The following is a 45,567-nucleotide window of genomic DNA, read 5'->3' as shown; positions in this document are numbered from 1 at the left end:
CCTATCCTTTCGGAACTTATCTCGGGAAATCTGGACTATCCCATCTTTATTCTTCCATAATAAGAGTAGGAAGTTTCCAAGCCAGATCCAAAGCATGTAGGCCGGATAACCTCCAAATAGCAAATAGACGGATAATAACAGCAATCCTACCGTGGTCTGTAATCCGTCTTCCTGGCTTGTCGATTTTCTTCCTCTGGCAACCGCTTTCGTTATAGCGAACAACACGGCCAGAATTACAGCATAGCAAAGAGAGGCGCGGAACTCCGTCAAAGCACTCCATACGCCAAAGCTGACTGCGATGCCTTTGCCGCCGTTAAACCTTAAAAAAGGGGAGAAAACATGCCCGGCAATCGGGGCCAGCGCGATGGGAATAAGCGAATACCCTGACAGTAAGCCGCTACTTGTAACGAGCACGATCGGCACATACCCTTTTAAAAAATCCAACGCAACCCCGAGTATACCGAGCCGGTATCCAGCAGCTTTCCAGAGGTTAGCGGCCCCCGGATTGCCGTCTCCAGTCGAACGTATATTTATATTTAACAGCAGTCCGATCCAGTAGGAGAACAGGAGAGAACCGCACAGAAAGCAGCCAGCAGTTATGACGAGTACGAGTATCATCATCGATCCCTCCCGACATCAATGTACCTGCCTTTCCAGACAACCTTCCTGCGGACAGCCGATTGGTACAAGGAATAGCCGACCACGATCAGAAAGAAGAGAACCGATAAAAAATGGAAGAGAGGGTGAATGATGCCGAATCGTCCCACAAAACGGTTGATGCAGGATAACGCGATGGCGTACATTACATATCCCAGGAATAAAGGGAGAAATGCGCTATGTCCGATGAAAAAGAAACTGCAGGATGAAGCGGCCAATCCCAGGATCCATGCAATAATAAATATCAATGTAAAGGGGTGGAGTGTGGAGGCGCTCAGGACAGCTCCCTTGGCGAACCCTTCCAGCTCGCTTTTGAATCCGTTCGGATACATGCGAAAAGAAATAAGCTCGCGGCCGATATAGTTGGAGATTTTGATCCCGGCCTTGTGAAAGCGAGCGCCCAGATTGAGGTCATCCAGCATTTCGGAGCGGATGGAGTGGTGGCCGCCGATCTTATCGTAATCCTCTCTTGTTGTCATGATGCAGGCTCCGTAAAGCCCTTTTGCCTGGTTTCGTTTCTCAAAAGGGGAGGTAAAGGCAAATACCCCTAATACATTCAGGAGCATCGCAAATTTCTCATAAAACTTCTCCGTTACATGGTAAGGGATGACGGACAGGACACCGCCTTGGCGTTGTTGCTCGCGAACGAGGGATTGCAGGGCATTATCCGCAAGGCGAACATCCGCATCCAGGAAGAGTAGAAGATCTCCGGTTGATTGCAGGTAGCCGTTCCATACGGCCCAGCCTTTGCCGGTCCAGCCATCGGGCAATTCGGGCGCTGAGATGACTTGGACGCCGCCGTAGCTTTCCGCAATCGTCCGGGTGCGGTCTTCCGAATGATCGTCGATGACGATCACTTCGTCAGGCTGAAGGGTTTGAAGCTTGAGCGATTCGAGCAGCCGGGGCAGGTTGCGCTCTTCGTTTCTGGCGGGAATAATAACTGATAGGGCAGGGGGGGCGTTGTCTTGACCGCTTGCTTGAGGAACGGTCTGTCTCCGAAAAAGAATCATCCCGGATAAGAGCCCCAGTGACATGATCAGCGATAGTATGAGCATAGCTTGATCACCTCTTCACCAAATTATAATCATCATCTATGCGGCAGCGGCTGTACTGTGATGATGAACCATTCAGATGAAGGTTTAGGCAGGGCAGTCCTCGCTTCGATGATCTCATTCATCTGATCCTAGTCCCCTTCTAAGTCTTATTATGATTCTTGAACCTATATTACTGCAATATCCTTAGCGGCAATATTAGAAAAAGGCAGGCAGTACGTTATCATCATTTGGAATAGGGAGAGCATAAATTTCCCCCGCCAACTGATACTTTGGCACTGCCTAAATTATCATTTTCACCAAGCAGAACAAAGTAACCGGTCCCATCTATGTTAAATATTTTATGCCGAGTTTTAGAATTACCATTACCAGCGGATTTAATTTGTAGTTTATTATTATACCTATTTCAATTCATCAACATGAAGGAATTTGATATACTCCATGTTAAGTCAATACCAGCATCCTTTATACCCTCTCGATGTAATATTGACTTTTTCCATTTAAAAGGTTAAAAGATGAAGGTTAATAAAGGTTAATAGATGTTGGGAGGTTTACAGGTTGGCTATTACCCGCGAGTCCATTATAAAAAGAATTGTGGATGATCTTGAAAATGAAGATTATATCTTAGCTCTCTGGTTGGAGGGAGCAGATGGTACAGAAAGTTTGGATGAGTATTCTGATATTGATTTAGTATGTTACACCAAAGAAGGCTGTATTGATGATGCGTTCAGGAGATTGGATGAATGCCTGGGCGGGTTGGGGAAATTTAACATTTCCTATGAACAACCCGGTCGAAGCACCAATAATCGCTATAAAGTGTACCACCTTGACGGAACGCCGGATACTCTCCTTATTGATGTAACTATTCAAAGTGAAAGCTTCCCGGTTTCCTTTATTAAAGAAGACAGAACTGTGGTTCCAGTGGTGCTGGTAGATAAGGCCGATATTGTAAAATATCAGACCATTGATTACGAAACTCTCCGGTCGCGGCTGCATACCCAACTATTGCGAGCCCAAGATATTTACAGCCAAAAGAGCCGGGCGGCTAAATATACAAAGCGCGGGCTTTTTTTAGAGTCGTTAATTTACTATCAAAAGTATGTTTTGAATCCGCTCGTAGATGTGCTTCGGATAATCTATACCCCATTTCAAGCTGACTGTTTTCTGGTTCATGCGTCTCGGGATTTTCCTCCCGAAGTGGTGGCAAAACTGGAGAAACTATATGGAGTTAGAACGGTGGAAGAAATAGCTGCAGGAATGGATGTGGTAGACGAGCTGTTTCGCAGTGCCGTTAGCGAAGCTAGTTGTAAGCTTTTACAGAACCAAGTGCATAGTGGGGAATAAACCCAAAAAACTATGCTAATGTTTAAAATAAAGGTGTCGGTGTGTTGTGATACCAACGCACCCCAGATGTCTGTCCTGCCCGTCTTAAAAGTTGGTTTGCGAGTTGTACGAGTGTTCCTGCGTGACGAGACGGCTAACGCTTGCCCTCGCGCATTTAACTCCAGGATTTCTTGGGGTTATTTTTTATTTCCAATTGTTCGCAATTGCTTTGTTCACTTGCTTTGAGCACATGCTTTGTGAAATTGCTTTTTACAATTAATGATTGGTCATATTCCGAATCTTTTCTGGCTCCTAAAGAACGTGTTATCCAGACAGCAAGAAAGCTGGTAGAGCAGTCAAATGTAAAAAAAGGCAGCAATCTCCTCTGATTTTTAAAAGCTTGGGGCCAAACTATAGTGTAAAATGTAGTGTGGAAACGATATTTATGTCGAATCTTGCTGCAGGGAAAACGCGGACTAACTCTTACTTTTCTTAACGAAGGGGAAATAAAATGTGGAGCCCATCATAACACTTTCGGGACTAAGGGCGGTCCCCGAGCTTGCCTATTTGACTGCAACGAATGTTTCGCGCTATCGCGCAGTAATGAAATTCTGTTATAGGGAGTATCAACGGCTAAAATATTGGCTGCGTCCTGAAGAAATATACGAGGGTGTAAAAGCATGGGATGTGCTGGAAGGATATACGCTGGAGCAGTGCATGTCCGATTTGGAGAGCCTGAAGGTTTGGGGCAATCTAGCCTCCCGCCATGACGGTGGACGCGCGCTTTCGGTGGAAGAGTACATGCGCAAGAAAAGCCAATACATGTTGACACAATATGCGATCGAGATTGAACGGATGCTGGAGACGCTGGAGCAGATAAAAGGGTACGGCGGCTCGCTGGAGACGACTTATTTCGATACGATAACCGAATGCATTCATGATATCCGATTGCGTTCACTGGAATTCGAAGCGGGTGAAGCGCTGCGCAATTGGGAGAAGCTGTATGAGGCGTTTAAAACGATGCACGAAAATGCGGCGGACTTCATAGCCAGTATCCATTCGATTCAGGCGGAGGAGATGATGGCAACTGAAGGCTTCCTGATGCTGAAGGACAACCTGGTCAATTACTTGCAGCATTTTGTCAAAGGGCTGCAGCGCAGCGCCTACAGAATCGAAGGCCAATTGCAGCAGATCAGTGACGGGCTGAAGGAGACCTACCTGGAAAAAGTACTCGCTGACGAGATGGCCAAGCCGCGCCTAGAGGAGGGCAAGTCGGCGGAGGAATTGCTGTTGGAGTACAACCAGGGCTGGGCAAACCTCAAACGCTGGTTCGTTGGCGACGCGTTGGAGTTGAGCGAGCTGACATTATTGGAACGGGCAACCAAGGATGCTATTGCAAAAGTGGTTCGCAGCGCGGTTCGGCTGCAGGAGCGCAGGCGGGGCGGGCTGAGCAGAAGGCATGACCTGGAGGAGCTGGGACGCCGCTTTGCGCAGATTGAAAGTCTGGATGACGCGCATAAACTTGCCGCTTATTCCTTTGGCTTGTTTGCAACACGGCATTTTCAAGGTCATGATGAGAAGAATACAGAGCGGGCGGATGTATCCAGTTGGGATGAGCCTGCGAACCTGCGCAATATCCGCTCGCGCAGCCGTAAGCGTCTCAGCCGCTCTTCCGCAGAGCCCGTCCGCAGTTATGCCGACAAGCGCGAGGTTTTTAGAGAGCAGCTGTTGAAGCAGCTTGAAGAGGAGCGGGAGTTTATCGAGGTCATGCGGAACAGGGGGAAAGTGCGAATCGCGGACATGCCTGTGATGCGGAGGAAGGAGCGCATGCGATTGCTGCAGTGGATTGGCCGCTGTACGGCAGCAGCATCGCGCTCATTCGTCACAGCGGACGGATATCGCATCAAACTCGAATTTCCGGATGATGATGAGGATGTTGCCGTGCTGCGGAGCGACGATGGCGATCTGACGATGAGGAATTATTTGCTTGAAGTCACGGAAGGAGAGCGGAGTTATGGCTAGAGGGGGGACCACTTCCTATACGCTCCGACGCATGCGGGCGAATAACAAAGCGGATGCGGAGCACTGGAACGAGCGGCGCCGGGCCAGTGCCCATGCGCTCTTGAACCGCCATTGGATCACGAAGGAGGAGGACCCGGAACTATTCTATGCGATTCGCGATCAGTACACGGAACTGCGCGACTGGTTCTCGGAGTTTACCGGTTTCTCGCTAATCTTGACCAGGACGATGGCCAAACTGGACAAGTCGCCTGTTGCAGCCAAGCCATGGATGGGATTTGCGGAATTTCGCGAGCCCCGGGATTATGCCTTGTTCACGTATGCGCTCTGGTATCTGGAGAGCAAGACAGAGCTGGATCAGTTTGTTCTGACCGATATCATCGAGCAAGTAAGCGAGCAGCTTATCGCTTCAGGGCTGGTTATGGATTGGGAGAATTATCAGCATCGCATGTCCATGGTCCGGGCGCTGAAAAAGCTGCGGCAGCTTGGTGTGCTGCGGCATATTGACGGTGAAGAGACAGAATGGGCGCGCGACAACCAGACAAAGAATGTATTGTACGAATGCGCACCGACTGCCCGGTTTGTGCTGCGCCATTTTCCGCGGGAGTTGAAGACATACCATCAGATCGATGATTTCAGTGAACAGGTAGTTTACCCCGAGACGGTTGACGGTGAGCTGCGCCGTCGCAGGCACCGCATTTACCGGCGTCTGCTGCTGGAGCCTGCGGTTGCAGATCAGGATTGGCATCCGGATGAGCTGTATTACGTTCAGACGCAGCGGCGAAACTTGATCGACCAGCTGCAGTTCATGTTCGGCCTGGAGGGCAGCCGCTACAAAGAAGGATTGTATTTTTTCTATCCTGAATTGAGCGGGGAGTGCACGCTGTTTCCTACGGCGGCGGCAATTTCTGACCTGGTACTGTTATTTGCTGGAGAGCTGCGCATGATAGCTGCAGAACAAGAAGGTTATGTAACGGAACAGGGTACGGTGGAGCTTTCCTCGTCGGAAGTGGAACAGCTGCTGTACAGCATGAAGCAAAAGTACGGTGAATATTGGAGCAAGGAGCACCGGGATATGGGCTTGCCTGAGTTATCGGAAACGCTGACGGCGCATATGACGCAATGGGGCCTTGGACGATGGAGTGAAGAAGCGGGCCGCAAGCACTTTATCGTGTCAGCGGCAGCTGCCAGATGGGATGCACACTATACATGGGATGACGGGGAGGAAAGAAAAGGATGAAGGCCGGACTTTGGGAGTTGGAGGAGCGCAACCGCTGGCAGATGAACAGAGCAGGCATCCTCAACTTCTGGTTTTATGAGGATGAGGAGTTTGCGCTGGAGCAGGGGCGTCTTGTACTGCGTGGAACGAACGGTGCGGGCAAATCGGTGACGATGCAAAGCTTTATCCCGCTAGTTCTGGATGGGGACAAGCATCCGAACCGGCTCGATCCGTTCGGTTCCAGAGATCGCAAAATCGAATATTATCTGCTGGGCGACAAGGAAGAGCATTCGGATAGGACGGGTTACTTGTGGCTTGAATTTTATCACCCTGCCAAAGGTTTGTATAAGACGATTGGAATTGGTTTGCGTGCCCGGCGCGGAGCGGCCCAGGTCGGTTTTTGGGGTTTTCTGCTGGATGACGGAAGACGGATAAACGAGGACTTCTGGCTCTATGACAGGCTGCAATGGGAGGAGCGAAGAGAAAAATATCCTCTGGATCGCAAAGCTTTGGAGCAGGCCATTGGCGCTGGCGGGCAGGTGGTCCAGGAGCAGCGGGCCTATCGCGAGTTGGTTAATCGCAGTTTGTTTGGCTTTCATGACAAGGAAAGCTACATCGATTTGTTAAACCTGCTCATCCAGCTGCGCAGCCCGAAGCTGTCCAAGGACGTGAAGCCGACCGCCATCTACGATATTCTGGTGCGGGCTTTGCCGCCGCTGCACGAGGAGGATTTGCGGCCGCTGTCGGAAGTCATGGAGGATATGGATCAGCTGGCGGATCGTCTGGAGGAATTGAAGCTGCATCGCAGTGAACTGGAAAAGCTGGTTCGTAGTTATGATCAATACAATCGCTATCTGCTGTATCAGAGTGGCGAGCAGCTGCTGCAGGCGCATAAAGCCCAGGAAGAGGTGCAGCATAATCTGTCCGGGCTTTCACAGGAGCTGCAGCATGCGCTGCAAGGGAAAAGAGAGACGGAAGACAGGCAGGCCGCCAATCAGGAACGAATAGTAGCCGTTGAGACGGAGCTTGAACTGCTCGGCCGCAGTGAAGTCATTGAGAAGCAGCATGAGCTTGAACAGACGGAGCAGGCGCTGAAGGAAACGGAGCAGTATGTGACCCAGGCTCAGAAGCGGTTGACAGCTGCCTTGCGCAGCCAGGAGGCGGCTGAGCTAGCGGCAGACAAAGCGGGGAAGCAGCAGGCAGAGCTGCTCACTCAGCAGGAGGAAGCGCTGCTCGATCTGGAAAGTCTGGCGTCCGAGCTGGAATTCACGCATCATGGGGTCTACGCGCGCTATTGGCAGCCCGAGCCGCCGGAGGACATCTCATTTGTGAGCGCTTGGCGGCGAGACTTGGAAGAGCATCAAGTGGGGCTTTCCGAAGCAAAAGCTTTAGCTGAGCGTGAAAGGGAAGCGGGCATGCTGGCGGCTGAGCTTGACCGGCAGCTGGGAGAACTGCGTGCGGAACGTGATGAGGCGGAGCATGCTGTACGCCGCTGTGAGGCGAACTCAGAGTCTGCCCTCTACAACTGGAAGGAACAGCTGTTGGCATGGAAGCAGAAGCTGGTTCATCTTAAATTGGGGGAGCATGCTGTACAGGAGATGTTAGCTGCAAGCAGCGGGCTGTCTTATGAGCAGCAAAATGTCGAGGCGGTGCTGGAGCCGGTGCGCCGCGAGGCTGATGACAGAAGACAGGAGCTGATGTCGTCCCGGCTGGAGCTGGAACAGCAGGCGAAGGAGATACAGGCTGAGCTGGATGCTCTGCATGCCGAGAAACAGGCGTGGGAACAAACGCGGGAACCAGAGCCGGCGCGCAGTTCCGCGAGGATTCAAACCCGGGCGGGTTACGCGGAAAGGCAGGGAGCTCCGCTGTACGAGGTATGCGAATTTTTGCCTCATGTGAATCCTGAACATCGTGCCGGCATTGAGCTGGCGCTGCTTGATAGCGGAGTGCTGGATGCCTGGATACGGCCTGACGGCCAGATGAGCGCAGTGTCTGAAGCGGACGAAGAACTGTGGATTATACCGCAGCCTATAGAATGGGGATACACACTGGCGGATGTGCTGAAGGCTGTGCCTTCTGCGGAGTCCGGGCTGTCCGTGCAGCAAGTGGATGCGGTGCTGCGCTCATTTGCTTGGGGGGAGATGTGGCAGACGGACCAGTTGGAGCAGTTGGATCAGAAGCTCATGGAGCCGGAATCCTTTGTCGTTGGCAGAGACCATTACCGGCTCGGTCCGCTATTGGGTAAGCTGAACCCGGATGGTCATCGTGCGCAGTATATCGGCAAGGAGGCCCGGAGACAGTACAAACTGGCTGAGATAGCCCGCCTGGGTCAAGAGATCGCTGAGGTTGAGAGCAGGCTGGCATTATTGAGGGAACGGATCGCGGAGCATACGCAAGTTCTAAATATGCTGCAGCAGGAACTGGCTGCTTTTCCGCTGCGGGATGAGACGTATGAACAATTGCGCAAGGCATGGGCAGCTCACTATGAGGCGACTACGCGTTTTCAGCTGTTGATGGAGCAAGAGAACAAGCAGGCGGAACAGCTGCGGCTCAAGCAGCAGCAATGGGCTGAGCTCAAACAAGCTTTTATTGCAATGACAGCACAATGGTCGCGCCTGAAGACGTTGCGGGATCTGCAGGAGGCGCTTCATGCGGTGAGCGACTATAAGACGGGGCTCTCGCAGCTGCTCTCGGATTGGCGGGAATACCGGCAGCGGACGGAAGAAGTGAAGCGTTACGAGGCTGAAGCTCAGGAACAGATGGAACTGGCGGAGGTGGAGGAAGAACAGCGTGATGAATTGTTGGACAAGCAGTACGCATTGCGTGTAAAAGCCGAGCAGCTGCGAAAGCTGATGGAGGAGCTAGGAATCAGCGATCTGTATAACCGCATCAGCAGTCTGAAGGCGGAACGCCAGGAGCTGGAACGCAAGCGTAGCCAGCTGGCGGAAGCGATGGTGGACATCGCCTCACGCATAGCCGTGCTTCGTGAGCGGCAAAGCCGGTTGGCTGATCAGGAGCTGCAGGCGGATGAGGAGACAAAGCGGAGAAAACGGGCGTTTCTCTCCGAATGGAAGCGGCGTCTTGTTCCGGAGACGACAGAACGTGAGCTGGATGAAGCATCGCCTGCGGATTGGCTGTCGGCATGCAGGAGTATCGTCACGGAGCTGGAGACAGGATTTGCCCGTACAACCAGAGAGCGCCTGAGCGGTGTGCTGCAGGACCATTACAATGTCTCCAAGCACTTGCTCGGCGAATATGTGCTGGAGGTTGAGATCAGTGAGGCAGGCCGGATTACGCTGCTGTCGATGCGCGACCGTACCCGTCCGCAGCAGCCGGCTGCGCTTCTCACTGAGTTGAGCGATGATCTGATTGAGCAGCAAAATCTGCTGAGCGAAAAGGATCGGGAGTTATTCGAGGAAATTATTCTCCGCAGCGTCGGCAAGTCCATCCGCCAGCGAATCCAGCGCGCGGAGTTATGGCTGAAGACGATGAACCGGCTGATGGCGGAGCGGGACACATCAAGCGGCTTGAAGCTGCAGCTGCAGTGGGTGCCTAAGGCCGCGCAATCGGAGTCCGAACTGAATAGCGATGAACTGGTCGAGCTATTGCGCAAGGATGTGCATCTGCTCCACGATGACGAGGCGGAACGGCTGGTTGAGCATTTCCGTTCGCGCGTGCAGTGGGCGAAGCAGGGAGCGCTGGAAGAGCGGGAAGCTCTGCGCAAGCATATCTATGACATGCTGGATTACCGCTCCTGGTTCCAATTCTCGCTGCGCTACAAGAAAGGCGACGAGACACAGTATCGCGAACTGACCGATGCGCGGTTCAATGTGCTTAGCGGCGGCGAAAAAGCGATGTCGATGTATATTCCGCTGTTCGCGGCAACGTATTCGCGCTATGCGGACGCGAGTGCGGAAGCGCCGAAGCTGATCTCGCTTGATGAGGCCTTCGCTGGGGTAGATGATGAGAATATTCGCGACCTGTTCGGTCTGCTGACCGAAATGGACTTCGATTATATGATGACTTCGCAAGTATTGTGGGGCTGTTACGATACGGTGCCTCGGCTTTCCATCTGTGAAATCTACAGGCCCAAAGATGCGAGCTATGTGACCGTACTACGCCATCGCTGGAACGGACGCCTGCTGGAGCCAGTGGCGGAGTTGTCAGAGGCTTCGAGAACGGAAGCAACCAGCTAATAGAAGAGCTGATAGAGAAGCCGAAAGAGAGGGTGAACGCTTGAGGAAATCTGATGAAATTCGCAGCTACTTTGCTCATCCTGGCTTTGAACGGTTCCTGACAGAGTTGGAACGAAAGCACAGAGCTTCCCGCAATGGGGCAAGAGGTTCTGTCGTTCTTAACGATATTCGTGATGATGAGCGCGAGAAGCTGGATGGTTTTTTTGGGGTCTACAGCCCTCCTGTGAAAGGGGAGACGAGGTCTTATTCCGTACTAAAATTTAACAAGCTATTGCTTGAGAGCCGCTTCCAGCTAACCATTCCTGAACTGCTCGCTGTGCTGAGAGGCAGGCCTGTACTTACCCGGTTGGAGGAAGAAGTGCAGTCGAGTGCGGGGTGGCGCGGCATCATTAGTGCGGCCATGGAGCAGGCAGGTCTGGAACCGGCGGATTTGGAAAAAGCGAGTTTGGAAAAGTCAGGCCTGGAAAAGGCGGATCAGGAAAAGGCGAGTTTGGAAAAGTCAGGTCTGGAAAAGACGGATCAGGAAAAGGCAGATGTGGAAAAGACAGCTCCGTTCCAGACCGGAGATGATGTAGTGAGGCGCTGGGCTATAGGTGTTTTGGAGGAAGCAGCGCCCGGCAGCCGAACTTTTCGCACTATGTTTGCCCAGTCGCCGCAGGAAGCTCAGCGCTGTATGGTGCATTGTCTGCGGGCCCTGCGCCGGGTTGCAAGCAGTAGGGGGATGGGAGACAGACCGATTCGTCTCCCTGTTCTGGCGGCACAGGTTACCGGCGATGCTCATGCATTGGATTGGAAATATCCGCTTGGGCGTCTATTCTGGTGGGGCTTAACTTCAATTACAGGTCACACGCCCGGTGATTGGTTGGAGGATGCAAGCGGAGAGCAGTTGAAGACAGAGACAGGCCACACGCAGGCCATGATGATTCGTGAGGGCTATCGTCGTGGCGGCGTAGCTGACGATGATCTGTCTTCACAGGTATTGCTATATGCGCCAGAGCTATTTGGCGTATGCGAGGAGCGAGTGCTCACTTTGCGTCAGGTGGAGGCTATCCAGCCGGAGCAGATCGACCGGTTGTCGGCGAAGCACATCCTGATGGTGGAGAATCCGTCAGTATTTGCCGAGCTGATCGATGCGAGCGTTCGTAAAACTGCAGGGATTGCCGGGCCAACCGAAGCGGGCGTTCGCAAAACCGCAGGTGTTGGCGGGCCAGCCGATACGAGCGTTCGCAAATCTGCTGGTGTTGGCGGGCCGGCCGATACGAGCGTTCGCAAATCTGCTGGTGTAACCGAGCCGGCCGACACGAACATTCATAAAACGGGACAATCAGCGGGAAGTGCGGCTGCTGCACCGATCATACTATGTGGCAACGGTCAACCGACTACAGCTGTAATTCGTCTGCTGGACATTCTGCTGGCTCAGCCTGGAGAGCGCAAGCTTCAATATGCAGGCGATCTGGATCCGGCTGGACTGGGAATAGCGCATAGTTTAGAACAGCGATACAAGAGTGCATTCTGTCCATGGCTCATGGATAGAGGTGTATTCACGCGTTATGCACAGCAAGGAATTCCAATGGATGACAAGGAAAAAGCGAGATTGCAGGAGTATCGTGGATTGTGGGACATGGAGCTTGTGGATGCAATGCTGGCCTCAGGCATGAAGCTGCATCAGGAATTATGGTTGGATGAACTGCTGCGGGATCAGACCTATTAACCTGATCACCCTTGCTGCAATTTTAGGCTTACTTACCGGGAAGATATCGTTATTTGAAGAGAAAGGGGCTGTCCGAAAAGTGGCGGTTCAGCCAGAAGTCATGCCATTGAATTCTCAGGCACAACTCCAGCAGAAAATAGCCAGGGCTGGCGGGGGTCGCGGGCTTGTTTCCTGCGTTTTATACGAAATGTCGTACAAATGCATGGGGTTGAAGGGCGAATACCCGAGATTTGTATGAAACGTCGTACAAATACAGGGGATTGAAGGGCAATTACCCAAGATTTGTATGACAAATCGTACAAATGCATGGGGTTGAAGGGCGATTGCCCGAGATTTGTATGACAAATCGTACAAATGCCAGGGCTTTAATTTATTAAGGGCCTGCAGCCAACTGCAGCCAGTGTTTCAGACGAAATGTCGTACAAGTTATGTGATTAAGGTACGATTACCCGAGATTGCTAGGTATCCGCCTGACTATTTTCCGGGAAAACAGACAAACAAAAAAATGGAAGGAAAACATTACGGTTTTCCTTCCATTTTTTGTTTTGGGGACTTATGGGAGAGCCCCTTTTATTTTGATGGACTTATGGGACAGCCCATTTATTTTGGTGGACTTATGGGCAGCCCCTTTTTGCTGTACAGTTATTTTTTGCGGGTTCGCATTTGAGGCTTCGGGAGCCTCGATCCGTAGGCTACGGTAAACCCATCCCTTTTCTTGTTCGGAAGGGAGGGGGTGGAGACCACTTGATTGTTCTGAACCATAATGAATCGATTGCTTGGCTTCAATAAGGGATTTTTACCATTTACCCGGCTTTTGCGAAACGCTGTTTTCCCGTAATTGGCAAGCTGCGTTGTCTGCCCGTTAAGCGAGGGGGCCTCGATTATCCACTCCGCTGAGGTAGCGGGACCGGTATAAGGGACGGTCTTTTTAAAGGTCCACCCTTTTGTCTTATTGATCAGGACAATGCGCCATTTGCTGCCGCTGATTCTGGAAATTCTTGCATACATATGATCCTTGGGGCTAACGGGGTAGTTGATCTTCGTCTCAGGAGCGGGCAGAATCTCCCACCACGGGTAATAAACAGGCTTGCCATTCACGAAATCCTGTCCGGTTCCCGTCTGAATCAGCGAGCTATTGCGGTACCCATCGATTCCAAGCCAGGCGGAAGAATAGGTGTTTGTCCGGCTGCGCCGAATGCGGGGGACGACCCAATGTCCTGAAATACTGCGCACCGCATTTTTTTTCCAACTGGTGATTACATAACCTGACCAATTGTCTGACTGTTCCACTGATGCTGCACTACGAGGAGGAGTTTGGCTGGAGGAAGCGGCTTGAACAGGTGCGCTTCCTTTCCATTTTTTACGTGTCAGTTTACCCACCACCCTTTCAGACTTCACTATATGGATATTCCGCAGGCGATCAAAATGAATAGGCCAAGCCAAAAAATGGCCGAAAAGCTAGCGGCTAACGTCTACAGGCTTAACGTCCACGGGGCGACCAAAAAAAGAATTATGCAAATTTTTTTTTATAACATGTTAGGATTCGAAGTGAACTGGATGTTCCTAGATTACCTGGGAGAGCGGCGAAAAAGCGGCTGCTTTCGGGAAAAAGGAGAAGAAGCTCTATGAAAAGTGAAGTGGAAACGATCCCCAACTACCGGATTGCTTATGTGCGGCAGACAGGACCTTATGGTCCTGCCAATACCCAAGCGATGGAGAAGCTGAAGCGATGGGCCCGCGACAAAAAGCTGCTGGCCCAATCGTCAGTAATACTTGGTATTCCTCAGGATAATCCGGAGACTACCCCTCCCGAACAATGCAGATACGATGCCTGTGTCGTCATCCCCAAGGATTACCTGATCGCCACAGATGATTCGATTAATGAAGGTGAACTGTCAGGCGGAACATATGCCGTGTTCCAAATCAACCATACGGCAGAGGACATTCAGAATGCGTGGCCGGGCATTTTTTCCGAGCTGCAAAAGAAACGATATCAGATCGATGATCGTCCGATTCTGGAAAGATACTCTGAGGAGATGATCAACAGCCATCTTTGTGAAATATGCGTGCCAGTAAAGCCGCTTTAGCTTAGGCAAGCGGGGTTATGCAAGCGCCAGCTCATCGGTTATGCTTTGCAGTACATCGCCAAGGTTCCGGTCCTGGATCACTTCATCGGCCAGATGATCCAGGGGAGTAGGGTCACGGTTGATTATGACCAAGGTGGCACCGTGTTCTTTGGCGGCTGCAGGAAAGCTGTTGGCAGGAGAGACAACCAGGGAAGAGCCGAGCACGATAAACAGGTCGGCCTGCAGAGCCTGTTTCGCCGCCAATTCGAATGGCCTGGGGTCAAGAGGTTCGCCAAATAGCACAACGGATGGGCGAATGAAGCCGCCGCACGCACAATAGACATCGCTGGCAAAGTGACGATCCGCCCGGTAAGCATCGCTGCCCAGGTAACGGTCCGTTGAATAGGTCAGCCCGCAGTCCTGGCAGTGCAGCTGCCGGATGGTTCCGTGCAGCGGGATCACATTGGGGTTGCCGGCCTGCTCATGGAGCCCGTCGGTGTTTTGCGTAATGATTGACTTTAGCTGCAAATGCTTGGCCCACATGCTTAAGCATTCATAACCCTTGTGAGGAGTTACAGCTTGCAGCCCCTTAATCCGCATACGGTAAAACTCGACGAACTGCTGCGGGTTGTGTCTCATAGCTTCTGTACTGGCCAGCTGCTGCGGGTCTTTGCCCTGCCATAATCCTTGAGCGGAGCGGAAATCCGGCACTCCGCTTTCGGTGCTCATTCCAGCCCCGGTAAAGACAACAGTATGTTTCGATTCCTTCAACCATTTGGTCATCATCGGCGATCTTCTCCTTTTGTTGGTGGGTTGAGAGTAGTTTTCCGGACGGGATGCACCCCTGAAACTTTTTTGCCCTAAAGGTCGTAACAGAGTTAAGGTCGAACCAGAGCTAAGGTACCAGAAATAAGGTCGTAACAGAGTTAAGGCCGAACCAGAGGTAAGATTGTAGTAGAGGTGAGATTGTACCAAAGCTAGCTACAGTCGCGACGAGGTGATTGCTGATGCATACAAAGACCCGGCATTTAATAGATTTTGCCAAAGAGAAATTTGGACTGGACAACTATTATTTAAAAAGACATAGGTTCGATAGGGAGGTAACTCCTGCTAACGAAACGATGTACATTTTCAGCATGGAGTGGTTCCCTAATGAATCCGCTGCCGGACAAGCAGAAGAGGACATCAATCCAGAAGGCACGGCGGTAATTGAAATCGAAGTTAACCGGCTTAAAGTAAAAAGCGCAATCTTCGTTATGGGGACCACTTTTGCTCATAATGGCGTTTCCTTTCCTAACCGGAATCCGCAGGAAATTATCCAATGGGTGGAGGCGGAAACCGGTCTGACCTACGGCAAGCAATTTCTGCTTAGCAGGGAAGAGGAGGGAAAGCTTCAATTTGCGGAGTGCTTCGAAGGTGTGGCCGTGTCTCCGCCCGGGTATATTGAGGTCACATGGAACCCGCAAGGACAGCTTACTGCCTTTACCGTGTACGGTCAATTCCCTTCTGCCGAGCGGGTGGAGCAAGAGGTGTATTCCCTCTCCCTGAACAAGGTGGAGCCACAGGCCAAAGAACAACTGAAGCTGGTGAGCTTTCCTTCCCAGGAACAAAATCGCTGGGTACCCGTTTTCGCAGTAGAAGAGGCTTTTGTGACGAATGACAGGAGGTCCGTTCTCCCTATCGAATTTACGGCAAGTACCAAGTCTTCGCTGCCCATGAATAGAGTGATGGATTGGGAGAAGTCTGAAGAACATGCGTCATCGGTCTTCGAAGAAAAAGAGATCCGCTGGCTGGAGGACATTGCCGCAGAACAGGCATTCGCCAATGAACCGTCCCCCGATACCCTGCCGATTACGGAGGAAGAGCAGGAGGCTTGTGTGTCTGCCGTAAGACAATACCTGGCCCAGGAGAAGCCGGAGGACAAGGGCGAGTGGACACTGAAAAAACTGCACCGCGAAAAGGGCTGCATTCACGCCACACTAAGAGCGTCCAGACAGAGCACGCGTTTGTTTCAGAGAAAGCTTATCGTGCTGGTGGATGCGGACACCCTTCAGGTGCATAACGTGATTGATAATCAAGCTTTGCTCGTTATGTTCGAGTCGTTAGAGGAGCCGGGAGAAATAAAGATCTCCGCAGAGCAGGCTTATGCCAAGCTGCAATCCTACTTCGAGCTGACCCCTTATTATGTGTACGATGCACAGCTGGACCGTTATCGCTTATGCGGCAAATTCGATTGTAATTACGGCGTCGATGCCATAAGCGGCGAAATAGTATCTCTGGATGAGCTGTGAATCATGACAATAGTATTTTTGGATTAGCTGTGAAGCTTGACAAATAGCGTCTCTGATTGAGAGGATCTCTGATTGAGCTGTGAATCATGACGTGGTCCTGTTGTGATGCTGAGCAGCGGCAGCTTAGAAATGCGGGAGTCTTAGCAAATGCAGGGAGGGTGAGCTAGTGCAGCCGGTGATTGCGTCGTATGGTGCAGAGACGGTGCTACAGAGTGGAGCTCGTCACCAATACGGGGCCGTAGCAAATGCAGGGAGGGGCGCGATTTATGGTCGATATCCATGGCAGGTGTCCAGCTTGTATCGATCTGCACGATGATCTGCGCTAACGCTCACCCTCGCTCTTATTTGTGACAAAAAGGCCGGAAAACCGCAGTTTGCAGCAAAATAAGGACAGTGGCGAGCGTTAGAGTTCGAAGCAGATACCAACTGCACCAATTGCACCGACTGCACCAACTGCAACCGAGCTCGGGATCCTTTTTTACGTGGCGTTTTATTGATATTTTCGGGCTACCAGGAATTCCACCAGAGGCAGGGTAACCATCCCCAAAGCAAGCGCGGCTAACAAAAATACATTAACCGTGCCGTTGACCCATTGGTCTGCGCCCACAGCTGCCAATAGAATGAAGTAGCTGATCTTTGAGCTTTTCTCCGTAATCCGCTGTCCAAGCTCTTCTTCCACCAAAATACCGTCTTTCTCCTGTTTATTTCCCCAAGTGATCGCTGAAAAAAACATCATGAACAAAACGGCTACGTTTAAAAAAGTGGATGGAGCGGTTCAATGGAGTTGCTACAAAGTACATGGACAACTACTTAATGTGGTTCCGTTTCCTGGAATTGCAAAAGAACCTTGAAAAGCAACTTTGTAAGCGGAATATGGTTTTAGATGCTTGCAAGAAAGCAAATTTCACTTCTGTCCAAGTTATTAGAAGTGCATCGTAATGGAGGGTTTTATATGTCTATTAATCACGAACATCTTATCAACTTCCTTGTAGAAGCAAAAAGAAGCACTTATGCATCCCAGGGTGATGATGCATCGGTTCAACCTTTATTAAACGGTTCAAAACAACTGGAATACCGCAGTGGTGATTACTTTTATCGGGATATTTACTTTGGTTCGGCTTTCTTTATTGGACAAGAAACGGTTGAGTTCGAGAATCGTCCAATTTGGTCAATGGTCTATTCAGGAGGTGTCATTATCCCGAACGCAAATTGGGATATCACTGGTCCGATTTATGGTTTCCTTCGACAAGCGTTAAAGTTGGTCGATACAAAGTCGATATATCGTGGTCCAAACCATTTTGAATCGGACAATTACATTCTTAAAAATGAATACGAAGGTACTCTTGACTGCTTTTATGGGAAGGAAATCATTCTTATAGACGGTCAAAAGGTATATGAGTTGCAATACAACGGAGGGGTAGTTCGATAACCCCTCCTATTAGCAAAAATATTTACGAAAAGAGCCTAAAATAAATAGAACATTCCCGATGTTGAAAGCGTCTGACTAATATTAAAATGTCTATTGTTTGGGCCGGGTGCATGCTAAATCAACCTGCAAGGGATAATTTATCGTCCCTTGCTTTCTTTAGAAAAGTAGTCCAAAACGGCAGCCACCATGAGGGCGAGCAGGCTGGCTAATGCTGCACCTATACTGATGACCCCTAACCCCATACCTTCAAACTTTCCAATGATTAAGCTTATGACGAATAGTAGGAGACTTGCAATAAAACCAAAGATCGAGGGTATATACATTATCGGTTTCTTATGCGGAAATTTTTTATATATTGTGTAAGAGAGGACCAGCAATAAGATAAGTACGGCTATGGAGATTAATATGATATCTGTCAATGCTTTCATCACCTCCACGTTTTATAGTAATTATAGTATATTGACATACAAGGCGCTGAAAACGATCTTGCTTTATTGTATGTCATGGCAGATCTTTGTAAAAGAAGACTCGAAATAAAGGATGGCCGCATTATGGTAGTTTGTTCAAAACATTCTGATTATCTATTAATCTAGATAAAACAAGACAACTCGGGCGTCCAATATAATTGGCATCCGAGTTGTTTTTGGTGTTTGCTGCTCTTTTAACGATATTTTCTGTGAAAATAACCCCCGCGTATACTCCCCGCATGATGAGCAATCTCGGGTAATCGGGGGTAATCGGCCTTAATCACATAACTTGCTGCAAAATTTCTACGAAATTTCGTCTGAAACACTGGCTGCAGTTCCTTAATAGCTTAAAGCCCGTGCATTTGTACGATTTGTCATACAAATCTCGGGCAATCGCCCTTCAATCCCCGGCATTTGTACGATTTGTCATACAAATCTTGGGTAATTGCCCTTCAATCCCCTGTATTTGTACGACGTTTCATACAAATCCCCTGTAATCGCACTTCAGCCGCATGAATTTGTACGACATTTCGTACAAAACGCAGGCAACAACCCCGCGACCCCACGCAGCCGCGACCCCTGCGCAGCCGCGACCCCTGCGCAGCCGCGACCCCTGCGCAGCCGCGACCCCTGCGCAGCCCGTGACCCCCACGCAGCCCGCGAACCCCGTGACCCCGCGAGCCCTCCAACCTTGGCTATTTTCATGCAGGAGATGTGCCAGAACTGGAGAAGACATGGCTATTTTCTGCTGGAGATGGCCAGCGATGAATAGCAGCCTGCACACTTCAAGGAAATAAAGCGGTTGTCACTGAACGGAATTAAACTTCCTTGCTTTTCACGCTAAGGAGGTATACTCCCGCTACGACAAGACCTATCGCCAGCAGTATTCGAGCGAAGGGCAGCATGTTCAGCAAGGAGCTAAGCGAGAATACGGTGAAGAAAGCAAGAGACAAAACAGCCAGGATGTTAATAGGAATGAGCAGCCATTTATTACGTATGCCAAACCAATAGAATTCAAACAATCCAACGGCAGCGGCCAAAATAAAGCCAGGCCATAAGTAACCCCAGCCGTCTGTAAGCATCGCCAGCTGGCAAACGGCCCCTGCTGTCAGGAGGACCCCGCCAGGAATCAAAAGTCCGGGCGCTCTCCTATGCAGCATTGAAAAGTAAAGCCAGTGAAAAAACAGACCTAACGGAATAACAAATAGACTTGGCCAGAAATAAGCAAAGATGGTACCCACATGGAGCGTTTCTTCCCTCGTCCAAAATAGGAATGCCCCGAAGGCAACCAAGGCTAAAGCAAAAATTGTCCGGCTATTCATAAATCTCAACTCCCCGAAATAATGGCTGAATAAAGATTACCATAGTGGAGACAGCGAAGTCTCTATCCTTAAGTAATGGAAGGATCCTGGACTTTAGTCGGGGAAGTTCGAGCTGCTTTTTCCCGCCTTCGCATGCATACCCTGCAAAAACGTGTCCATCAGCATGGTGAGGCTCTCGTTCAAATCCAGCGGGAGACCGAAGCCGCCCATTTGCTGAATGGAGGTGAACCCATGCAGCAGGCTGCGAAAGCCGCGAATCATATGAATGGCGATCTCGTCCTTTAAGCCATACACCTCGAAGACCTTAGCCACAAGCTGTACGACTGCGTCTTGTGCCTGCTGCAGCTCGGGGTCCTTTTTATCCGGTGCGTGAAAAGTAGCTTCATAAAGCCCCGGGCGGTCTTTGCCAAACTGTACATAAGCCTCCCCAAGCGCACGCACAGCTTCATCGCCCGAGCGGCCTATGGCGGCTTGAACCATGGTTTCATATAGCTTTTTCACTCCGTAAATAGCGAGCTTTTGCTTTAATCCGTTCAAACCGTCCAGATGATTGTAGAGAGAAGGAGGGCGGACCTGCAGCTCCTTGGCTACTACACCTAACGAAATCTGATCATAGCCGTTCTCATCAATCAGTCTGGCGGCTGCTTGTAAAATGACATCTAAATCTAATCCTGCACGTGGAGACAACTGTATGACCCCCTGGGTAGTTTTTTTCTAATAATTCCGATCATGATAGGCTTTCTTCACAACGAATGCAAGCCTTATTTGAACAGAGTTGCGGAAAAATAAGCCAGCGTCCCAGTACATGCCCGGCTAAAACAATCCTCTATCAGGCCCGGGCTAGCATTTTGTCTTCCGCTTCCGCTATGGCGCGGTCGATAGCCGGATTGGGCTGCTCCAGCATTTTGCCGTGACCGACGGCCAATAAGGCGGGTTGAAGCTCTCTAAGCTTTTTGGCGCTGCTCAAAGCAGTCGCTGGATGCCAGGTGGCTAATGCGGGAAAAGGAAACGACAGCTTCAGCACTCCGCTCACCGCTATTCCGCCTCTGATCTGAAAGGCATCGCCAGCGATTAGGCTGCGGTTCCGTGTATCCATAAGCGTTATGGAACCAGGCGTATGCCCTGGGGTAGAGATGACCTCCAGAGAACCGAGGCGGTCGCCTTCCTGAAGCAGCTGGTCCGGCTGCGTTTTGATGTTCTTGGGCACGCCTCCGCGGATAGGGGATGACGGTTCATTAGCCAGCAAGGTGCGGTCTCCTCTCAGCAAATGCGAATCCCTGACAGAAATGCTCACAGGGACATGCGGAAGGCTCCTCTTAAGAGCATCCAAAGCACCAACATGATCATCATGCGCGTGAGTGAGCACAATATGGGTGAGCGGTTTGCCAATGCTTTGTACAGCTTGCATAATGCCCTTAGCGCTATAGGGAAGAGCGGCGTCGATCAGGGTCAAAGCATTCTTTTCCTCTACAAGATAGCAATTAACCGGAAAGAAATGAGGCAAAAAAGAAAGCTGGTACACCGTTCCGATTCGGGTCATTCGCATCCAAGACCGACCTCCTGTGTATGTTTCGTTAATACGATTAATATAATAACTAATTTAATTAGTTTTTGCAATGATTTATTTATTACATTGATTAACAAGCCTGTTAATTATGCAGGTTAGCGGACATAACCAGTTGGCTGGCAGGCTAACGGGCACGCTTGTTAATTTGACAGGTCCACGAGCACGCCTGCTCGAAGGCTAACGGGCAATGTTATGTTGCGTAATAGAGAGAATAGCCGCATAATAAGGAGCACAGCTCTTGCTGCCCTTGGTCTCTTTGCTGCCGGCTCCTGCTAAAACACTCCGTAGTTTCGATAGAGGGGTGTTTTTCTGTGTCCGGCGGACGCGGCCGCTCACCTGGTGAAACTGCCTGGAGAAATTGTTCAGCAGACCTTGAATGTTTTATAAAGCATACGGCAGGGAGAGGGCGAAGGAGATGGCGATGGAACATAGAGTTAACATGAGGCAGAAGAAGGAAAAAAACGGTGTCTGTTCACCCGGGCAGAATCGATTATGATAAAAGGAACGGCAAGTCTAACGAGGCTGAGTCAGCGACTACGGACAGGGAGAGAATGGCATATGAGACGAGTAAGAAATTTCCTTTTCCAAATCAACACGATTGGCAACAAAATCTTTTTTCCATTCTGTTTTTTCTAATTGTCCCTTTTGTGATTACCTTTTATTGGATTGATAAGCCCTTGGAAAACGTTATTGAGCAGAAAATTGGCGACTCTGCGCGGGAAGCGCTTACGCTTATTAATTTTAATGTCGAAATTATTTTGCAGGATATGCTGAAGTCCTCTGTTGAAATTTCCAAAAATCCGGATGTGATCACGCTGCTGAAGGACCCGGGCCGTTACAGTGAATACGAAAAGCTGCGGCTGAAAAACGATGTGTTGAACAACATGTTCAGCTCCTTTTTCTCCGATACGTACATTACCCTGACCGATATGAAAGGGACGTGGTACAGCACCAGATACATTGACAGCAGCCAATACTCTCATATTGTACAGAAGCCGTGGTACCAGGAGATGCTGAGCGGCGGCAATCAGCTGCGCTGGATGTTTAATTATCAGGATTTTTTGTACATTGATAACCGGCCGATTATTTCTCTGGTACGGACGATCACCGATCCGGCGACGAATGAGGATCTGGGGCTGCTCATTTATGGAGTGGCGGAAAGGGATTTTCGCAATTATTTGTCCACCTTGGAAGGTGAGGTGTACCTGATCGATGATGAGGACACCGTCGTGTCCAGCCCGGTTACCGCCATGATTGGCAGCAGCGTTTCAGCTGAATCGTATATGGAGGAGATCTGGAAGCGCTCCAGGGGTCAGCATATTGCCGGGGAAGGCGAGGACAAGCGGATTGTTAATTTTGACACTCTTCATCAGACAGGCTGGAAAATTGTTCAGGTCATTCCCTATGACACAGTATTCAAGGAAATTTTTGATATCCGTAAAATCAATATCGGCATCGTTCTCGTCATTTTTTTCCTGTTTATGATGATAACGCTTTCAATCTCTTATCGGATGTCCAAGCCTCTCAAGCTGCTTACCCGAAAAATGCAGAGCGCGGAAAAAACGAACTTTAACAGCATGCTCAAGGTTACGGGACCGCGGGAAATCTCCACCCTGATCGGTACTTACAATAAAATGGCGGAGCAGATCCGCAGGCTGCTGGAACGGCTTAAACAGGAATTTCAGCAAAAAGAGGATATGCGTTTTAAGGCGCTGCAGGCGCAGATTAATCCTCATTTTATTTTGAATACGCTGAACAATATTAAGTGGATGGCCTACATTAAACAGGATCGGGAGGTGGGAGATATGCTGTCAAGTCTGGGGACGATTCTGGAGTCGAGCATTGGCAGAGACGGCAGCAGTCTGATCCCGCTGAAACAGGAAATCCATTACATCGAGAATTATATTTCGTTGATGAAGCTGAAATACAATGAGAAGCTAACTGTCTGCTATTCGATTCCGGATGAGCTGATGAACTGTGAAGTGATCAAATTCTGCCTGCAGCCGATCCTGGAAAACAGCATCAGTCACGGCATTGACTATATTGCCGGGCAGGGCGAAATTCATATCAAGGCGCAGGAGATCGAAGGGCGGCTGATCCTGTCTGTGCGTGATAACGGAATCGGCATGAGCGAGGAAAAGCTGCGGCAGGTAACGGATGGGCTCAGCTGCGCGGCAGAGGAAGGGAAGGAGAAGCGGATCGGTATCCGCAATGTACATGACCGAATTCGTTTGCAATATGGAAACGGCTATGGCGTTCGGGTCCGCAGCTGGGTGAATGAAGGAACGATTGTTGAGCTGGTGCTGCCATCTATTAAAAGGGAGGGGACGGCGAATGGAAGTGAAAGTGCTGCTGGTTGATGATGAGCTGCTCATTAGACTTGGCATCAAGTCGATTATTGATTGGGAACGACACGGATTTGCCTATCTTGGCGATGCACCGGATGGCGAACAAGCGCTGGAAATGATGGACAAGGAGCTGCCCGACATCTTGCTTACAGATATTGTTATGCCGCGCATGGACGGACTGAAGCTGATCGAAGCAGTGAGGGCACGCTATCCTCGCGTGCGGATTATTGTACTGAGCAGTCACAATGAATACGATTATTTGCGCGCGGCGATGAAGCTGGGGGTACAGGACTATTTATTAAAAGCGTCCATGAAGCCCGAGGAGCTGCTCGAGCTGCTGCAGGAGATGGCGGAGCAGATTCGCGCCGATCACCGCGGTCTCAGCATGCGGGAGGGCGGGCAGCCGCCTGCGGCAGCAGCCGATAAAGCCCGTGCCGACTGGCTCCATCGGGTGCTGGCGGGAGTTGATGCTGCGGAGGAGATGGAGGGCGAGTTGGCGGATGAGTTGCAGGGCGAGTTGAGGGGTGAGTTGGAGGGCGAGTTGGAGGATGAGTTGAGGGGCGAGTTAAAGGATGAGTTGAGGGGTGAGTTGAAGGATGAGTTGCAGGGCGAGTTGAGGGGTGAGTTGGAGGGCAAGTTGCAGAAGGAGCGCATCGGCGTATCGCTTAGGGAGGCGAGCCGTCTGCTGCTGCTCCGCGTTCACCAGCTTGGCTCGAAAGCAGCAGATTTGCAGCAGAACCGCACCACGCTGCATAACCTGATTGAGCTGGAGCTGCACAAGTGGCGGGCCGGCTGCGTGTTCCCATATCGGGACAACGAGTGGGTAGTGCTGCTGCCGGAGGGCCCGGACGGGCGAGCTGGAGGGCCGGCGAAGGTGAGCGTACCGGCGAGAGCGGGTATACCGGAGGGCCCGGACGGGCGAGCTGGAGAGCCAACCGCCTTGAAGCAGGCGCAGCTGATAGGCCGCGACTTGATTAGCGCTGCCCGGCGCTTTCTGAACGTGTCTATGAGCATCGGCATCAGCCGAAGCTTCACAGGGACGGCCCAGATTCGCAGCGCTTACCGGGAGGCGGAGCGGGTGCTTCAGCTTTACTTCGTAGATGGCAAGGAAAAGGTGTATACATGCGAGGAGTATGCGCTGCCAGATAGCGCCCCGTTTCTCATCACCAAGGATGAGGTGCGCCGCTTGAAGTCTGAGCTGAATCAGCTTCATGAGGAAGGGGCGGTAGCGGTGGTCCGTGCAATTTTCGATCGCATGCGTCAATCGCAGAGCCCCGTCGACCGCAGCATTCAGGCCTGTCTGCAGCTGCTGCATGTGATTCAATATGAAAGCTCGCGGGAAGAAAGCCCGCTGTATAAGCAGGTGCTCGGTTTTGAGCAGCTGGAGGAAGCCCGGGCATGGTTCGAGAAGCTGGTTCGGGATTCGATTCAACGCGCTAAAGACACCCTGCGGGAATCACACCGAGAAGAGATTATGAAGCTGCTCGTCCATATGAAGTCCCATTACAAGCAGGATCTGTCGCTCAAAAAGGCTGCCCGGCTTGTCAATATGAGTGAAAGTTATTTAAGCTTTCTGTTCAAGAAAGAAATGAACATCAGCTTTACGGAATATATGAACCAGCTGCGGATCGAAAAGGCCGCAGAGCTGCTGCTTGACACCGATTTGCCCAGCTATCGGATCGCCGAGGAAGTCGGCTATGAGAACAACAACTATTTTGGCCGGGTATTCAAAAAAGTGAAAGGAATCAGTCCGCAGCAGTATCGAAGCCAGCACCAGCGATAATTTGTGCTATTCGATCTAAAAAAAGTGAACATTGCGGGAAAACGCGAAAATATGTGAACAATGCCAGGGTTTTTATTAATTTAGAAATGGAAAAGAAAGCGCTATACTCACATGTAAGCGTTTTAAAAATAGTCAAAGGGGGTAAGCCGGTTGAGCGTTACATCGAACACCGTCTCCAAGAAAAAGTGGAACATCTTCCCTTATCTGTGGCTTACACCGAGCTTGCTGTTGATCACGGTCATTATTATCTATCCGATCTATGAGCTCTTTATTATGTCCTTCTCGGAAATTAGCATGTCTGGAATCCGCAGAGGCTTTAACGGTCTGGACAATTATCGGGCACTGTTTGCCGACCGGACGTTTCTGATGGTGGTGCAGAACACGCTGGTTTGGACCCTGGCGGTCGTGGGCATCAGCACTCTTTTGTCACTGGGAATCGCCCATATTTTGAATCAGAAATTCCCCGGACGGAGACTCATTCGCGCGGCGCTGATTATTCCGTGGTCCGTCTCGCTGATCATCACCTCGGTGATCTGGAAGTGGATTCTCGATTACAACTACGGTTCGCTGAATTTGATTTTAACACGCATTGGCGTCATTAATGAAAACATTTACTGGCTTGCCAAAGCCTCCAGCTCCTTCCCTGCCATGATCTGGGTGGCCATTATGGTCACCATTCCTTTTACTTCTTTTATCCTGCTGGCCGGTCTGCAATCGATCCCGAAAGATTTGTACGAATCCGCTGATGTTGATGGTGCTGACCGCTGGAAGCAGTTCACGAACATTACCCTGCCTTTGTTGAAAAGCCCATTAACGGTAAGCGTTGTCCTGAACACTATATATGTGTTTAATTCTTTCCCGATTGTCTGGTCGATTACAAAAGGCGACCCTGTGAACCGAACCGATCTGGTCACAACTTATTTGTATAAACTGGCCTTCCAGTCTTACAAGATGGGGCAGGCGGCTGCTGTATCGGTTATCAGCTTTGTGCTGCTGCTAATCTTTGCCGTTATTTATGTGTCCCTTGCGTTCAGGAAGGAGGATGACCATGCGTAAATCCAAGTGGAGTCAAGTCCTGGTCATGGCGGCTGCTTACTCGCTCTTCGTTGTCCTGATCTTTCCCTATATCGTCATGCTCGTTACAGCGATGAAGCCGAGAAGCGAGGTGTACAATCTGCCGACGACCTTTTTTCCGGTGGATTGGACGTTACTGAATTTTGTTGAAATTTGGACTCGCATTCCGCTGGCGAACTACTTCTTGAACTCACTCGCTATTTCCGTGGGAGCGATGCTGCTGACGCTTGTATCGGCCGTTCCGGCGGCGTATGTCATGACCCGTTTTCAATTCAAGGGGCGAAATCTGATGATGTACATCATTATTGTAACGCAGATGTTCTCGCCGATTGTTTTGCTTGTCGGGTTGTACCGCGAGATTCACTGGCTTGGCCTGATGGATTCCGTGTGGGGGCTGATCTTGATTAATACGGCGTTTTGCCAGGCTTTTGCAGTATGGATATTGCGAGGGTACTTTGCGACGATCCCCAAAGATTTGGAGCAAGCGGCCTGGATAGACGGATGCACCAAATTCGGTGCGGTCTGGCGGGTAATGCTGCCGCTGGCGGCGCCAGGTATCATTACGGCAACGATTTTCGTGTTCATCATGTCCTGGAACGAGTTTGTCGTGGCGCTAACCCTTATTTCTACGGAAACGAAAAAACCGATCACCGTTGGCATTTATGCCTTCTTTGGAAAATATGACGTGCAGTGGCAGTATTTGTTCGCTACCTCGTTAGTGGCCACGATACCGGTGGTCGCCTTGTTCCTTTCGATAGAAAAATATTTGGTGGAGGGCTTGACCACGGGCGGTGTGAAGCATTAATGGCGTTAATGGCCGTAGCCATTGGATGAGGCGAGCCAAGCGCCGGGGTTGCCGGGAGGCAAGGCCGAGAAGCAGAGCTGCCGTGAGCCGGGACTGCCAGGGATTGGGGCCGAGGTAGCAGAGCTGCGGGGAACTGGAACATCCGGAGCAAAGACAGCCGGTGCGGGTATGACCCGCCAAATGAAGCTTGGGAGGGATGCCGCTCAAATCCGAAGGACTTTGATTGAAGTTGTTCTCACCAAAAAGGGCAGAAAAGAAAGGGGTATACGCATGGGTCAACTAAACAAATTTCAAAAACCTTTTAAATCAATGAGTGTAATAAGCGCTTGTCTGCTTGCATCGCTGACTGCTCTCGCTGGCTGCAGCTCCAGCAACGGATCGGGGACGGGAGAGGGCGGCGAAAATGCCACTAAGGAAATTCATTTTGTCGCTGCCCAGTACAATGATCAAACGGAGCCATTTTTAAGAAATCTTGTTTCGGAGTTTGAGTCGGAAAATCCCGGAATAAAGGTGAAGCTGGAAGTAGTGGGTTGGGATATGATTGAGCAAAAAGTGAACACAATGGTGACAACGCACCAGACTCCGGACATTCTTAACCTGCATCAATTCATTTCTTTCCAGCAAGACGATTTGCTGCTGCCGCTGGATGAACTGCTCTCCCCGGAATTGAAGGGCAAATTTTACGATTCTTTGTACAATGTTGGCGTGATGGAGGATGATGTCTATGCGCTTCCTTTTGCCGCAACAATCCGTGCGCTGTTCTACAACAAAGACTTGTTCGAGCAGGCTGGAATTACCGAACCGCCGACTACATGGGAAGAGCTGATCGATACGGCCAGCAAAATTAAAGAAACAACCGGCGTTGACGGATTTGGCGTTCCGATGACGACCTTTGAAGGCCAAGCGTATTTCTCCTATTTTGCCTGGGGGAACGGCGGCGATTGGAAGAAGGACGGAGAATGGGTGCTGAATTCACCGGAAAATGTGGAGGCGGTACAGTTTCTCGCCGATCTGGTTCACGAGCATAAGGTAACCAATCCGGAGCCGACTGCCATTAATCGCGATGAGCTGCACAAAATCTTCGGTGCAGGAAGACTCGGCATGATGATTTCACCTAACTACTTGACGGCGATTCTTGAGTCGGAAGCGCCTGATTTGAACTATGGCATGGGGGCGATCCCCGTGAATGAAGGAATATCTCCGATCAACCTCGGTGTGCAGGATTTCCTGATGGTGTTCAAGTCTGCGGAGCATAAAGAAGAAGTAAGCAAGTTTTTGGATTTCTTCTATGATGATGAGAACTACGAGGCATTTGTTACTTCCCAAGGCTTCCTCCCCGGCACGAAAACCGTCGGCGACAGCATGAGTGCAAAAGATCCGCAGATCAAAACGTTTGTTGAACAGCTGCCAGTGGCCAAATTTTATCCGCTGACTGATCCGAAATTTGCGGAAATGCGTCTTTACGTGATTCACGCGGTACAAAAGGTACTGTTGAACGAAGCGACCGCGCAGGAAGCTCTGGATGAGGTGCAAAATAACGCAGCGAATTAATGCGAATTGAATGCGGATTGAATGCGACTTGAATGGGGTTTGGATGCTGGTCCCTTGTCCGATTGGGGTCCGTTTAGGATTCTAACGCTCGCCATTGTCCTTATTTGAGCAAAATCAGAGGGTTAAAAATTGTAACGCTTAGCAGGGTGGAAGGCGGATTTTTGAACGAGCGGAGCTTTGAACGAAAGGAGGAGTCTAGGGTGGGAGTTTTACGACTCGGCATTATTGGCTGTGGTTCGATGAGTGAAACCCATGCCAAAGGGTTTCAAGAGTTGGCGGATGTGTTGGAGGTTACTGCAGTTGCCGATATCATCCCTGAGCAGGCGAGGCAAACGGCGGCGGTGCTCGGCGATATTGTCGCCGCCACCGATTATCGGGAGATTCTCCCGCATGTCGATGCGGTTTTTATCGTCATTCCTCACGATCTGCATCACCCGGTAACGATGGAGTGCTTAAAAGCCGGCAAGCATGTGCTTGTGGAAAAACCGATGGCTACCTCGGAAGAGGAATGTCTGGAGATGATTCGTGAAGCCGAAGCACAGAATCGGGTGCTGATGGTCGCTTATCCGAACCGATATAATCCGCTGATTGTCAAGCTTAAGGAAATTGTCGACTCCAGGCAGTACGGTGAAGTTTTCCAGATGTCCATCTGGACCGAGCAATTGACGCAATACGAGGAAGGAAATTGGGCCCGCTCGGCAAAAAGGTTGGGGGGCGGTCAGTTTTTTAGTCATGGCTGCCATTACATCGACCTGCTGCTTTGGTTTTTGGGACGTCCGCTGAAGGGTACCCACGTCGGCACGAATACCGGTACGCCATGGATGGAGAAGGAGGGCAGCAGTTTTGCTACACTTACGTTCGAGTCCGGTGTGCTGGGCCATCACGCCGGCACCTGGGGAGCCCGGGGGACGCGGCTCGGATACAGCTTCCATGTCCATTGCGAGCAGGGGATGCTCGAGGTGAATTATAGTGATAACAAGCTGTATTTTCACAGTGGAATGAAAGAGGAGCGGGCCGGCGTTCATCTGAGCAGTCCTCATACTGAGGTGCTGATGGAGCTGGCGCCTAGCGATAAAATTACACACTACGAAATCCGCCATTTCGCGGAGTGTGTGCTCAAGGGAGAGAAGCCGTTAACGGACGGACCGGGAAGTCTGCAAGGCTTAAGAGTAATCTGGCGGCTGTATGAGGCGGAAGAGAAAGGACAGGTTGCGGATTTGAGGGGGCTTGGTTTGAATGAGCCGTGGGAACAAACGATGCGTTAACAGCGAGCGGAACCTCAACGATAACTGGAAAATAGAGCTTAAACAACGGTCGAAAAACCTTTGCCGCGCAGCGCCTCACAAGCCCGTAGCAAAATGCCGCTGCTGGTATTGAGCAGTGTGTCCTGCGGCGCCTTACAAAGCCGATAGCAAAACACCGCCGCTGGTATTGAGCACGTGTGCCCTGCGGCGCCTTACAAAACCGATGTCAAGTACTGACGTCGGTTTTTTAGCTGGCTCCAGAGAGGGCAACAAAGCAATTGACAACTTTTCCGGGCGATAGTATGATACGATTAATATCCGAGTATTTATATCGGGTTTAACAGAAAAGCTGCCGTGATTGATCAGCCGTTGTTAATTTGCCGTAATAGATTTTCAGTAATTGATCAGCCGTTGTAATTTGCCATTATTGATCAGCTGTTACTTTGATCAGCCGTGATTGCTCGGCCGTGATTAATCAGCCATTATTAACCTAATGAAATTTTGAGGCTCTGATAGATTCGCCGGCATACCGTTACCTGTGAGGAGTGAAAAGTTGGATGACGAGGCAAGGATATGATGTGATAATCATTGGCGCAGGGTCGATGGGGATGAGCGCGGGTTACCATCTGGCCCAAAAAGGAGCGGCCACATTGATGATTGACGCTTCCGATCCTCCGCACCAGGAGGGGAGCCATCACGGCGATACCCGTTTGATTCGGCACGCCTACAAAGGGGGAGCTGCGTATATCCCGTTGGCTCTGCGTTCCCATGAATTGTGGAAGCAATTGGAGCAAATAGCCGATACCCAGCTTCTTGTTTCTTCCGGCGTGCTGAACGTTGCTGACCCGGACTATTATTCGTTCGGCAGCCGTCCCGAGGATGCTCGTGCGTTTGGCGTTTCCGTGGAGATGCTGGATGCGGCGGAGATCGGCAAAAGGTGGCCGGGCTGGTCGCTGCCCGAGCATTTTGTAGGTATGTATGAGCCTGGTGCCGGCTACTTGTTCAGTGAGCGATGCATTGCCGCCTATCGTAGAGCGGCGATGGCCGCTGGAGCTGAGCTTCTGACCCGTACCCAAGTTGTGCGAATCGCAGCTGGCGGTGATCATGTTGCTGTAACTACAAATGAGAAGACTTACTATGCGGAAAAAGTGCTGCTAAGCGTCGGGGCCTGGTTTGCGGCTTTAAAGCCTTTTATTTCCTTGCCTGTCCGTCCAGTGCGCAAAGCGGTTGGCTGGTTCCGGGCGGAGCGGTCTTTATATGCGGCTACTCGCTTTCCCGGTTTTACCCTGCATGGAAGTGAAGGAGGATATTACGGATTTCCTGATCTTGACGGCACTGGTTTGAAAATCGGCAGGCATGACGGAGGCAAGGAGTGGAGCCCTGGCGAGCCCTGGGAGTCATTCGGCAGTTATCATGAAGATGAGCGCGATTTGCGCAATGTGCTGGAAAGCTATATGCCCCAAGCCGCCGGGCAGCTGCAGCGGGGATCCGTCTGTAAATACGAGATGACGCCCGATGAGCATTTCATTATCGACCGTCATCCTGAATATGCTAACGTCCTCTTGGCCGCAGGTTTTTCCGGTCATGGATTTAAATTTTCCAGCGTTGTAGGTGAGATCGCCGCCGATTTGCTGACCAGCGGCCGTAGCGAATTTGATCTGCGTCCCTTTGCGCTATCTCGTTTTTGAAAGGGAATGGAACACTGCAATGTCCGTGCTATCAAAATAGGAACAAGGAAAAAACCGGACTGTACAGCAGTCCGGCTTTTTCAGCGTAACCTCATGCAGGCCAAAGATCGGCAAGGTTAGCGGTAGTTTTTAAGAAACTGTTTGGTTCGATCGTGTTGGGGGTTGTTAAAGAACTCCCCGGGAGGGCCTTGCTCCACAATATTGCCGTCCGCCATAAAAATAACATGATCGGACACCTCGCGGGCAAAATCCATTTCGTGGGTTACGATAATCATCGTAGTATCCATTTCGGCGATGGATTTGATGACCTGCAGAACTTCTCCTACCAGCTCCGGATCAAGCGAGGAAGTAGGCTCGTCGAACAATACAGCATGCGGCCTTAGCGCAAGTGCGCGGGCGATGCTGACCCGCTGCTGTTGACCGCCGGAAAGCGTGACCGGGTAGTTATCTCTTTTATCTTCTAGTCCAACTTTGCGCAGCAGTTCCATCCCGAACTCTTCTGCTTCCTTTTTGGGCATCTTTTTCACGACGATTAACGATTCCGTTACATTTTGCAAGGCGGTTTTGTTTTTATACAGATTATAGTTCTGAAACACCATGGCCGTCTGCGCCCGCAAATCTCGAATTTCCTTGCGGGTGCAGCGTTCGGCGTTCAGCTTCACATTTCCAATCTCGATGGTGGCCGTATCCGGCTTCTCCAAGAAGTTCAAGCAGCGGATAAGTGTCGATTTGCCGGAGCCGGATGGACCGATGATCGACATCACTTCCCGGTCCTTGACTTCAAAATTAATCCCGTCAAGCACGACCAGGTCATTGAAGCTTTTCCTAAGATTCGTTACTTTAATCATAGCCCATCTACCTTTAAGTCCGATATGGACGATCTAAATATTTTTCCAGCTTTTCCTGCAAGTACGAATAAATAATAATTAGTCCCCAGTAAACAAGGGCTACAGCCAAATACGCCTCGAAGAAACGGAACGACTCGGACGCCTGCATTTTGGCCTCGGCGAAAATTTCTACAACTCCTAATGTAAAAGCAAGCGAGGTTTCTTTAATCAAGCTGATAAAAATATTGCCGGTTGCAGGCAAAGCATTGCGTGCCGCTTGCGGCAAAATGATGCGGCGATATGCCTGCACCTTCGTCATGCCGCCGGTAAGACATGCCTCCATCTGGCCTCTGTCCACCGATGTGAACGCCGCACGGAAGATTTCTCCCAGGAAGGCCGCCTGCTTGAACCCAAAACCGATAATGGCTGCCGTGAGAGCATCCATTGCGGTAAAAGCGGGAAACAGCTGCGGCAGCCCGTAATAGATCAAGAATAGCTGCACAAGCATAGGAATGGCCCGGAAAAACGAGATATAGACAGCAGCAGAGGAACGGAGTGCCCAGTTCTGGCTGTTGCGCATTAGAGCCAGAACGAGTCCGAATGCTACCGCAATTATCATAGCCGTGATCGCCATCAGCAGCGTTATTGGAATGTATTTGGCAATGGTCGGTATCAGTTCCAGCATATACGATGGATTAAAATTCATTTATTGATCGCTCTCTCCCGAATTCGCAGTAACCTTACTCCGCTTTGATTGTAATATCTTCACCGAAATATTTCTCGGAAAGCTGCTTTAACGTTCCATCCTCTCTTAGCTTCTGCAATTCGTTGTTAATTTGCTCGATCAGCTCGGCATTCTGTTCGTTTCTGACAAAAGGAAAGGCTACATCTTCATAATGGAATGGATCGCCGACGAATTTGAGCGGCAAGTTATTTTTCTGTATTTCAGCAAGCAGAGAAGCTTTGGAATTCACGTAACCGTCGACCCTTTTGTTCAACGCATCGTTTTGCGCGCCATCACGGGTTTCATAAGTGCGGAGATTGATTTCTCCGTTTTTATCAAAGGTTTGCAAGTTTTTCACGTTTTGTGAGCCGAGCACACCGGCTACGGTCTTGCCTTTCAAGTCGTCAAGGGTGTTGATGTCCGTGTTGTCTTCATGAGTAACAATGGTAACGCCAGCATAGGAATAGGGGGCGCTAAAATCAAACTTTTCCGCGCGCTCCGGGGTAACAGCCACAGCATTGGCGATCGTATCGATCTTGCCGGTCTCGAGACTTCCCATCAAACCGCTGAAGTCGGTATTTGTCCATTCTACGGTATAGCCCAGGTTGGCGGCAACATGCTCAATAACTTCAACATCGAAACCGACCAGCTTATCGCCTTCTTTATAACTATTGGGATAGGATTGCCCTGTAGCGCCGGCGCGAAGTACTTTGGAGTCATCCGAACCAGTGCCGGAACCCGAGTTCGAGCAAGCGGCCAAGAACAAGCTAAAAATTAATAACGAAATAAGCGCAAAATAACCTTTCTTCATAATAATCCCCTTCTATCTGTCTAAAGTTTAAATCCGAGTGTTTGTGTTGGATTTAGGTTAATTATATAGGTACCTGCAAGGTTAGTCAATAAATAGTTTGAGGTTTAAGTCAAAAGTTTCTCTATCAGTCAATAGTAATATTTTACCATTTTTGGTTTGCTTTTTTGGGTGGAAAAGAAGATGTTTGTGAAGAATCGTGCAGGGCCCAAAGCTTATTGTCTCCACCGACCTAATTTGTATGAACAAACATACAAATTAGGTGCTGAGAAGGGAGAAAAACTGGTGTTTGAATGAGAAATCATTAAACCTATTAAATAAAAATTGACAAGGAGCCTGCAGAAAACTACAATTAAATAACTAGTTAGTTACTTAATGAATTATGAGCAATGCTGGCCCATTCACTAAGCAATCTAGCCAGTGATTTTATAAGTTTGGAGGAAGCGATGAAGCGAAATGCACAGCAAACACAGGAAAAGATTTTAAGCGCGGCTACAGTCAAGTTTGCCGGGGGTGGCTTTGCAGGCGCCCGTATAGACGAGATTGCGGAAGAAAGCGGCGTTAACAAACGGATGATTTATCATTATTTTGGCGATAAACAGGGGCTTTACGAGAAAGTGCTGATCACGCAAATGAAGCATATGTACCTCAGCATTTCATTGCCGCCAGAGGGCACGCCGGAGCAAAAAATCAAAAACGCAATTCATGCTTATCTGGATTACTGCCAGCATCACCCAAGCTATATTTCCTTAATGATGTGGGAGATGGTCTCCGGCTGGGAATCCTTGAACCGGATAGCAGATGAAGTGGAGGACGGGATCCACTACTTCCTGGTTGGTGCTATTGTGGAAGGTATGCAGCAGGGGATATTTTATGCTGATCTTCATCCCCGGTTATTCCTTTCTCTCACCACTGCACAGATTTTCTGTTTTTTTCCGATGCTGCAGCATCCGCATTTGCTTCATGATGGAGCAAGTGTCCGCATGCCGCAACAAGAAATCGACAAATATAAAAAACTAATGGTAGATCACATCATGAGATCTTTGAAGCCGGGATCGACATCAGCCGTTCATGGAATGGAAGGGGATCTACTGTAATGGAATTATTAATGGAGTATTCGCTCAGGGTCACACCCGGTTTGCTACTTATCGCTCTTTGCTATTTTCTTTTGCCTCATAAATCGGTGGCTTTCCGGATTTTCTTGCTTATTTTTGGCTTCATTCTCGTCCGGGATGTCATGACACCGCTCGGATTTTGGCAATTTGGGACTTCTGGCGGGACGGTCTGGGTTCGTTTTATTGAAAATGGTCCTTTACTCCTCACACTTGGGGCAGTATCGCTTGTGTTAACGGCTGTTATCCTGCGTTTCAACCGCAGATTTAATTCTTACTTGCTATGGATCGGCCCGAACAAACCGGTATCTGTTGCTGTAGGTTTGGCAGGCGCGTTGGTCGTTTTAGCTCCGTTTTTTGTTATGTATTTGTTCGTTCCTATCGGGGAGCGCGGAGGAATCGTTCCAACCAATCTGCTTCTTCCTTTGCTGTGCATGGCCTTGCTGGGGAACTTTATGGAGGAAGTCCTGTTTAGAGGGTATGTGCAGGGATACTTAGCCAAATTAACAACGGCCTGGAGAGCGGCCATTTTGTCGGGATTGCTGTTTGGTGCCGGACATATATTCTTGGCATCGACGGTTACGGACTTGGGAATTGCGGTTTTGCTGTTTACAGTGTACGAAGGAATTGTTTGTGGAGTAGTGCGGATGAAATACGGTATTGTCGCTTCAACGCTAACTCACGGGTTGACCATCTTTGTATTGGCCTCCGGTTTAATTTAAGGTGATCTACGTTACACCCACGTTAATCGATATAATCAATCAGTTCCGCATTAAAGCGAGTGTGTTATAGTAGTGGTAGGATAGCAGCTCAAGCTGTAAATCCATGAAAATGCCCCTCGCGTTTATGGTTTTTGGATGGTCGGGTTACCTCCATTTTACCATTTCTCGCTAAGGTGCGTTTTTGTTTTATGTCCAATTTTATGAGCTTTTTGAACAGGCTCTTTTAAAGGTAAGGAGTAAGTCCCAGCTTAGCCTGAATAGGCCGAGCTGGAACTAGATAAATAGATTTTTACTTGAGTTTAGACTGTAATATTCCAGAGTAATAGCCAATTAGAAAAGTTACAATTACTGTAATGTTTATATAATAAGTATTTTTATTGGAAAGTCCTAGACCTTCGAAAAAATTAGATAACCAAAAAATGCTGAGCATAATAGTAACAAAAAATATTAAAACAGGTATTGCTATTGCCCAACGAGGTTTCTTATTGAACCCCATTATTCCACCTCACTCAATTCTTAGTTGTTATTTATTTACTAGAAGCACATAGTGGGTCCTGAAGATGGCCAAAAAAAGGTTCTGAATGTACCAAGGTTTCTTGCTTGACCTAGATAAACGCTGGCAGTTAAGCATGTGAGGTTGCTGAGATTTGGAACAAACATGTCAAAGGTTACTGATCCATCCTCATTTCGAATGATTTGGTACGTAGTAAGGACTCCAACGGTTACAATTCCAACTAAAGCAACTACTGCACCAGCACTAATAATACCAAATACACCTAAGGCACCAAATAATGTCGTGGCAATCGCTATTCCAACACCTTGCATATAGGCTGCATTTTAATTAATGATTTACTGCCCTCCTTTTTTTCTGACTAGTAAAACTTTACCAATAATTAACATTAATGTAAAGGAAATAAATACCAATACCCATTCATGAATGAAATCGGTTATTTCTTTGTTGCTATACTTACCACTGTAGGACTTTCCGGCAGCTTTAGCCGCGAGTATGCCAGCGGAATGGACCAGTTATTGTTAAGTAGCCGATTCGGAAGGAGCAAGCTGGCAACGGCTAAGCTGGCTGTTGCAGTTATATATTGTACAGGCATTGTCGTCATGTTCTGGAACTTTAAGCGCCTCCTCTTTCTAACCAACGATCACCTGCATGCGAAGTTACCAAAACAGTCTCTTGCCTTAAAAAGAAGTTACCTTTCTAAGAAAAGTTCCTAATGCTATTTATCATAATAGTTGGTCCCTAAGCTACATCTCTTTATGGAAACAAAACCTATGCAAGTTGGTTTTTTCCAAATATAATTTTTCACAGTGCAAATTAATAATGGAACACTCCTTTTTTGGTTTCTTCCAAAGAAATAGTTCTTCCATCCTGTAGAAGAATTCTTGGTCATAACCGAGTCGCACTCTATATGAGTGCGTGGATTGAAATGCGAGCGCATGCTCTCTTGGCTGATAAGCAGTCCTACTCTGTCTGTGGATTGAAATAGGCCGCCGGTATACGCTTTGTAAAGTTCTGAACGAAGGCTGTTCTATTTTTTTGTAAATTTTCCTAACGATTAAACATTCGAGACAACCTTTTGTCAAAGCTATATGGCATAATATACCTAAACTTATCTAATATGCTAAAATAATCCGAAAAGATTGGGGGATATAAGTGGAGTATATTGCTCATATTCGCGAAGAGGACAAGGTGAATCAATCGGTCAAAGAACATCTGCTGGGGGTTAAGAAATTAGCAGAGAATTATGGGGAGGGTATTAATGTCAAACATCTGGCAGGGCTAGCCGGATTGCTTCAAGATCTTGGCAAATATACCGATCAATTTCGTGAATATTTGTTAAAAGCTGTGTACGAACCGGAAAATGCTCCTGTGAGAGGAAGCGTGGAGCATTTTTAAAGGGATGCGGGCCGAGGTAGTAGGCAATGCAATCATATCTAACCATTCTTATCTTCAAGATTTCCTGGCCAGGAAAAACGAGTTTTTAAACCCTCAGATTTTGGGGTTAGCACTAAAGCGCTTGCAAAAACAGGTATAGTAAGGCCTGGTTTTCGGAGCTGTCGCATTCATGTAGGTGCTTTATATTAAGAATGATGGGCAGCTTGAAAAGGCCAAACACTTGCTGATAAAAATATGAAGATTAGTTAATCTATTTTATAAGAGGCTTCGGTCCTTACTGGCTTTTACCGAAAAGCGAGCGAATATGGCTGCTTTTCTTTTTCCTACGGGCGTACTACGAGCAGGCTGCAATTGCCCCAACCTTACGATGCTGCCTAACTTGTTATATCGACAGCCTAGTAAATAACCTTTATTGGAATCCTCTTAATTTCAATCCCCAAAAAGAAAGGAGATTTCTAACAAATGACGACCTTGTTTCAACGGATCGATACCGTTTTTGTCCCGACCCGTGATATTAAAAAAGCAACTGACTGGTATGTTCAAGTGTTAGGTGGAACTACTGACTGGAGTGGGGATGAGGGTGAATACCAGTGTATAAAATTTGGCGATACGTCCATTACCTTATTCCTCACCGATGAGCAGACCTATTTTGAGCCGCGGCGAAGCGCATTCAACTTCTATGTATCCAATGCGGAAGAGGCTCATAGCTATTTAAAAGAAAACGGGGTTAGAGTAGAGGAGGTAAAAGAGTACGGAGCCAAGTACTTTGCCTTTTATGACCTTGATGGAAACTGCCTGGAAGTATGTGAGTATTGATTGTTGCCGTGTATAGTTATTGCTCAGATGGAATAAGACTATGCAAGCGACAGACCAGCAGAGGGACAGTGAGCAGGACTAACATAGGATTGAATATGCGGGTGGCGCCCAGTGAGGACGCAACCCGCATACTGTTTTTACTGGCAGTACTCTTGTACTCTAGCGTTACTTTGCAGTTGAAACAGTCGTTTCTTTACGGAGACGCTGTGTCCGCACTTTCTTGACAGGCATATCGGGAAGGGAATTGACCGAGGTAATTTGATCACTCTTTTTACTAGGAGGAGTCCAATACTGTTCATTGCCAGGTAAATCGTCGAACCATGCTGCATCAGGCGGACAGTCGAGCACCATAAACTTGCCATATTCGTCGTCGCGGGATTGATGGTATTTCAAATAGGCTTTTCCGTTGTCGATAGCCAAAATCTCGATCTTGCCGGAAGTATGGCTCATCGACAGCCGTACCCGCTTGCCTAGCCCGGATGTACGCGCCTTGGCTTCCTCGACAATTCGGTATACACGCTCCAGCGGCAGGACAAAATCGGAATTGCCGGCTACAGGGCGATTCACGAAGAAATAGTATGGCGTTACGCCAGCCCAGGACAGCTTGTCGAGCAGCTCGCCCAGCACGACCGGATCATCATTGATTCCACGCAATACAGGCGTTTGGTTGACGACGATCGCCCCCGCTTTGTGCAAGGCTTCAAATCCACGCTTGGCTTCAGGCGTAATTTCACGCGGATGATTGATATGGGCCATGACATAGATGCGCTGCTCCGCTGTGGAGAACGTTTGGATTAGCTCCAGCAAAGCTTCATCCTCATAGATGCGCATCGGGTTAAAGACAGGCATTTTGGAACCAAGACGGATAATTTTGACGTGCGGGATGCTGCGCAGCTCTTCCAGAATGCTGCGAAGCTTCGGCGTTCCCAGCAGCAGGCTATCTCCGCCTGTTAGAAGTACGTTGTTGATCTCGGGGTGGGCGGCGATATACTCGAGGCCCGGCTGGACATTGAGTACCGCCTCTTTCACGTCGTTGCGGAACAGACGCTTGCGGAAACAGTAACGGCAATAGGCACCGCATACTTCGGAGACGATGAGCAGCGCGGTAGTCCGATACTTATGCTGGCAGCCGGGGACGACATAATTCGTGTCCTCGTCAGAAGCATCCCAGCGCCCATACTCTTCGAGCTCGTTGTCATTGGGAATGACCAGCTTGCGGATCGGATCATGAGGATCTTGCCAATCAATGAGATTCAAATAGTAGTCATTCACACGGAAAACGAACTTCTCTGTAATTTGCTTAAGCCGTTTGCGTTCTTCCTCGGATATTTCTTTAATTTTGTCAATATCCGTAATGTACTTTGGCTGAGCCATATGCATTCCTCCTGCGTTAATATCGCTGCAGGCGAACATGCTAGGTTGGGTGTTGCCAGCCCGGTCGAGAACCAAGATTCGAGTACCGTTTTACCAGTGCCGTATACCTGTACCGTATGTAAGATAAAGCCTGATGCTTGCACGAGCAGATACAGCAGCGATGGTACTACTCCAGCAGTAGACGCTAAAAAAAGCCCAGGTGCAGGCCGGGGCTTCATAAACAAACAAAAAGACCCCGGGAATAGGGGCCATAAACATTCAGTATAAACAATAATTGCCCCATCTACTGCTTACGAGGTTAGCTGACGGACTCGGGAAAGATGGTTCCCTACGGTTCATTGAACAACGATTCGCCCCTGTTGCATGTGGTTCCCCCGCTTTCCGATGAGAGCACCGGAAATTAAGCGTACTAATAGTATATCTATATATTATGGGAAAAGTCAAACAGCTGGAGGCTATTTGAATCTGAAAACAAATGAAAATTTTGGATAACGGCAGCTTACGCGTTCCGATTCTATGAAAAAATCTATTTGCTAGAGCCGGGAACGTGATATACTCTTTACTAGGACTATGAAAGTGGTGGATGTTTTTGGGTCACGGCGTAGCTGCCTTGAGAGGGGGTGACGCCGATGGCCGTACTTGTAGCGTGGCTCGACGTACTCCGATGGATCGCTGCGGTACTAAGCTTGGTGCTTGGTTTCCGTAAGCTGTATCGTTGGCTGAAACGTAAGTTTCGCAAACGCAAGCAAAAACCCACCGCGTAAGGTTGGCTCCTAACGGTGGGTTTTTGCATCTGTTGCTATTTTAAACAATGCACGCCGTGGTGATCCACAGCCTTTCGAGTCCTGGAGAGTCTTTGCCGTTGCAGCGGCGAAGGCTCTTCTTTAGTATATGGCTGAAACATAAGTCTTCATACAACTGAATAGAAAACTGAATACTTGATTGTACACTTATTTTAGCACTTCCGAAGTTTGAACGCAATAACCTGGTCAGCCTACAATCGTGACAAGAGTTGGACTATTTGCTGTCTGTGCCGCACTGGCTGGCTATTTGTTTTATTCGTAACCATCCTTTTGTGTCCGTCCAACAACGGGTGATACTGTGGAGGCTACCGCCATGGAGGAAGAATGGCCCCCGAACCCGGCAATTATCATCAACAGCATAGTTTGTCTATAAGAAATTGAAATACAAAACACTCCAATCGTTAAGGGGATACCTAGATTTGGAGTGTTTTTTATGGCGAAGTGCAAGTGTATTCCTATTCAATAATAATAATATGTAAATAAATAAAAATTTATCGATAAACGATAAATTTATGTTATAATCAATTAGCCAACAAATTTAAGAGAGGTGCTTTTTATGAATCGAGGTTCTACACTTTTTTTGAAAATAGCGGTTTTTCTTATGGGTATTCCTGTTCTTGCTTTGTGTGTATTTGGATTAACATGGCTGCCCAACCATCCGTTAAATCCGGATTATGACCATATCCTATATCCTATTTTTATAGGGGTGTATGTAACCGTGGTGCCGTTTTTCGTAGCATTGTATCAGGCTTTTAAGCTTTTAAGTTATATTGACAAAAACCAAGCTTTCTCTGAACTGTCGGTTAAAGCGCTAAAAAATATCAAATATTGCGCAATGATCATCAGCGGTTTGTATCTGGTTGTACTGCCATTTGTTTATTTTTTAGCAGATCGGGATGATGCCCCGGGTCTTATATTTATGGGAATGGTGCCTATCTTTGCTTCCTTAGTAATCGCAGTATTCGCGGCCGTTCTTCAAAGACTTTTACAACAAGCGATTGATATCAAATCTGAAAATGATTTAACGGTCTGAGGTGAAACCATGGCAATTATAATCAACATTGACGTGATGCTGGCAAAAAGGAAGATGAGCGTAACAGAACTCTCCGAGCGGGTTGGAATCACAATGGCCAATCTCTCTATATTGAAGAATGGAAAGGCCAAAGCTATTCGGCTATCCACTTTGGAAGCGATTTGCAAAGCTTTAGAATGTCAACCTGGAGATCTTTTGGAATACCGGAGTGATGAAAACCCCCATGATGAATAATGGAGGCACAATCGTGAGGCCATTCAAACAACTCGTTCATTTTGGTTGGGAGCAAGCCCTATCCTGTTTGTTTCCTGTCGTTATATTTGCCTCCTTAGCGATTACACAGTTCATACCGCTGCCCTTCTTACCGCGTTATGACTGGCTGCTCATCATCTGTCTTGTCATGCAGTGGTGGATGGTACGCTCTGGGCTTGAAACAAAGGACGAATTAAAAGTCATCACCTTATTCCATCTTATTGGGCTGGCGCTTGAGCTTTTTAAGGTGCACATGGGGTCCTGGTCTTATCCGGAGGAAGGGTATTCTAAAATTTGGGGAGTCCCTTTGTACAGCGGATTCATGTATGCAAGTGTGGCAAGTTATTTGTGCCAGGCGTGGAGGAGGTTAAAGGTAGAACTGGTTAAGTGGCCGCCGTTTTTGCTGGTTGTCCCTCTTGCCGCTGCGATTTATTTAAATTTTTTTACCCATCATTTTTGGATTGACGTCCGCTATTGGTTAGCCGGGCTCGTCATTATCGTCTTTTGGAAGTCATGGGTTAGATATGAGGTGAACGGAATTCGTTACCGTATGCCAATTGCACTCTCTTTTGTGCTCATCGGTTTTTTCATATGGATAGCCGAAAATATTGCCACGTTCTTTGGAGCTTGGGAATACCCGAACCAGGCCGATGCATGGAGTCTCGTTCATTTAGGAAAGGTGAGTTCATGGCTCTTATTAGTCATTGTTAGTTTTCTTATCGTTGCAACGCTAAAACAGGTGAAGGGTAACAGTTCCACTGGAGCAGACGTTAGTCGATCTTTATAGAGTTATACCGAGGAGGGAGAAGCGTCCACAACGGGCGTTTTTCTTTTTATCATAGGGTGATAATCGTAACGCAAAGCTCATTCACACCACGCCATATACCGATACTTAATGATAACCACTAATCATTAAGGAGCTTTTTTTCAACATGCTAAATGAACTTATTACTTATATTCAAACGAATCCGGTGTGGTCTCTGGCTGTCACCGTTTTAGTCAGTCTAACCATTTGGCTGTACAAGGAATTTAAGGTTATGATTGACCGTAACCATAGTAATAAAGTGGAAGGCATTCAGAAGAAACTGTATGTATACGGTCATTTGGAAGTAGTTAAGGTGATTCATCATCCTCATGATTCACTGGCACTGAATGAGCTGATGAACCGAATGGGTGAGGCCAGTTCTTATTTTAGTAAGGATATCCGAAGGATTAGCCGGGATTTTTACAAAAGCTTTGACCCAGAGCTTTTGCCCACTCTTTTGGAGTTTATAAATGTTGAATTGGAGAGATTGCACCAAGAACAATTAGGACTAAACAAATACGATACGCCTACTGATCTGGAAAACTACATAGATAAATTAACGCAGCCGCTAAAGCCAATCGGTTTCATCTTTTTAATCGTGCTGGTCATTGTTTTCTATTTTATGAACTTTTTTCAGTTAAGCACGGGATGGGAGAGGGTTTCCTTAACAGCTTTTACTCTAGGAATCGTGCTGAGTGGAATGGTCTTTTATGTGTTATTTTCCCTATGGATTAGAAAAGACCTTCCCGCTCTTGGAACATACAGATGGATGTTAAATGGGACTATAATGCTTTCTCCATTCTTAGCTTTTGTTCAAGGGAATCTTTCCGTCGCTGTCCTACTTATTCAGCTTATTGCTTTTGTTTTGTTCATTCGCAGTAGCGGGCCAAAGGATAATCTATTGCTGTATTAGCCTTAATTATCCAACTCCATTTTTCCTGCGGTTTTATCAAAATCGATTAACAGAGCGGGTTAGAGAAGAGGGGGCTAACAAAATGATAAAGCGGGGAATCATGCTTGTAATCACTTTATTGCTAATAACAAGCTGTGTTCATAGCAACCAAAATCAATCATTGGAAGCAGAGGCTAACAACAGCTCATGTTTACTTGCCTTAGATGAAGTACTGGATAGTCTTGACCAAAATCATTTAGAACCCCTTCCGCTTGAATTGAGTTCCTCAAACCTATCGCAAAACTGGACATTAAACTATGTAGAACCCATTACGGTACACAATCGGAAGGCCATTAGTAGACTACCTTTTATGGAGGAATTATCGGTCTATATTTTTGAATCGGAGGCAGCTCAACAAAAAGGACTTAGCTGATTAAATAAATATTCTCCAAGCGATCATACATTGATTGTCTATGATCATAATAATGTTCTCCTGCTATTTTGGTTTATTCAAGATGCCAAGCAAAAGGAAGATTTTCACAACGATATTACTACCGCTGTCGTTTATTCAAAAGCAGAATATTGTGTTTCCTCTTCATCGTTTTGACATCCTTAAGCTTGTTCTACCCATTATTTTTTAGTCTACGAATCAATATCTATAATAGAAGGCTTGGGTAAAGATTTAACCTTAGAGTATCCTTGCAAATGTGAATCGAGATTTTCAAAAAAGATGTCAGTGATGTCGTCTTTCACAACCCATACAAAACCCGGGACTTTGGAATGAACTGTGGACAAATCTATAGAGGTAAAAACAAAAGTTATTATGAAAACGCAGGCAATCAGGGTGCTAATTATTTTTATTCGTTTGTTCAAACGTTTTTGTTTATTGATTTTATCTATTTTGGTTTTAACACTGAGCCAGGAATGTAGGCCATCGGGAATAATCGTATCTTGATGTATGTTTTTTAATAGTTCCTTTAAGTGTTCATGCCTAAAATCATTATCCATCACGATCAACCCATTTTCTCGAGAAGTGTTGGTACAGTTTTTTTCTAGCTCTAACCATGGTTTGAGCTAAGGCTTGTTCAGTTGTACCAAGTTCTATTGCGATTTCTTTATAAGATTTCTCTTCCACGTAATATAGAAACAAAGCCTGGCGATATTTAATGCTTAATTTGTTAAGGGCCTCATTAAGTAGCTCGTTCCGTATAATATCTTCCACTTGATCCGATACAGGTAAGTCATGCCTCTCATTTAGAATAATATCTGGTTCAGAAAAATGATGATATTTTTTGTTTTTCTTGAAAAAATCATAGGCCTTATTTCGAGAAATTTTTATAATCCAAGCTTTCATATTTTTAGTGTTTTTTAATTTCGGAGCTTTAGCAACTACTTTTAAAAAGGACTCTTGCACAATATCTTCAGCTAACTCGTGGTTCCGAAATAGAAAGTATATATCACGGTAAACTAAATTTCTATAGTTTAGGTAGACTGTTTTTTGAACATCGTTATCTAAATTATAGAAATTATAAAGTAAAAAGTACATCCATTTTTCTGGCATCCTACCTTCCCCCACTAAATTTTTACTAATCACTTTCAGAAATTTTCCATTTATAAGGGAATTCTAACATTAAATTCAACAAAATATCTATTCATTCCAGCAACAAAATTTTTTTGT

Annotated in this window: 37 protein-coding genes, 1 pseudogene and 1 riboswitch; of the genes and pseudogenes, 24 read left to right on the top strand and 14 right to left on the bottom strand. The window is 48.3% G+C overall.

Annotated features, from left to right (window positions below; genetic code table 11):
* The coding region (locus PSHG_RS28255) for a glycerol-3-phosphate acyltransferase (protein WP_081505192.1) at positions 1 to 621 on the bottom strand (621 nt) is incomplete at its 3' end.
* Complete coding sequence (locus tag PSHG_RS18715) at positions 618 to 1,712, bottom strand: glycosyltransferase (protein WP_010276155.1); 1,095 nt, start codon at positions 1,710 to 1,712, stop codon at positions 618 to 620. The genes PSHG_RS28255 and PSHG_RS18715, both read right to left, overlap by 4 nt.
* A gap of 555 nt (positions 1,713 to 2,267) precedes the next feature.
* Here PSHG_RS18715 and PSHG_RS18710 point away from each other — a divergent pair.
* The 5 genes from PSHG_RS18710 (at position 2,268) to PSHG_RS18685 (ending at position 12,177) form a co-directional block, all read left to right on the top strand.
* Positions 2,268 to 3,053, top strand: a complete 786-nt coding sequence (locus PSHG_RS18710; RefSeq protein WP_010276150.1) for a hypothetical protein — start codon at positions 2,268 to 2,270, stop codon at positions 3,051 to 3,053.
* Positions 3,054 to 3,545: 492 nt separating this feature from the next.
* On the top strand, positions 3,546 to 5,054 hold the full coding sequence (locus PSHG_RS18700) for a TIGR02677 family protein (RefSeq protein ID WP_010276146.1): 1,509 nt from the start codon (positions 3,546 to 3,548) through the stop codon (positions 5,052 to 5,054).
* Positions 5,047 to 6,291, top strand: coding sequence for a TIGR02678 family protein (locus PSHG_RS18695; RefSeq protein ID WP_010276144.1), 1,245 nt, complete (start codon positions 5,047 to 5,049; stop codon positions 6,289 to 6,291). Before PSHG_RS18700 ends, PSHG_RS18695 begins: the two co-directional genes overlap by 8 nt.
* The gene (locus PSHG_RS18690) at positions 6,288 to 10,466 is read left to right on the top strand and encodes a TIGR02680 family protein (protein WP_010276142.1); all 4,179 of its coding nucleotides are present in this window, start codon (positions 6,288 to 6,290) and stop codon (positions 10,464 to 10,466) included. The genes PSHG_RS18695 and PSHG_RS18690 overlap by 4 nt, the downstream gene beginning before the upstream one ends.
* A gap of 40 nt (positions 10,467 to 10,506) precedes the next feature.
* Entirely contained in the window at positions 10,507 to 12,177 is a 1,671-nt protein-coding gene (locus tag PSHG_RS18685; protein ID WP_010276138.1) for a TIGR02679 domain-containing protein, read from the top strand.
* 642 nt (positions 12,178 to 12,819) lie between these two features.
* On the opposite strand, the gene PSHG_RS28250 is transcribed toward PSHG_RS18685, so the two are convergent.
* On the bottom strand, positions 12,820 to 13,560 hold the full coding sequence (locus PSHG_RS28250; RefSeq protein ID WP_157213472.1) for a G1 family glutamic endopeptidase: 741 nt from the start codon (positions 13,558 to 13,560) through the stop codon (positions 12,820 to 12,822).
* 242 nt (positions 13,561 to 13,802) lie between these two features.
* On the opposite strand from PSHG_RS28250, the gene PSHG_RS18665 reads away from it, so the two are divergent.
* A complete protein-coding gene (locus PSHG_RS18665) occupies positions 13,803 to 14,264 on the top strand; it encodes an AraC family transcriptional regulator (protein WP_010276125.1) in 462 nt (153 codons plus the stop codon).
* Positions 14,265 to 14,279: 15 nt separating this feature from the next.
* Here PSHG_RS18665 and PSHG_RS18660 read toward each other — a convergent pair whose 3' ends face one another.
* Positions 14,280 to 15,029, bottom strand: coding sequence for an NAD-dependent deacylase (locus PSHG_RS18660; protein WP_010276121.1), 750 nt, complete (start codon positions 15,027 to 15,029; stop codon positions 14,280 to 14,282).
* Positions 15,030 to 15,250: 221 nt separating this feature from the next.
* Between PSHG_RS18660 and PSHG_RS18655 the strand changes: the two genes are divergently transcribed.
* On the top strand, positions 15,251 to 16,534 hold the full coding sequence (locus PSHG_RS18655; protein WP_010276118.1) for a hypothetical protein: 1,284 nt from the start codon (positions 15,251 to 15,253) through the stop codon (positions 16,532 to 16,534).
* Positions 16,535 to 17,024: 490 nt separating this feature from the next.
* Here the strand turns inward: PSHG_RS18655 and PSHG_RS28245 are convergent, their stop codons facing one another.
* On the bottom strand, positions 17,025 to 17,270 hold the full coding sequence (locus PSHG_RS28245; protein WP_187373802.1) for a hypothetical protein: 246 nt from the start codon (positions 17,268 to 17,270) through the stop codon (positions 17,025 to 17,027).
* 216 nt (positions 17,271 to 17,486) lie between these two features.
* Between PSHG_RS28245 and PSHG_RS18645 the strand changes: the two genes are divergently transcribed.
* Positions 17,487 to 17,963: a DUF5680 domain-containing protein gene (locus tag PSHG_RS18645; RefSeq protein WP_010276110.1), complete on the top strand. Its 477-nt coding sequence runs from the start codon at positions 17,487 to 17,489 to the stop codon at positions 17,961 to 17,963.
* A gap of 137 nt (positions 17,964 to 18,100) precedes the next feature.
* On the opposite strand, the gene PSHG_RS28240 is transcribed toward PSHG_RS18645, so the two are convergent.
* From PSHG_RS28240 to PSHG_RS18620, 4 genes are all read right to left on the bottom strand, one after another.
* On the bottom strand, positions 18,101 to 18,391 hold the full coding sequence (locus tag PSHG_RS28240; protein WP_052310079.1) for a YesK family protein: 291 nt from the start codon (positions 18,389 to 18,391) through the stop codon (positions 18,101 to 18,103).
* Between the two features lie 857 nt (positions 18,392 to 19,248).
* Positions 19,249 to 19,752, bottom strand: coding sequence for a hypothetical protein (locus PSHG_RS18630; protein ID WP_010276097.1), 504 nt, complete (start codon positions 19,750 to 19,752; stop codon positions 19,249 to 19,251).
* 93 nt (positions 19,753 to 19,845) lie between these two features.
* Positions 19,846 to 20,439: a TetR/AcrR family transcriptional regulator gene (locus PSHG_RS18625; protein WP_010276093.1), complete on the bottom strand. Its 594-nt coding sequence runs from the start codon at positions 20,437 to 20,439 to the stop codon at positions 19,846 to 19,848.
* A 142-nt stretch (positions 20,440 to 20,581) separates the two neighbouring features.
* Positions 20,582 to 21,298, bottom strand: coding sequence for an MBL fold metallo-hydrolase (locus tag PSHG_RS18620; RefSeq protein ID WP_010276089.1), 717 nt, complete (start codon positions 21,296 to 21,298; stop codon positions 20,582 to 20,584).
* 485 nt (positions 21,299 to 21,783) lie between these two features.
* On the opposite strand from PSHG_RS18620, the gene PSHG_RS18615 reads away from it, so the two are divergent.
* The 7 genes from PSHG_RS18615 (at position 21,784) to solA (ending at position 31,812) form a co-directional block, all read left to right on the top strand.
* Entirely contained in the window at positions 21,784 to 23,679 is a 1,896-nt protein-coding gene (locus PSHG_RS18615) for a sensor histidine kinase (RefSeq protein ID WP_010276085.1), read from the top strand.
* Entirely contained in the window at positions 23,654 to 25,450 is a 1,797-nt protein-coding gene (locus PSHG_RS18610) for a response regulator (protein ID WP_010276081.1), read from the top strand. The genes PSHG_RS18615 and PSHG_RS18610 overlap by 26 nt, the downstream gene beginning before the upstream one ends.
* Positions 25,451 to 25,600: 150 nt before the next feature.
* Complete coding sequence (locus tag PSHG_RS18605) at positions 25,601 to 26,506, top strand: carbohydrate ABC transporter permease (protein ID WP_010276078.1); 906 nt, start codon at positions 25,601 to 25,603, stop codon at positions 26,504 to 26,506.
* Positions 26,499 to 27,329, top strand: coding sequence for a carbohydrate ABC transporter permease (locus tag PSHG_RS18600; protein WP_010276076.1), 831 nt, complete (start codon positions 26,499 to 26,501; stop codon positions 27,327 to 27,329). Before PSHG_RS18605 ends, PSHG_RS18600 begins: the two co-directional genes overlap by 8 nt.
* A gap of 48 nt (positions 27,330 to 27,377) precedes the next feature.
* Entirely contained in the window at positions 27,378 to 28,880 is a 1,503-nt protein-coding gene (locus PSHG_RS28235; protein ID WP_010276074.1) for an extracellular solute-binding protein, read from the top strand.
* Positions 28,881 to 29,080: 200 nt separating this feature from the next.
* Positions 29,081 to 30,145: a Gfo/Idh/MocA family protein gene (locus tag PSHG_RS18590; protein WP_010276072.1), complete on the top strand. Its 1,065-nt coding sequence runs from the start codon at positions 29,081 to 29,083 to the stop codon at positions 30,143 to 30,145.
* Between the two features lie 536 nt (positions 30,146 to 30,681).
* Positions 30,682 to 31,812 carry an N-methyl-L-tryptophan oxidase gene (gene solA, locus PSHG_RS18585; protein ID WP_010276069.1) on the top strand — a complete coding sequence of 377 codons (1,131 nt, stop codon included), beginning with the start codon at positions 30,682 to 30,684 and terminating at the stop codon, positions 31,810 to 31,812.
* Positions 31,813 to 31,928: 116 nt separating this feature from the next.
* Here solA and PSHG_RS18580 read toward each other — a convergent pair whose 3' ends face one another.
* The 3 genes from PSHG_RS18580 to PSHG_RS18570 are packed head-to-tail and all read right to left on the bottom strand — an operon-like array spanning position 31,929 to position 34,174.
* Positions 31,929 to 32,660 carry an amino acid ABC transporter ATP-binding protein gene (locus PSHG_RS18580; RefSeq protein WP_010276066.1) on the bottom strand — a complete coding sequence of 244 codons (732 nt, stop codon included), beginning with the start codon at positions 32,658 to 32,660 and terminating at the stop codon, positions 31,929 to 31,931.
* Between the two features lie 13 nt (positions 32,661 to 32,673).
* Positions 32,674 to 33,345, bottom strand: coding sequence for an amino acid ABC transporter permease (locus PSHG_RS18575; RefSeq protein ID WP_010276061.1), 672 nt, complete (start codon positions 33,343 to 33,345; stop codon positions 32,674 to 32,676).
* A 34-nt stretch (positions 33,346 to 33,379) separates the two neighbouring features.
* Positions 33,380 to 34,174 (bottom strand): amino acid ABC transporter substrate-binding protein, encoded by a 795-nt coding sequence (locus PSHG_RS18570; RefSeq protein WP_010276057.1) that lies wholly within the window; start codon positions 34,172 to 34,174, stop codon positions 33,380 to 33,382.
* A gap of 443 nt (positions 34,175 to 34,617) precedes the next feature.
* Between PSHG_RS18570 and PSHG_RS18565 the strand changes: the two genes are divergently transcribed.
* The 4 genes and pseudogenes from PSHG_RS18565 to PSHG_RS18535 all read left to right on the top strand — a co-directional run bounded on the left by PSHG_RS18565 (position 34,618) and on the right by PSHG_RS18535 (position 38,730).
* Positions 34,618 to 35,268, top strand: coding sequence for a TetR/AcrR family transcriptional regulator (locus tag PSHG_RS18565; protein WP_010276052.1), 651 nt, complete (start codon positions 34,618 to 34,620; stop codon positions 35,266 to 35,268).
* On the top strand, positions 35,268 to 36,005 hold the full coding sequence (locus PSHG_RS18560; protein ID WP_010276049.1) for a CPBP family intramembrane glutamic endopeptidase: 738 nt from the start codon (positions 35,268 to 35,270) through the stop codon (positions 36,003 to 36,005). The genes PSHG_RS18565 and PSHG_RS18560 overlap by 1 nt, the downstream gene beginning before the upstream one ends.
* Before the next feature lie 1,666 nt (positions 36,006 to 37,671).
* Positions 37,672 to 37,981, top strand: a pseudogene (locus tag PSHG_RS18540) (CRISPR-associated helicase/endonuclease Cas3); the annotation flags it as partial.
* Positions 37,982 to 38,376: 395 nt separating this feature from the next.
* The gene (locus PSHG_RS18535; protein WP_010276034.1) at positions 38,377 to 38,730 is read left to right on the top strand and encodes a VOC family protein; all 354 of its coding nucleotides are present in this window, start codon (positions 38,377 to 38,379) and stop codon (positions 38,728 to 38,730) included.
* Positions 38,731 to 38,895: 165 nt separating this feature from the next.
* Here PSHG_RS18535 and PSHG_RS18530 read toward each other — a convergent pair whose 3' ends face one another.
* Positions 38,896 to 40,104, bottom strand: coding sequence for a KamA family radical SAM protein (locus PSHG_RS18530; RefSeq protein WP_010276030.1), 1,209 nt, complete (start codon positions 40,102 to 40,104; stop codon positions 38,896 to 38,898).
* 272 nt (positions 40,105 to 40,376) lie between these two features.
* A riboswitch (cyclic di-AMP (ydaO/yuaA leader) is annotated at positions 40,377 to 40,521 on the bottom strand.
* 942 nt (positions 40,522 to 41,463) lie between these two features.
* On the opposite strand from PSHG_RS18530, the gene PSHG_RS18520 reads away from it, so the two are divergent.
* The 5 genes from PSHG_RS18520 (at position 41,464) to PSHG_RS18500 (ending at position 44,322) form a co-directional block, all read left to right on the top strand.
* Positions 41,464 to 41,940 (top strand): DUF2975 domain-containing protein, encoded by a 477-nt coding sequence (locus PSHG_RS18520; protein ID WP_010276027.1) that lies wholly within the window; start codon positions 41,464 to 41,466, stop codon positions 41,938 to 41,940.
* Between the two features lie 9 nt (positions 41,941 to 41,949).
* Positions 41,950 to 42,174 (top strand): helix-turn-helix domain-containing protein, encoded by a 225-nt coding sequence (locus PSHG_RS18515; protein WP_010276024.1) that lies wholly within the window; start codon positions 41,950 to 41,952, stop codon positions 42,172 to 42,174.
* A gap of 13 nt (positions 42,175 to 42,187) precedes the next feature.
* Positions 42,188 to 42,979: a DUF817 domain-containing protein gene (locus tag PSHG_RS18510; RefSeq protein ID WP_010276021.1), complete on the top strand. Its 792-nt coding sequence runs from the start codon at positions 42,188 to 42,190 to the stop codon at positions 42,977 to 42,979.
* 145 nt (positions 42,980 to 43,124) lie between these two features.
* Positions 43,125 to 43,910, top strand: a complete 786-nt coding sequence (locus PSHG_RS18505) for a hypothetical protein (protein ID WP_010276017.1) — start codon at positions 43,125 to 43,127, stop codon at positions 43,908 to 43,910.
* Between the two features lie 82 nt (positions 43,911 to 43,992).
* On the top strand, positions 43,993 to 44,322 hold the full coding sequence (locus PSHG_RS18500; RefSeq protein WP_010276013.1) for a hypothetical protein: 330 nt from the start codon (positions 43,993 to 43,995) through the stop codon (positions 44,320 to 44,322).
* Between the two features lie 567 nt (positions 44,323 to 44,889).
* On the opposite strand, the gene PSHG_RS18490 is transcribed toward PSHG_RS18500, so the two are convergent.
* A complete protein-coding gene (locus PSHG_RS18490; protein ID WP_010276005.1) occupies positions 44,890 to 45,450 on the bottom strand; it encodes an RNA polymerase sigma factor in 561 nt (186 codons plus the stop codon).
* Between the last annotated feature and the right edge of the window lie 117 nt (positions 45,451 to 45,567).

Origin of the sequence: Paenibacillus senegalensis JC66 (genome assembly GCF_000285515.1) — a bacterium.
GTDB lineage: Bacteria > Bacillota > Bacilli > Paenibacillales > NBRC-103111 > Paenibacillus_L > Paenibacillus_L senegalensis.
The sequence above is the reverse complement of the archived record's forward strand: the minus strand, read 5'-3'. Positions and strand labels throughout refer to the sequence as shown.

Coding starts and splice junctions, on each gene's coding strand:
- PSHG_RS18715 (WP_010276155.1), bottom strand. CDS start 1,712: ATGCTCATACTATCGCTGATCATGTCACTGGGGCTCTTATCCGGGATG.
- PSHG_RS18695 (WP_010276144.1), top strand. CDS start 5,047: ATGGCTAGAGGGGGGACCACTTCCTATACGCTCCGACGCATGCGGGCG.
- PSHG_RS18690 (WP_010276142.1), top strand. CDS start 6,288: ATGAAGGCCGGACTTTGGGAGTTGGAGGAGCGCAACCGCTGGCAGATG.
- PSHG_RS18665 (WP_010276125.1), top strand. CDS start 13,803: ATGAAAAGTGAAGTGGAAACGATCCCCAACTACCGGATTGCTTATGTG.
- PSHG_RS18660 (WP_010276121.1), bottom strand. CDS start 15,029: ATGATGACCAAATGGTTGAAGGAATCGAAACATACTGTTGTCTTTACC.
- PSHG_RS18655 (WP_010276118.1), top strand. CDS start 15,251: ATGCATACAAAGACCCGGCATTTAATAGATTTTGCCAAAGAGAAATTT.
- PSHG_RS28245 (WP_187373802.1), bottom strand. CDS start 17,270: ATGATGTTTTTTTCAGCGATCACTTGGGGAAATAAACAGGAGAAAGAC.
- PSHG_RS18645 (WP_010276110.1), top strand. CDS start 17,487: ATGTCTATTAATCACGAACATCTTATCAACTTCCTTGTAGAAGCAAAA.
- PSHG_RS28240 (WP_052310079.1), bottom strand. CDS start 18,391: ATGAAAGCATTGACAGATATCATATTAATCTCCATAGCCGTACTTATC.
- PSHG_RS18630 (WP_010276097.1), bottom strand. CDS start 19,752: ATGAATAGCCGGACAATTTTTGCTTTAGCCTTGGTTGCCTTCGGGGCA.
- PSHG_RS18620 (WP_010276089.1), bottom strand. CDS start 21,298: ATGCGAATGACCCGAATCGGAACGGTGTACCAGCTTTCTTTTTTGCCT.
- PSHG_RS18610 (WP_010276081.1), top strand. CDS start 23,654: ATGGAAGTGAAAGTGCTGCTGGTTGATGATGAGCTGCTCATTAGACTT.
- PSHG_RS18600 (WP_010276076.1), top strand. CDS start 26,499: ATGCGTAAATCCAAGTGGAGTCAAGTCCTGGTCATGGCGGCTGCTTAC.
- solA (WP_010276069.1), top strand. CDS start 30,682: ATGACGAGGCAAGGATATGATGTGATAATCATTGGCGCAGGGTCGATG.
- PSHG_RS18580 (WP_010276066.1), bottom strand. CDS start 32,660: ATGATTAAAGTAACGAATCTTAGGAAAAGCTTCAATGACCTGGTCGTG.
- PSHG_RS18575 (WP_010276061.1), bottom strand. CDS start 33,345: ATGAATTTTAATCCATCGTATATGCTGGAACTGATACCGACCATTGCC.
- PSHG_RS18570 (WP_010276057.1), bottom strand. CDS start 34,174: ATGAAGAAAGGTTATTTTGCGCTTATTTCGTTATTAATTTTTAGCTTG.
- PSHG_RS18565 (WP_010276052.1), top strand. CDS start 34,618: ATGAAGCGAAATGCACAGCAAACACAGGAAAAGATTTTAAGCGCGGCT.
- PSHG_RS18560 (WP_010276049.1), top strand. CDS start 35,268: ATGGAATTATTAATGGAGTATTCGCTCAGGGTCACACCCGGTTTGCTA.
- PSHG_RS18535 (WP_010276034.1), top strand. CDS start 38,377: ATGACGACCTTGTTTCAACGGATCGATACCGTTTTTGTCCCGACCCGT.
- PSHG_RS18530 (WP_010276030.1), bottom strand. CDS start 40,104: ATGGCTCAGCCAAAGTACATTACGGATATTGACAAAATTAAAGAAATA.
- PSHG_RS18520 (WP_010276027.1), top strand. CDS start 41,464: ATGAATCGAGGTTCTACACTTTTTTTGAAAATAGCGGTTTTTCTTATG.
- PSHG_RS18515 (WP_010276024.1), top strand. CDS start 41,950: ATGGCAATTATAATCAACATTGACGTGATGCTGGCAAAAAGGAAGATG.
- PSHG_RS18505 (WP_010276017.1), top strand. CDS start 43,125: ATGCTAAATGAACTTATTACTTATATTCAAACGAATCCGGTGTGGTCT.
- PSHG_RS18500 (WP_010276013.1), top strand. CDS start 43,993: ATGATAAAGCGGGGAATCATGCTTGTAATCACTTTATTGCTAATAACA.
- PSHG_RS18490 (WP_010276005.1), bottom strand. CDS start 45,450: ATGCCAGAAAAATGGATGTACTTTTTACTTTATAATTTCTATAATTTA.